This is a genomic window from Corynebacterium sp. HMSC074A01 (assembly GCF_001831515.1).
Taxonomy (GTDB): Bacteria; Actinomycetota; Actinomycetes; order Mycobacteriales; family Mycobacteriaceae; genus Corynebacterium.
Map to the genome: position 1 here is coordinate 237,906 of NZ_KV825598.1, position 46,562 is coordinate 284,467.

Genomic DNA, 46,562 nt, shown 5'->3' on the forward strand with positions numbered 1-46,562 from the left:
AACATGCCGAGCGCGGTGGCGAAGATCATGCCGAAGATGACCAGCGACATGATGAGGCCGAGCGTCGGGTTGATGTTGGTGATCAGGGTGAGCATGGGCATGTCGTCGCCAGCGATGTCGCCGACGGCGGCGAGCAGGCCGCAGGACAACAGGAGCAGCATGACCAGGTAGCCCATCCCGCCGAAGAAGCCGCCGAGGCCGGCCGAGCGGGTATCGAGCTGGTTGCCGCCGATCACCAGGGCCATGGAGGCCACGCAGATGGCGTTGAGGCCGGTGTAATTGAGCGAGGAGATCCACCAGTTCGGCAGCGTGGTGGAGACCTCCTGGGCCTGGATGTTGAACTGGGCCCAGTCGAGATCGGTGTTCACCAGGGTGTAGACGCAGCCGAAGATGACAAAGAAGAGTAGCAGCGGGGTAATCGCGCCCACAGCGGCGGTGACCTTGTCCACGTCCATCATGCCGACAACCAGCACGAGGACCAGCATGAGCGTTGCGCCGATCCACACAGGCAGACCGAATTGCTGGTTCAGGTTCGCCCCGGCACCGGCGTACATGACGAAGCCGATAGAGAACAGGGTGGTGATCGTGGCGATGTCCAGGATCCAGGACATGATCTTGCTGGAGACGTTGCCCAGCACCTCCATGTGCTCCCGGGCCTGGTAGTAGGAACCGAGCTGGAGGATCGACACCCCGGCGATGAGCATGAGCGCGGAGCTTAACGCTGCGCCCCAGATGCCCTGGGTGCCGAAGGCGGTGAAGTACTGCATGGTTTCTTGGCCCGAGGCGAAACCGGCACCGACCAGGACACCAATAAACGCAAGGGAGATGCTAATGGCATTTTTGAGCATGATGTGCCCACTGCTTTCCGTCTGTGTGGGGTGTTTCTGCACTTTCCGGGGGATAAGTTTAGTCGGTCACCTATTAATTAGTGTGATTGGCCATCGCTGTCGGGGGAGGCGTGAATGAGATCACGCCGGGCGCGGGCGACGCGGGAGCGGATGGTGCCCACGCGCACCCCGGCGATCGCGGCGGCTTCCTCGTAGGTGTAGCCCAGTACTTGGGTGAGGACTAAGGCTTCGCGGCGTTCGGGCCGGAGGGCGTCGAGAAGCATGCGGGCGTCGATGACGTCTGACCAGGCGTTCGGGTCGTCGGGACTGGGTTCCTGCGCGGCGACGTCGTCGTACTCGGCGGCCGACTTCCGCGGGCGCGCCATGTCGTGGCGCACCGAATCGATCCAGGCGCGGCGCGCGAGCGAGAGCAGCCAGGTGCGCGCCGAGGAGCGGGCCTTGAAACGCGGCAGCGCGCCGAGGACCCGCAGGTAGGTTTCCTGGGTGAGATCATCGGCGTGCTCGGCGCCGGCGAGGTGTGCGAGAAGACGCCACACGTCGTCTTGCGTGGCGGCAATAAATTGGGTCAGTGCAGCCTTGTTGCCGCGCCCGGCTTTGAGCGCGAGTTCGGTGACGTAGTCGTCGTCAGGGCTGCTCACGAATGTTTAGGCTACCAGCGCGCGCGAAAATCCCTAGGCTGGGCGGTGTACATGTCACCCATAGCGATGCAAGGAGTTAGCGATGGCTGAGAAGAGCAAGGCAGAAGAGATCGTCGCGCGCGGCGAGCGCCCCGCAGGCAAGGGCCGCACCACGCAGCTGAGTGGTCAGCCGGTCGCCTCGGAGAATATTTCGGTTACGCAGGGGCGCCAGGGTGCGAACGTCCTGAACGACGTCCATCTGATTGAGAAGCTTGCCCACTTCAACAGGGAAAACGTCCCGGAGCGTATCCCGCACGCGAAGGGCCACGGTGCCTTCGGCGAGCTGCACATTACGGAGGACGTATCCAAGTACACCAAGGCGAAGCTGTTCCAGCCGGGGACTGTGACCCCGATGGCGGCGCGCTTTTCCACCGTTGCCGGCGAGGCCGGCTCGCCGGACACCTGGCGCGATGTCCACGGCTTCGCGCTGCGCTTTTACACCGAGGACGGCAACTACGACATCGTGGGCAATAACACCCCGACGTTCTTTTTGCGCGACGGGATTAAGTTCGCCGACTTCATCCACTCCCAGAAGCGTCAGCCCAACTCGGGCCTGCGCGACGACGAGATGCAGTGGGACTTCTGGACCCGCACGCCGGAGTCCGCGCACCAGGTGACCTACCTGCTGGGCGACCGTGGCACCCCGAAGACCTCGCGCCACCAGGACGGCTTCGGCTCCCACACCTTCCAGTGGATCAACGAAGAAGGCACCCCGGTGTGGGTGAAGTACCACTTCAAGACCCGCCAGGGCTGGGAGTGCTTCACCGACGAGGAGGCCACCGAGAAGGCCGGCACCGACCCGGACTTCCAGCGCGCGGACCTCTTCAACGCGATCGCCGAGGGCGACTACCCGGTCTGGGACGTCAAGGTGCAGATCATGCCGTTCGAGGAGGCGAAGGACTACCGCTTTAACCCCTTCGACCTGACCAAGACCTGGTCGCAGAAGGACTACCCGCTGATCGACGTCGGCTACTTCGTGCTCAACCGCAACCCGAAGAACTTCCACGCCCAGATCGAGCAGCTCGCACTCGACCCGGCCAACCTGGTCCCGGGCGTCGGCCTGTCGCCGGACCGCATGCTGCAAGCCCGCGTGTTCGCCTACTCGGACCAGCAGCGCTACCGCATCGGCGCGAACTACAAGGACCTGCCGGTCAACCGCCCGATCAATGAGGTGAACACCTACTCCGAGCGTGGCAGCATGGCGTACTTCTTCAACGAGGAGAACGAGCCGAACTACACGCCGAACCGCACCGACAAGGGCGCGGGCTACCTGGACAATGGCGAGGACTCCTCGTCCAACTTCACCGACTACGGCCAGGCTGCAAACCTCTACGTCAACCCGGACCCGCACGGCACCGACCTGGTGCGCGAGGCCTACGTCAAGCACGCCGAGGACGATGACTTCGGCCAGGCCGGCACGCTCTACCGCGACGTCTTCGATGACGGGGAGAAGGAGCGTTTCGTCCACAACATCACCAACAAGATGCTGGCGATTAAGGACAAGGACGTCGAAGAGCGCGTCTACGCCTACTGGGGCAAGGTCGACGCGGACCTGGAGACCAAGGTTCGCGAGTCCCTGGCGAAGAAGCGCGCTGAGCAGGGGAAGTAGTTTCTCTCTCGCTGTGTAAGCGAGTGTGAGCCAGAGCCCGTCACAGTCTGCGGCCGCGGACTGTGGCGGGCATGACTTTTGTCATGCGCAATTGGTGACAAACGCTTCTACCAGCCGGGATGCGTCTTCGGCAGGGTAGAAATCATGGAAAACGTCATCGAAGTACAAAATTTGCAACGGCGGTACGGCGAGTTCACCGCGGTCGACGGCATCAGCTTGCACGTCGCCCGCGGCGAGGCCTACGGGCTGCTCGGCACCAACGGTGCGGGTAAAACGTCCACGCTGGAGATCCTGGAGGGGCTTGCGGCACCCACCGCGGGCGAAGTGCGCGTCCTGGGGATGGACCCCGTGGCGGACCGCGCAAGCGTACGCCCGCACACCGGCATCATGCTGCAGTCTGGCGGACTGCCGCGCGCCCTGTCCGTGGAAGAAACGCTGACCATGTGGGCAGGCACGTGCACCGCGCCGCTGCCTATCGACGATGTCCTGGCGGACGTGCAGCTCACGCATAGGCGCGACGTGAAGGTTGGCGCGCTGTCCGGCGGCGAGCAACGCCGCCTCGACCTTGCCTGCGCGCTGCTGGGAAGCCCGGATGTGATCTTCCTGGACGAGCCGACGACCGGGCTGGACCCGGAATCCCGACGCCGCGTGTGGGAGCTTTTGCGCGAGCTGAAAAGCCGCGGCGTGACCATCGTGTTGACCACGCACTACCTGGAGGAGGCCGAGTTCCTCTGCGACCGCATTGCGATCATGCACGGTGGCCGCATCGAGGTCGAGGGCACGACCACGGAGTTGGCGCGCACGGTGCCCTCATCCATCGAGTTCGTACTGCCCAGCGCCCAGGTACCTGAATTGCCAACCCTGCCCGGCTCGCTGGTGCACAGCAACGAAACCGCCGAGGGCATGCAGGTTGCGGTCCACACCTCCCGGCTGCAGGACGACGCCTTCGCGATCCTTGCGTGGGCGCGCGAGCACAACCTCGAACTGACCCAGTTCGCGGCGCAGCCTGCGAGCCTTGAGCGCGTCTTCCACGACATCGCAGAAGCGCAGAATACCCACACCACCCGAAAGGACGAAGCAGCATGAGCACCACCACCACGATGAAACCCACCAACCACGCCACGCGCAGGCTGCGGTCGCTCGGCCGCGCCGAATGGCTGCAGTTCACTCGCAACCGGCTGCTCGTGTTCACCGGCCTTGTCTTCCCGCTGCTCTTGCCCCTCTTCCTGTGGCTGGTCGGGGACCAGTCGGTCGGCTCGACCGCGGCGGCGTCTGAGGTGTTCGTGTTGTTCGCGCTCAGCTTTGGCGTGTTCTACCCTGCGCTGTCCATGGCGGTGACCAGGCGCGACGAGGGCGTGCTGAAGCGCTTGCGTACAGGGGAGTCCCGCGACTGGGAGCTTTTGACCGCCATCTGCCTCCCGCTTGCTGCGCTCACGCTCGCACTGATGGTCATCGTGGTGGTGGCATTTTCGACCATGTCCATGGTGCTTCCGGTTGATCCGCCGGTACCGCATGTGTGGCCGAAGAACCCGCTCACCATGGTGCTTGCGATGCTGCTCGGCATTGCGGTCTCCCACGGGTTGGCCATGTTGACCAGTCGCTTTACCGAGAACGCGGAGGGCGCACAGATCACCTCGATGCCGGTGTTGATGCTCGTGATCTTCTCACAGTCCGGGATCCGAGAGCACCTTCCCGAGGGGCTCACCAACATCATCGATCGCACACCCTTCGCGCTGACAAGCGACGTCTTCCGCGACGGGTGGGTCGGCGAGGGCTCCTTCGGCTCGCTGCTGGCAGATGCTGCAACGCCGCTGCTGCTGCTCGCGGTGTGGACCGCGGTACTGCTCGCAGTGGGGTATCAGCGTATGCGCTGGGAAACGCACCGCTAGTGCAGCGGCCGCTGCTAGTCTCGGAGCACATTATGACGCAAGCACCACCCCTTCCCGCGGCGAGGAATTCGGATTCGGATTGCTCGTCGCGGTTCCTCAAGCTCAACCGTTGGTCGCTCATCGGGATGCTGTGGCTGTTCGTCCTGGCATTTTCCTCCATTATTTTGAACCGCTCGGAGGACATCGGCGCGGAGACATTTATGGGCATCGGCGTCGCGGTCGTGGCGTGCCTCACCGGAGCGATGGTGCTGGAAACCAGGCCGGAGCTGCGCCTTGAGGAAAGCGCCCACGGCGGCCGCTGGCTGCGGTGGGGGTTGTACGCCCACCTGATTGCGTTGGCGGTGTGCGTGGCTGCGTTCCTGTTCGCCCCGGCGCAGTGGAGGGCAGCGTCGGCAATCGCGCTCGGGGCCGTGTTCTTCAGCGTGCTGATTGCCTTCCTCCCGTTCCTGGCCAAAAAATGGGTGTGGACGGCGCTTGCGCTCGCGGGCGCATTCGCGCTCGTGAGTGCCTTCGGTTCGGTAGATACCGCCGCGATTGTGCTGGCCTACAGTATTGCGTGCGTGGTGACGGTTCCTTTTACCAAGTGGTTTTCCCGCGCGATGATTGAAACGGAGCGCGCCCGCCGCCTCGAGTCGCAGCTCGCCGCCGCGCAGGAGCGTTTGCGCATGTCGCAGGACCTCCACGACACGATGGGGCAGCACCTCGCGGCGCTGACGATCAAGTCGCAGCTGGCACTCGCGCTCGCCGAGCGCGATGATCCGCGGGTGCCCAAGGAGCTGCGCGAGCTGCATGAGCTCACGCAGCGCGCTGCCTCCGACATGCGCAGCGTGGTAAATAACTACCGGACCCCCGACCTGGCCACCGAGCTTGAGAGCGCAAAGCAGGTGCTCGCAGGCGCTGGTGCCCAGGTCACGGTGACGGGCACCAGCGAGGATGTGCGTTCGGAGCTGCGCGAGACTGCGGCCTGGTTCGTGCGCGAGACCACGACGAATATCTTGCGCCATTCCCAGGCCACGGCCGTGTCGTACGCCTTGCAGCCGCACGCGATTACGGTGGCCAACGACAAGCCGAAGCCCGGAGAAGGCGGCGGCACGGGGCTGGAGGGGCTGCGGCGTCGGGCGGCGGAGCACGGGGCGTCGATAAGCGTGGAGCGCAGCGCAGAACGCTTCCGCGTGCAGCTTAAGGTGGACGCATGATTCGGGTCGTGTTGGTTGATGACGAAACGCTGGTTGCCGATTCCCTCGCCACGCTCATCGGCCTGGAGGAGGACATCGACGTGGTACACGTCGCCTACTCGGGCACGGACTTTCTTCAGTGGTGGGAGGCGTTGCCAGCGGCTTCGCGCCCGGATGTTGTGGTGACCGACCTGCAGCTTGGGGCGGGTCAGTTGGATGGCATTGCGCTCGCCTCGCTTATCGACGCCCGCGTGGTCGTCGTCACCAGCCACGCAAGGCCCAACGTGGTCCGGCGGGCCCTGGATTCCGAGGTGCTCGGGATGCTGCCTAAGACGGCTGCGGCCGGTGAGCTCGCGGCGGCGGTGCGGGCGGCGCATGCAGGCAAACGCTACGTCGACCCCGAGCTGGCGGCCGCCACGATCGCCGCCGGCCAGTCGCCGCTGACCGCGCGGGAGGCCGAGGTGCTGGAGCTTGTGGGCAAGGGCGGCTCGATCGAAGCGATCGCGAGTGCTGCGCACCTTGCTCCCGGCACGACGCGGAACTACATCTCTTCCGCGATCACGAAAACCGGGGCGGAAAATCGCTTCGAGGCCTACACCATTGCTCGCGAGCGTGGCTGGCTGTAGCGCCTACTGCGGCACGTTGCGCGAGGTCTTGTCCTTGGCGTCCACCACGGTCACGCCGTGGATGGAGCGGCCGATGACGAAGGAGCCGACGGAGCCGATGATCCACACGCCCGCGATCGCGAGGATGGCGCGGATGAAGTCGTTGATGACAAAGCCGTCGGTGGACCAGCTCATCAGCAGGTTCGCGACGATCAGCAGCGGGAACGCTAGGCAGACCAGCGGGCCGAGCAGGTTCGCCCGAGTCAGCGCGTCGGGGGCGCGCAGCTGCAGCGAGGCGGTCGCCACCACGAAGACGGTGGCGATGACCACTAGGACAGCGACGATGATTTCGATGATGCTCATTAGCGGCGTCCTCTCGAGATGATGCGGGCCATGGAAATGGTGGGGATCGCGCCACAGACGAGCGCGGCCAAAATGGCGATCTCGTAGGTGATCATGCTGGGGGTAAACAGCGTCCACACCAGGTAGATCGCGGCCATGGAGTAGAAGATGAGGTCTGCGAGCACCGAACGCGACAGCTCATCTTTGGTAAAGACGAGTTTGGCCAAACCCGCGAGCAGGCTCAGCGCCATGACGATGATGCAGACGGTCATGATGGTCTGGAACATGGGCTAGTCCATCCTTTCGGCGGCAGGCAGGTTCTCCGCGTGCGCGTGGTCCAGGTCAGGGCCTAAGTGCTTATAGGGCTTCCACAGGACCTGGGAGGCGTCGATAGGCGTGTCCTTGAGCTCCGGCTTCAGGCGCTCCTCCATGTCGGCGAGGTCCTCGATCACCGCGAGCGGGTCGTCGCCGAAGGCGGCCTGCACGATGAGGAGGTCGCTGCCGTTTTCCGACGCCGCGTGGCGGAAGCCCAGCGACAGAGTGCCGGGGGTGGCGGTAATGGAGGTGGAAAACCAGAATCGGTCCCAGTCGGTGTGCACCCGCAGCGGGTAGAAGATCACGCAGGGCCGCAGGCCGGAGTCCGGCTTGAACGCGGCGATGGTGGCGTCGATGCCCGCGGCGTAGATTTCCTTGATCAGCCAGGCGCTGTAGCCGATGGCGTGGCCGAAGCTTTTGAGTGCAGATTGCTTTGCCATGTTAGTTGCGGCCTCCCTGCAGCGAGTCGAGGTCGGGGATGCCGATTGGGTCGGTGCCCAAAACGGCGGTGGTGTAGGCGTCGACATCCAGCAGGCTGTCGACGGCCGAGGTGGAAACGCCCCACATCTGGCCCGCGAAGATGAACATCAGCAGCGAGCACACCATCAGCGAGAGTGAGGGCAGCAGGAACTTCCAGCGCACGTTCAGCGCCTCCGGGTACTGCTGCATCGGACGGCCCCAGAAGACTTCCCGCCACACGCGCATCATGGACAGCAGCGCACCGAAGGACGCGACGATGATGGTGGCGATGACCACCCAGGCGCGCCAGTCGTCGGCACTTGCGGCCGCCATGACGATGGTGACCTTGCCGAAGAGGCCGGAAAAGGGCGGGAAGCCGACGATGGAGAACGCGCCGGCGGCGAACACGGTCGCCGTGAGCGGGTCGCGCCGGGCCAACCCGGACAGCTTCCCGATGGTGCCCGTGCCGTAGGTTTCCTCGATCGCGCCGGAGTTGAGCACGAGCGCGCCGACGGTGATCATGTGGTGCAGCGTGTAGATCAGGCCAGCGGCCAGGGCGTAGCGTGCGTCCGCGCCCGCGTTGGTAAACGCGAGCATGATGAGGATGAACGGCATGCCGTTGACCATCTGGTAGGCCAGCACGCGGCGGATCGTGTACTCGCCCAGGCCGGCGAAGCCACCGATGAGCATGGAGAGCACCATGATCACGATGATGAGCGTGTTCCAGCGCGGGTCCATGTCGAAGATGACCACCCAGATGCGGAAGAGCATGTAGACGGCCACCTTGGTGTGCAGGCCGGAGAACAGGCCCATCACGGCGGCGCTGGAGGCCGGGTAGGTTCGCGGCAGCCAGGTGTGTACCGGGAAAACACCGGCCTTGGCGGCAATCGCGATAATCACCAGGCCCATGGCCACGGTGATCGGGCCGTTGCCGGCGGCGGCGCCGCGCAGGGCGGCGATGTTCACCGCGCCCGCGATACCGTAGAGGTAGCCCACGCCCATCACCAGCAGCGTGGACGCCGCAAGGTTGACCAGGACGAAGGAACGCGCAGAGCGCAGGCGGTTGCGGGTACCCGTCATGGCGATCAGGCCGTAGGAAGGCAGCAGCATGACCTCGATCATGACGAAGAAGTTGAACAGGTCGGCGGTCAAAAGTGCGCCCGAGACACCGGTGATGAGCACCAAGGTCAGTGGCGTGTAGAACCGGGCCTGCGTCTCACCCGCGGCGATGGCGAACCAGTTGGCGGTCAGTGCGACGATCATGGTGGTCACGATCATCACCGCCGAGAACTGGTCAGCGGCAAAGGAGATGCCCACCCCGCCCTGGTACAAGCCAATAACATGGGCGATCGTGCCGTGGGAGGCGGTGTAGGTGTAGAGCCACACGCCGAGGCCCAGGTTGATGGCTGGGATGAGCAGCGCCAGGGCGTCGTTAAGCTTCTTAACCGGGTTCAGCGCGGTCACTGCCGCGACGATGAGTGGGAGGGCGACAAAAACGGGAAGGATCGCATCAACTGTCATCGGTTCTTCGCCTCCAACTTCTTCGGGTTCAGGCGGGAATTACGGCCCGCGGTGGACAGGGCAGAAGGCGAGAGGTGGTTGGGGTCGAACTTCTCGCCCTTGTGGTCCTTGCCCACCTTGCTCGGCACGTCGAAGGTGTCGTCGTTCTTGCCCAGCGAAGCCAGCATGAGCAGGATCGTGGTGGTGGCCATCGCGATCACGATGGCGGTCAGCACGAACGCCTGCGGCAGCGGGTCCGACAGGTCCTCGAACGGGGTGCGCGAGGGGAAGGCCTCGCCGCGCCACGCGCCGACACCTGCTGCCAGCAGTGTGAGGTTCGAGGCGTGGCCGAACAGCGACATCCCGAAGACCACGCGGACCATGCCGCGCTGCATCACCAGGTAGACGGCGCCGGCCATCAGTACTGCGATAGTAAGTGCCATGACCATGGGTTACAGCTCCTTTTCCAGCATGTGCTGCGGGTTGTCCGCCGGGTTGAGCGGCGCCGGGTGCGCGTCCACCGCGTCCTCCGGCTCCTCTGGGGCGGGCACGTTTGGCAGCGGGTTCTCCGGCTCGCTGCGCGTGTAGTCCAGGTTGTCCAACTCCGTGCCCGGGCGGAGGTAGCCGCCGAGCGCGTTGATGGCCTGGGTGACCATGCCGAGCACGGCGAGGTAGATGCCGAAGTCGAAGATCAGCGAGGTGGTCATGTGCTCGCCGGCGATCTCACCGTGGATGGCGTACATGAAGCCGCCCTCGAGAAAGCCGAGGAAGCCCGAGCTGATCGCGATGATGATGCCCCAGCCCGTCAGGGCGATCGGGGTGAACGGCTTGACCACCTCGGTATCCGCGCCGCGGGAGAGGTAGTTCAGACCGAAGGCCGTGGCCATCACCAGGGCTGCGACGAAGCCGCCACCCGGTGCGGTGTGGCCGCGGAAGAAGATGAGCACGGAAAGCACGACCAAAATCGGCACGACCAGGGCCGCACCCTTGCGTAGCGGCAGCGAGTTGAACTGCGACTGGCCGAAGGGGCGGGGGCGGGTGCCAGCCTCGAACATGTGGCGCGGCATGGACTGGGTCACCGCGGCGATGACCACGGCGGCCATGCCCAAAACGGAGAGCTCGCCGAGGGTATCAAAGCCACGGAATTCCACGATGATCACGGCGACGATGTTGTCCGCGCTGGTCACCTCGCCGCCCTCGGTGAGGTACCACAGGGCCAGGTCGGAGCGGTCGTGGCGGCCTAGCAAGCCGTAGACGCCGAAGAAGGTGACGATACCTGCGATGACCGCGAAGATGCCGGCGAGCACCTTGCGGCGCGTCGAGGTCTTGGGGAACATGCGCGGCTGGTAGCGCAGCACTACCATGATCACGATCACGGTGAGTGCTTCCACCAGGAACTGGGTCAGCGCCACATCCGGCGCGCCGAGCATGAGCATCTGCAGCGTCATGCCCACGCCCACGGTGCCCAGCAGGATCGCAGAGGCCAGGCGGGAGCGGGTGAACACCAGGCCCACCACGGAGATGGCGATGATGGCGAACGGGATGAGGTCCCACCAGACGTCGAGACCCTCGGCGCGCGGTGCGAGCGGCACACCGTCGACGCCCTCGGTCCCCAAAAGCGTGGTCAGGCCAAGCAGCACCACCAGGACCAGCACCGGCAGGAGGTGGCGCGACGGGTTGAAGGAGTTGGCCATCTGGCCCATGCCCTTGCCTGCAGCACCCAGGCCGGTGACCATGCCCGCGAGCAGGTCGTTCCCGTTAGTAGGCAGCAGCTGCTTGTTCTCTACGGACGCAAAGAGGTTGCGGCGCGCCATCGTGACGATGATGACGCCGAGCACCAGCACGCTCAACGAGACGATGAGCGGCGCGTTGACGCCGTGCCACAGCGCGAGGTGCGAGTGGTAGGAATCGTCGCCGGTAATCGTGTGCACCGCGGCGTCGAGCGGGCCGTCGACCCAGCCGAGCAGGAAGGGCACGACCAGCGACATGAGCCCCGGAAGCGCGGCCGGCAGCCAGAGGCTGACGGGGGCTTCGTGGACGTCGCTCATGTCCTTCGGGCCGTCGACAAACGCGCCGAAGACGATCTTGGCGGAGTAGAGGAAGGTCAACAGCGCCGCGAAACCTGCGACGAGCAGCAGTACAGTGCTGTATTGCGTCTCCGCGAAGGCACCCAGGATGGACTCCTTAGAGACGAAGCCGAACAGCGGCGGGATCGCCGCCATGGACGCCGCCGCGATCACGGTGGAAGCAAAGGTGTAGGGCATCTTGTCCCACAGCTTGCCCAGGCGGCGAATATCGCGCGAACCAGCCTCGTGGTCGACCACGCCGATCAGCATGAACAGCGAAGACTTAAACAGCGCGTGCGCAAGCGTGTGCGTCAGCGCCGCGGCCAGCGCGAGCGGGGTACCGATACCGATCGCGGCCACGATCCAGCCCAGGTGCGAGACCGTGGAGTAGGCGGTCAGGTGCTTCAGATCCGTCTTGGTGATGGCGAACAGCGCACTCATAATCGCCGTGCCCAGGCCCACGACGACGAGCAGCCAGTTCCACGCCGCGACGTCGGCAAAGATCGTGGAGAAGCGCAGCAGAAGGTACACACCGGCCTTCACCACGGCGGCGGCGTGCAGGAAGGCGGAGACCGGGGTCGCCGCGGCCATCGCCTCGGGCAGCCAGAAGTGGAAGGGGAACTGCGCGGCCTTGGTAAAGCCGGAGATCGCCACCAGGATGGCAACGGTGGTGGTCAGGCTGGGGTTTGCCTGCCAGATGTCGGCCGCCAGCACGTCGGTCAAGCGCGTGGAGCCTGTGCTTATCGACGCCACCGCCAACGCCGCCAACAGCGTCAACCCACCAAAGAACGTAAGGATGAGCGTGCGGTAGGACCCCGCCTCGCCGCCCGAGCCGGAACGCGCGATGAGCAGGAAGGAGGCGATGGAGACCAGCTCCCAGCCGATGAACAACAGGACCGTATCGTTTGCCAGCACGAGCAGCAGCACCGACAGCGTAAACGCCGTCATGATGGTGTAGAAACTCGTGTTGCCCTGCTTCTCAGGCAGGTAGGCCGCCGAGTACGTCATCACCACCGCGCCGATGACCAGGGCAAGCAGCGCGAAGAAGATGCTCAGCCCGTCGGCGCGCAGCGCGAATGCGACGGCGCTGCCCTCTCCAAGAATGTCGCGTGCCCAGGTCACCTCCCATTCCAAGGGAGTGCCGCCGGCAATGCCTGGGAATTCCTTGCCCAGGATGACGGCGGCAGCGGCGAGGATGAGCGCGATCGGCAGACCTGCTTTGCGGTCCATGACTCGCACGAGAATGGGCGACAAGATCACTGTCGCCGCAACGAGTGCGAGCACGACAGGGAGTGTCATGGTAAACCCTCTCCAAATATGTAGGTAGCCAAGTAATCAGTAACGCACCTGCCGTGAAAGGCCGCCACAATCCGGCGCGTGTCGGCGCGCCGCTGCCCGCACTTGGTGCGCGCATGCGGTATAGCCCCACAAGACAGCAACAGGTAAAACGGTACCAGGGCTTTTTGATCAACCTGCAACGTGGCGTAAAGCCCCTGGGCTTGCGGTGCGCCTACAACAGTCACACCAGTTACTTCAGTTACATTGTGTTGCATGAATTGGCGATTGACCCGACTGTGCTGTGCCGCCCTCGTACTCATTTGTGGCGTTTTCTTGCCCCTTGCCCCCGCGAGTACCTGGACCCGCACCGGCGAGGACGCCACGGGCGCGCCTGCCGTCGCGCCCAGCCCCGACGGGTTAGTCCAGGCGCGCAAGGCCGCGGGCGAGGCCGGCGCGCAGGCAGGCTTTCTGACCCAGGGCACCGGGCAGCTTGTCGACGGCGTCGCCGACCTCGACTCCGCCTCACAGGAACTCATCAACGCCATCGCCGCCGCCCAGGCCGGCTCGCAGGAGTTGTCCAACGGGATGGTCGAGCTGCAGGCGGGCACCGGCCAGCTGGCCAACGGCGCGACGCAGGTCGCCGACGCGATCGGCAGCGTGGCCGACCAGGTCACCGGCTTCGACGCGGTCCGCGGCCAGGTGGTCTCCACCATCGACCGCACCCTGGAATCCACCAAGGACTCGAAAGACCCGGACGTGAAAGAGGCCCGCGAGGCGCTGCAAGGGCTCCGCGGCCAGGCGGAGGCCGCGCAGCTGCCGCCGGAGATGCTCGGCCAGCTCGAGGAGCTGCGCAAGGGCTCGCGCGACGTGGCCAACCAGCTCGCGGTGCCCGGCTACGCCTACCACGACGGCATCTACTCGGCCACCAACGGCGCAGCCGAACTGGCCAACGGCCTGACCACCTTGAACGAGCAGGCCTCCGGCGCGACCGACGGGGTCACGCAGCTCCAGGAGGGCGCGGCCAAGATCGACGGCATGGCCAACAAGACCTCCGACCAGATCGCCGCCATCCGCAAGGCGCTCCCGGCCGCGACCAATACCGGGACGGCGCAGCAGGCAGGAGAGCAGGTGCAGGAGCGCTCCACGCTCGCCCCGGTCGCGGCCATGCTGATCGCGGCGCTGCTGATGCTCGGCGGCACCGCAACGGGCGCGGCTGCGCGCCTGAGCCCCAGCCGCCGCTGGTGGATCCTGGGCGTCGGCGGGCTCTTCGTCGTCGCCGTCGGTGGCGCGCTTATCGCGGTGCTGGGCACCGGGCTGACCGCGTCCACTTACGGGCTGCTCGCCCTCGCGCTGGTGGCGGGCGTGGCCGCCAGCGCCGGGCTTGCCGACATCCTCGGCAGCGCCCTCGGCCCGAAGATCGGCCTGCCGATCGCAGGCGTGCTCGCGGTAGCGCAGGTCGGCCTGGTGGGGTGGCTGTGGCGCACCGCCTCCACCGCGCCGGTGGGCAAGGCGTGGGAGTACGCCGCAGGCGCTACGCCGATGCACTGGGCAACCGCGAGCCTGTCCGCAGCCGGTAACGGCGGGGCCACCGCCGCGCTCTGGGCTGGTATCGGTGCAGGTATCGCGCTTGCGCTGGTCTGCCTCGCGGGCTCGAAGGGGCGCAGCTAAACACTTTCGTACAACGTGTGTTAGGCTTTCACTCGCTCATTCCAAGTAATAGGGGCTTGGAAATGAGTGGTCTCCTTTCGCCCCACTGGGGTGAAATGGGTTAGGGATGGGATGGGCCCCGCCAGCGCCGCTTCACGCGGACGGCGGGGTCCTCTTTTTCTTGGGGCTGGGCTAAATAGCGCAAGTTGGAGCTCGATTATCGCCGAAAATCCGGGATAAACGACGTCCAACTTGCGCTATTTAGCCGGTGCTCTGCCCAATTGACGAACTCTGGTTGTCGAACAACCTCGAATCTTTGAGCTTGTTCGACAAGGCGGTTTCGCCAAACAGCCCGTCCCCGGGACCCGTAGGCAAAAGTAAAACCCCGCCCTGCTGGGCGGGGTTTTACGTAGAGTGGTCGGGATAACAGGATTTGAACCTGCGACCTCCTCGTCCCGAACGAGGCGCGCTACCAAGCTGCGCCATATCCCGGTTGTATCTGCTCTGCTGAGCGGTACCTGGGATACTTTAGCCTAGCGCCCCGGTTTGGCCAAAACGCCTGGTCACGCCTAGCGGGAGCGCCCAGAGCGCTCGGTCACGCGCAGCAGCGCAGCCGAGGGCGGGCAGAACAGGCGCACCGGCGCGTACTTGGAGGTGCCCAGCCCGTTGGACACTTCCATCCACATCTTGCCGTAGCGGTGCAGGCCGGAGGCGCGCTTCCTGTCGATGTCCGCGTTGGTCACGATGGCGCGCTCGCCGGGCAGGCAGATCTGCCCGCCGTGGGTGTGGCCGGCGAGCGCCAGGTCGTATCCGTCTGCTTCGAAGCGGTCGAGGACGCGTCGATAAGGCGCGTGCAGCAGGCCGATAGAAAGGTCCGCGTCCGGGTTGGGGGCGCCCGCGATGTCCTCGTAGCGGTCGAGGTCGTGGTGGGGGTCGTCCACCCCGGCCAGGGCGAGGCGCACGTCGCCGACCTTGAACTCGAGGCGCTGGTGGGTGGCGTCGTGCCAGCCGCGCTCGACAAACGCGGCCCGCATGCCCTGCCACGGCAGATCCACGTAGGAGGGCTCGCGCTTTTGGTCCAGCAGGTACTTGAAGGGGTTGACTGGCTTCGGTGCCCAGTAGTCGTTGGTGCCAAAGACGAAGGCACCGGGGCGGTTGAGCAGCGGGCCGAGCGCGTCGAGGACCCAGGGCACACCGCGCAGGTCGGAGAGGTTGTCGCCGGTGTTGATCACTAGGTCCGGCTCGAGCGCGTCGAGGGAGGAGACGAACTCCACCTTGCGCTTCGCGCCCGGAATCATGTGCAGGTCCGCGATGTGCAGGATGTCAAAGGAATCCTTCCCGCGCAGCGTGCCGGGCGCGAGCAGGGGTAGCTCGTACTCCTTGAGCTGGAAGTTGGTGGTCTGGGTCGCGCCGTAGGCCAGGGTGCCCAGGCCTGCGGTGCCGAGGCCACCGATGGTCGAGGCGAGTTTCTTCAACGTAGTCACCCGCCTCACCTTAGTGCGCGACCGCAGGGAGATGGGTGTTTCGCGTATCGTTTGAAGGCATGAGTGCATTGAAAGAACAGATTCGCGCAGACCTGAAAGAAGCCATGAAGGCGAAGGAGAAGGAGCGCACCGGCACGATCCGGATGCTGCTCGCCGCGATCCAGACCGCGGAGACCGAGGGCACCAAGCACGAGGTCACCGACGAGGACATCCAGAAGATCATCGCTCGCGAGGTGAAGAAGCGCCGCGAGTCGGCGGAGATCTACTCGCAGAACGGCCGCGAGGACCTCGCGGAAAGTGAGCTCGCGGAGGCGGAGATCCTGGCCGGGTACCAGCCGAAGCAGCTTGACGACGCGGAGCTGGACGCCCTCGTCGAGGCCGCGGTTGAAGCCACCGGGGCGACCTCCATGGCGCAGATGGGGCAGGTGATGAAGGAGGCCACGGCGAAGGCCGCGGGCCGCGTCGACGGCAAGCGCCTCTCCGGCGCGGTCAAGGCTCGCTTGAGCCAGTAGCCAGTAGCTAGTTGCCGCCGAGCATGTTGGTGAGGCTGTCGGCGGCATCACTGAGCTGGCGCTCGATGTCGCCTAAGTCAACCGGAGCCTGGTCGGCCTGCGGCGCGGGGGCAGAGGAGGGCGCGCTGGGGGCAGGGGAAGCCGACGCGGTAGAGGCAGACGCGCTGGGGGCACCGGCTCCGTCGGAGACGTTGAGCGTGATCAGGCTGCCCGGGGGCAGGTTCGGATCCGCGGGGACGGCGGAGACCACGCTGTTGAAGGGGGCGCCGCCGCCGGAGACCATCGTCACCGTCACGGTGTAGCCCTGCCCCTGGAGGCGGGAGCGGGCGGCGGTGGCGTCCATGCCCACGACGTCGTCAATCGCGCCGCGCTTGGTGCCGCGGTCGAAGTTGCGCGAGGGGCTCGGGATGCCTGCTGCGGCCGCGCCGGGGACGCCGTGGGCGGTCTGGAACCAGGTGTTCGCGGCCTCGTTGCCGCCGAAGAGGTCGCCGTAGCTGCACTGGCGCACGGGCGCGCTGCACAGCGGCGTGGTCTGCGTGCCGTCGTTGAAGATGTAGCTGGCCGCGGCCATCCCGTTGGTAAAGCCGAGGAAGGCCGAGGACTGGTGCGACTCGGTCGTACCCGTCTTGGCTGCCACCGGCGCGGTCCAGCCGTTGGCGGCAGCGGCGTCCTTGGCCGTGCCGCTCTTCGTATCGTGCGACATGCCCTGGGCGAGCGCGCCGGCGACCTCGGGGTCGATAGCCTGCTCGCAGTCGGGGCGCTCGATGTAGACCTCCTGGCCGTGCTTGTCGCGCACGGACTTAATCGGGTTCGGCTCGCACCAGCGCCCGTTGGACGCCAGGGAGGCACCCACGTTGGACAGCTCGAGGGCGTTGACGGCAGTAGGCCCGAGGACGAAGGCACCCATGTTGTCGTCCTTGGCAGCCTGCGCCACCGAGCGGCCGTCTCCGAAGGAGTTCTCGTCGAGGTAGGAGCGCAGGCCTAGGCGGACTGCGATGTCGACGGTGCGGGGCACCCCCACCTGCTGCACGAGTTCGATGAAGGTGGTGTTGGGGGACTGCGCCAAAGCGTCGCGAAGCGAGAGGCGCGGCTTGTACGTACCGGCGGTTTCCACGCAGTAGGCGTCCGGTGGGCAGTTCGCGGCGCCGCCCTTGCCCATGCCGTAGACCACGGAGCGGGTCGGGGTCTCGAGCATCGTGTCGAGTCCGTAGCCCTGCTCGAGCGCGGCCGCGGCGGTGAAGATCTTGAACACGGAACCGGCACCGTTGCCCACCATGGAGGTCGGCTGCGGCATGATCGTCTGGCTCTGCTCCAGCTTCAGGCCGTAGTAGCGCGAGGACGCCATGGCGAGGATGTCGCGCGAGTCGGTGCCGGGCTTGATCACGTTGATCACCTCGGCAACCCCGTGGGTGTACGGGCTGACGTTGTTGCGGGCGGCGCGCACCGTCGCCGCCTGGATCTCCGGGTCGAGGGTGGTGGTGATGGTGTAGGAGCCGCGCTCGAGCTCCTCCTGGGGTAGGCCCTTGTCCGCCAGGTAGCGCAGAACGTAGTCGCACATGAAGCCGCTGTCCTCGGCGGTGAGGCAGCCGTCGGGAAGCATGCGCGGCTTGTCCACGATGCCCAGGGGCTTGCCGGCGAGCCGGTCGGCCTCGGCCTGCTCGAGGTAGCCCTCGACCGCCATGTTGTTCAGCACGGTGTTGCGGCGTGCGGTGGCCCCCTCCGGGTTGGTGTAGGGGTTCAAGTACTCCACCGACTGCAGCAGGCCGATGAGCAGCGCCGCCTGGTCGGGCGTGAGCTTTGCCGCCGAAGTGTCGAAGTAGGTGCGGGCCGCCGCCTCGATGCCGTAGGCGTGGTTACCAAAGGAGACCAGGTTGAGGTAGCGGGTGAGGATCTCGTCCTTCTCCAGCGTCTTGTCTAAATCCGAGGCCATGCGCATCTCGCGCAGCTTGCGGGGGATCGACTGCTCGGTGGCGGCGCGCGCGGCGTCCTCGTCTTGGGCCTCGACGAGCCACAGATAGTTCTTCACGTACTGCTGGTCGATGGTGGAGGCACCCTGCTCCACGCCGCCGGCGAGCACGTTCGTCACCATGGCGCGGGCAAAGCCCTGCATGTCGACGCCTTCGTGCTGGTAGAAGCGGCGGTCCTCGGTAGAAACTAGGGCGTCCTTGGCGTACTGCGAGATCTTTTCGCTGGGCACCTCGTAGCGGCGCTGGTTGTAGATCCAGGCGATGGGGGTGCCGTGCGTGTCCGTAATAGTGGTGACGCCGGGGACGTCGCCGCCGGACATGTCGGACAGGTTTGACTGCATTGTCTCATCGGTGCGGGCGATGGCCATGCCGCCGAGGCCGGCGAGCGGGGCCAGGCACAGCGCGATTGCCACCCCGGCCGCGACGAGCGCGGCAAGCAGTTTTCCGAAGGAACTCAATGCAGACACGCCTTTACCTTAAATGATCGTTTTGGTTCAGGGGAATGGGTCACTCCCCCCGTATATGTGATGCATTCGACAGGGTTGGGGGTGTGTGAATACACTTACAGATGCAAAATGCATACAGGGTTTGCAAAGCTTGCTCGGCTGTATGTGCGTTTCCTTTCTGGAAATTGCTGCATATAAAGGGTGACGCGATGTGGCTCTGCGTGGCGCGCGCGGTATTATAACTTGCGCGTCGATGAGAATTATGCACGAACGCTCTCCCGAAAGGAGCCCGATAATGACGACGACACTTGGACGCACCGGCCTGCGCAGCGGACTCAATGGAATCCGTACGGCCTCTACGACCTCGCGAAAGAGTGACGCTGCGGGCAACCTTGAGTTTGACCGCGGGGAGTGGGTCACCCAGGCGCACTGCCGCAACGGGGACCCGGACGCGCTGTTCGTGCGCGGTGCGGAGCAGCGCAAGGCCGCGGCGATCTGCCGCCGCTGCCCGGTGCAGATGGAGTGCTGCGCGGACGCGCTGGACAATAAGGTCGAGTTCGGCGTGTGGGGCGGGCTCACCGAGCGCCAGCGCCGCGCGGTGCTGCGCAAGAACCCGCACGTGACTGACTGGGCGGAGTACCTGTCCTCCGGAAAGGAAATTGAGGGGCTCTAACGCCCGTACGCGGTGCGGCCTGGCACGGTAGGGTGGTCGCCATGAAGAAATGGGAATACGCCACTGTGCCGCTACTTACTCACGCCACGAAGCAGATCTTGGATACTTGGGGCGAGGACGGGTGGGAGCTCGTTTCCGTCACCCCGGGTCCGAATCCGGAGAATGTTGTCGCATACCTGAAGCGAGAGGTGGAGTAACACAATGACTGCTACGTGGACCGCAAAACTTTCCGAGCTCGGCATCGAGCTGCCAAATGTCGCCGCCCCGGTGGCCGCCTACGTGCCCGCCACCAAGGTGGGCAACCAGGTGTGGACGTCGGGCCAGCTCCCGCTTATCGACGGGGCGTTGCCCGCCACCGGCAAAGTCGGTGCCGAAGTCAGCGCGGAAGATGCCTACGGCTACGCGCGCCAGGCGGCCCTGAACGCGATTGCCGCGGTGGACGCGCTCGTGGGCGTGGACAACATCGCGCGCGTGCTGAAGATCGTCGGCTTCGTTGCCTCTGAGCCGTCGTTTACCGGCCAGCCCGCCGTGATCAACGGTGCCTCTGACCTGATGAAGGAGGTCTTCGGGGACGCCGGGGAGCACGCCCGCTCCGCCGTGGGCGTTGCCGTGCTGCCGATGGACACCCCGGTTGAGGTGGAACTCGTCGTGGAGCTGAAGGAAGACGCCTAAACGGGGTAGGGTTGGAACCATGAAGCACCCTGCTTACAGTCAGTTGCGCCCTGTCACGACTTCCGCCGCTGTCGTTTTGGCGCCGAACCCCAGTTATGCGGCGCTTGAAGGTACGAACTCCTGGGTCATCCGCGACCCGGAGGATGAGTACAGCATTGTGGTGGATCCGGGCCCGGCGGATGAGGGGCACCTGAACGTGCTGCAGGCGAAGGCCGACAAGGTTGCGCTGATCCTGCTGACCCACCGCCACCACGACCACGCCGATGGCGCGGAGCGTTTCCGTCAGCTCACCGGCGCGCCGGTCCGCGCATTTGACCCGCAGTACTGCAACGGGGCGGAGCCGCTGGAGGACGGCGAGGTCATCTCGGTCGACGGCGTGACCCCGAAGGTGCAGGTTGTGCACACCCCGGGCCACACGAAGGACTCCGTGTGCTTCTTCGTCTACACCCACGAGGTGGAGGACGGGGAGCTCGAGGGCATCATCACCGGCGACACGATTGCGGGCCGCCACACCACCATGATTTCTGAGACTGACGGTGACGTGGGCGAGTACCTGGACACCCTCGAGATGCTGGAGTCGCGCGGCAAGGACGTCATGCTGCTGCCGGGTCACGGCCCGGAGAACGAGGACCTGTCGCAGTTCGCGCGCAAGTACATTGACCGCCGCAACCAGCGCCTCGAGCAGATCGAGCAGGCGTTGAAGGAGCACGGTGCGGACGCGGACATCAACACCCTGGTTGACGCGATCTACGACGATGTTGACCCGGTGCTGCGCGGCGCTGCCGAGCAGTCCACCCGCGTGGGGCTGCGTTACCTGCAGAACCAGAAGTAAACGCCCCTTTTCCAAGGCAAAGAAAACTGCCCCGGTTCCGTTTGGAGCCGGGGCAGTTTTTGTGCGTCTCGACAGCCGCTAGCGTGCGCGGCGTGCGAGGTGCTCGGTGTTGACGATGAGCACCGACTTGCCCTCCAGCTTGATCCAGTCGCGGTGGGCGAAGGTGGCGAGTGCCTTGTTCACCGTCTCGCGGGAAGCGCCGACCAGCTGCGCGATCTCTTCCTGGGTGAGGTCGTGGTTGACGCGCAGCGCGCCGCCCTCCTGCACGCCGAAACGGTTGGCCAGCTGCAGCAGGGTCTTGGCCACGCGGCCCGGCACGTCCGTAAAGATGAGGTCTGCCAGCGAGGCATTCGTGCGGCGCAGGCGGCGGGCGAGCACGCGGAGCAGCTGCTGGGAGATCTCCGGGTGCTGGGCGATCCAGTCCTTGAGCATCTCGGAGTCCATCGTTGCCGCGGTGACATCGGTGACGCAGACCGCGGAGGAGGTGCGCGGGCCCGGGTCGAAGATGGACAGCTCACCGAACATGTCGGAAGGACCCATCACGGACAGGAGGTTCTCGCGGCCGTCCGGCGCGTGGCGGGCGAGTTTCACTTTGCCGTCGACGATGATGTAGAGCCTGTCGCCTGGCTCTCCCTCATCAAAAATGGTGGTGCCGCGCGCGAACGTGACGGTTTCCATCTCGTTGATCAGGGTGTCGACCGCCTCAGCGTCGACGCCCTGAAAGATGCCGGCCTTGGCTAGCGTGTCCTGAATGCCTTCCATAGATCCTCCTCAAAAACGGCGGTGAGGCCCTCGCCCTCGTGGTTTGAGTCACCAAAGTCAGTTTTTTAGGGCGTGGTCACAACTTCACAAGGCAGACTCTACCAGTCGCGGCCGCTCGCGGGGGCATAAGGGAAGACTTTTTCGGGGCGCTTGCGGCGAGGACGCCGATTTTCTGCTACACGCTGGGGGCTTCCGGGTTCACCGCGACGGCTTCGAGGCGTTCCATGCCCATGGTGAACATGCCGAGGGCGAGCGGCAAGGCTGCGACGAGGATTACGGTCATAAGCCCATCGTACGTGTGCGATAGCATGGCGTGCATGTCACACACCCCTGCACCTGAGCCTCGCACGCCCCTGCCCACCCCGCAGCGGCGGCGTCGGCCGGGCACGCACCTGGCGGCGAAGGGGACAGAAACGCCGCTGGGGCGCACGCGCCGCGCGCGCCGGATCAACCGCACCCTCGCGCTGACGTTCCCGGAGGCCCGCGCGGAACTGGACTTTTCCAACCCGCTGGAGCTGCTCGTGGCGACGGTGCTCTCCGCGCAGACTACCGACGTGCGCGTCAACCAGGTCACCCCGGCGCTGTTCGCGGCCTACCCCACCGCCGCGGCCTACGCCACGGCAAACGTCGCCGAGGTCGAGGAGCTGATCCGCCCGACTGGCTTCTACCGCGCGAAGGCCGCCAACCTGGTCAACCTGGGAAAGAAGCTGGTCACCGACTTCGGCGGCGAGGTTCCGGAGGCGCTCGAGGATCTGGTCAGCTTGCCCGGGGTGGGGCGCAAGACTGCGCACGTGGTGCGCGGCAACGCCTTTGGCAAGCCGGGGCTGACCGTGGATACGCACTTCCAGCGCCTGGTGGGGCGGCTGAAGCTGAGCGAGCAGCAGGACCCGGTCAAGATTGAGCGGGAGATCGCCGAGCTGATCCCGGCTAAGGAGTGGACCATGTTTTCGCACCGGCTGATCTTCCACGGTCGGCGCATCTGCCACGCGCGCACGCCCGCGTGCGGGGCGTGCCCCATCGCCTTCGACTGCCCCTCCTTCGGCGCGGGTCCAACTGAGCCGGAGGAGGCCGAGGCGCGCGTGACCGGCCCGGAGCGCGAGCACATCCTCGCGCTTGTGCACGGGGAGGAGGACTAAGCGTTGAAGAAGACAGTGTGGGCCAGCGTCATCGGCGCGATTGTGGTGGCGTGCGCGCTTGTCGCCGGTGCCCTGTTCCTGTTGCGCCCGGCGGAGACGGGGGGCGGGGATAGCGTGGCGTCGAGAAGCGAAGAAGCCCCTGTCGCCGAGCGGCCTGACTGTGTTGCGGGCGGCGTGGGCGGCGTCGACCTGCCCTGCCTCGGCGGCGCGGAGGTGCCCGGCGAGCACGCCCCTGTGACGGTGGTCAACGTGTGGGCCTGGTGGTGCGAGCCGTGCCGGGCGGAGCTGCCCGTGCTGGAGCGCTACGCCGCCAGCCACCCGGATTACGACGTCGTCGGTGTGCACGCGGATGCGAACGCGGCCAACGGCGCGGCCTTCCTCAACGATGTCGGCGTGGAGCTTTCCAGCTACCAGGACGATTCGAACGCGTTCGCCGGCACGCTCGGCCTGCCGGGCGTTGTGCCGATCACGGTGGTCTTCCGCGACGGGCAAAAGGTCGGCGCGCTGGCGCAGGCTTTCGAGACAGAAGAGGAGCTGGCGCGCGCCGTCGAGGAGGTGCTCGCGGGCAGTGCTTAACGACGTCACGCTCCAACCCGAGCACGCACCACAGTGGCTCAAACCGCTCGTGGAAAAACTCCAGCACGACACGCACCGCTCGCGAGCCCGCCGCCTGCTGGGCGAGCGCGTGCCACAGGGCGCGCCGGAAGGGGGCGACGAGGCGGCCGTGCTCATCCTCTTTACCGGCGATGCGGACGCAGTCACCGTGCCGGACGACGCGCACGTGCTGATCACGCACCGCACCCCGCGCATGCGCAGCCACTCCGGCCAGATGGCGTTTCCCGGCGGGCACATCGACGTCGGCGATCGCGGGCCGGTGGACGCCGCGCTGCGCGAGGCCCGGGAGGAAACCGGCCTGGACCGCAGCCGCGTCGTGCCCCTGGCCACGCTGTCCACGGTGACCACCGGCGGGAGTGGACGGCGCGTGCGACCCGTCGTTGCGTACGCCGCGCGCCCCGGCGAGACGTATGTGGCCAGCCCCTTTGAAACCGACGACGTGTTCTTCATGGCCGTGCGCGATCTCGTCGACCCCGCCAACCGCCTGCAGGTGGGCCGCGGCCGCTACGCCGGACCCGCGTTCCGCACCGGCTGCTACGTGGTGTGGGGCTTTACCGCAGCGCTTTTGTCCGTGCTGCTGGAGCAGGCGGGCTGGGCGCGCGCCTGGGACCGCACGCTCCACGATTTGGATGCCGTGCTTGCGCGTTCCTGTAATGGTGAGCCGCGCTACGCGCGCTAGACTGCAACGAGCTACGCGGCCCTTGCGCGGGCGCATTCGTAATGGAGAAGGAGTACGCAGCAGGTGACAGGACACGTAATCGTAGACCTGGTGGCTGTGGTACTCATCCTCGCTGCGGTGATCAGCGGCTGGCGGCAGGGCCTGATCGCGGCGATCTTTACCGCGCTCGGCAGCGTGGCCGGGCTCGTCGCGGGCTACTTCGCCGCGCTGCTGGCGGTCAACTACGTCGACGGCCAGGGCATGCGGACCATCGTGTTTCTGTCGGTGGTCGTGGTGTTCGTGGGCCTGGGCAATCTCGCCGGCTCCTACGTCGGCGACACGCTGCGCCCGTCGGCGCGCTGGGCACCCGCCCGCGCTCTGGATTCGATCGCGGGGGCCGCGCTGCAGGCGATCGCGACGGCGCTCGCACTGTGGATCGTCACGGTCCCCCTGATCAGCGGCTTGCCCGAGCAGCCGAGTGAGGCACTGCGTCAATCGCGCGTGCTTTCGCTTATCGACGCCACCATCCCCGAATCTTTCGTCCAACTCCCCGCAAAAATGTCCTCCCTGCTGCACGAGACGGGCATGCCACCGCTGGTCTCCCCGTTCCGGACAGACGCGGCAAATGAGGTCGACGCCCCGAACCCGGCGGCGGTCACCCCGGAGCTGGTCGAAGCCAGCCGCCCGAGCGTGGTGCACGTGGTGGGCGACTCGCAGACCTGCCACCACCGGCTCATGGGCAGCGGCTTCGTCATCGCCGAAGACTACGTACTGACCAACGCGCACGTGGTGGCGGGCACGCAGTCGGTGTCGCTGGATACCGTGGTGGGGGCCAAGCCCGCCGACGTGGTGTTCTACGACCCGGAGGTAGACATCGCCGTCCTCCGCGCCACCCAGCTCGGACTCCCCGAACTGCACTGGGCCGAGCGCGAGCTGCGCCACGGCAGCGACGCGGTGGTGATGGGCTTCCCGGACTCCGGCCCCTTCGCCGCCACCGCCGCACGCGTGCGCAGCAAACTGGAGATCAGCGGCCCCGACATCTACACCGCCGGCCGCATCGAGCGGAGCGCCTACACCATCCGCGGCGACGTCCGCCAGGGCAACTCCGGAGGACCGCTTCTGAACACGGAAGGCCAGGTCGCCGGCATGATCTTCGGCACCGCAACCGACGTCGATGAGACCGGCTACGCCCTCACCAGCGCGCAGGTCCGCGAGCGGGTCGGCGAGGTGGAGAAACTCACGACGCCCGTGGACACCCGCTCCTGTGTGGTGGGGTAGTTCCGTTTCTTGGGGGTTTGGTTGGGGGGTCTGGTTGGGGGGTCTGGTTGGGGGTCTGGTTGGGGGTTCTAAATGGAGCTAGCTCCATTTGGGCCTGGGGCGTCCGGAAAACGCCTGGTCGCGGGAATCCGTTTGTCCTAAATGGAGCTAGCTCCATTTGAATTTGGTCCGCCCAGATTTGGTCCGCCGAGCGCAAGCGCTTAGGCGTCCAGGCGCTGGCCGACGGCGGCCACGAAGTTCTGCGGGGCAACTACGTGCGCCAGCGGTCCGAGGTCAAGTGCCTGGCCGCGGGCGTCCCCGCCGTGTCCGCGGAGGCGGTGGGTGGCCAGGATATGGGGCAGTGCGTTGTCGATGCGGCGTGCGCGCAGCCGTAACGCGAGCGCTTCTTCGGTATCAGCGCTGATGTCATCTGTCGCGGCCAAACCACGTGCAAAACCGTTCCGCCACGCGCGGTCGAGCACGTCGCGGCCTCGCGGCAGCCGCTGCAGTACACGGGCGGGCGCGTGGCGCAGGAGCAACGGTAGCGGGGGCTCGGCGGGCAGCGTGAGAGTGCGGCGGACGAGATGCGGGGCGGCTTCCGCGAGCGCGGAGGCGATGACCGCGCCGGTGTCTGCGGCAATGATCGTGGCCTCGGTGTGGCCGAGGGTTGCGATCGCGCCTTTGAGATCGCCGCGCAGGAGGTGGAGTGTGTCGCCGCTGCGCGGGGCGGGCTTGTCGGACAGGCCAAAGCCCCGCTGGTCCAGGGCGGCTACGTGGTAGCCCAGGCTGGCGAGCGGGGCGATCGTGTGGCGGAAGTCGAACCAACCGCCGTAGGCACCGTGCAGGAGCACGATCAGCGGGTCGGTAGGCGCACCCGCGACCGCGGCGTGCAGGCGCACGCCGCGGGTGTGCAGCATCCGGTGCCGGAAATCCCCCGGCAGGTCAACGACCGAGGGCGGCGTGGGGCGGGGGCGCTGCAGGGGAAGGCTACTTTTCTACGGAGGTGTACAGGCCGCTGGAGTCCTTGGTCAGGTTCTTCTGCGCCTGACCCGGGCGGAGGTGCTTCAGCTCGTTGACGGACTCGATGGTCTTCTCCGGCGCCTTGATCTTCTTCACCTTCTTGAAGCCGATGAAGGCGAGCAGGCCAGCCAGGGCGATCATGATGAGGAAGACGATCAGGAAGGCCCAGCCGCGGTGCATCCAGGAGGCCAGCATCTCGGCCAGCGCGAAGAAAGCGAAGAAGGAGGAGTACAGGGCGATCACGCCCGCGACGGCGAACAGGCCACCGCCGACGGCACCCTTCTTTACCTCGCCGACGATCTCGGTCTTCGCCAGCTCGATCTCGCCGCGCACGAGCGTGGAAACCTGCTCGGTGGCGTTGGAGACCAGGGTGCCAATGGAATCGCGGCCCGGCTGGGTCGTATCGGTATCGCGCAGCGGAATGGAATTCACCTTGCCGGAAACCGCTGTGGATCCGCTGGTGTACAGACCGTCGTTGCTCACTGTTGTGTCACCTTCCTGCATGTCGCGCCGGGAGCGGGGCAGTTACGTGCCCGCGCTCGGCGCGCGTGAAGCATTCTGTTTCAAGTATTGTCCACAACGACTTTAGCTATAGTCACTCGTTTGTGCCCGTATTGGGGCCGGACGAATGCGTAGCCGATTGCGGTGAGCCGGGTGCCACAAGGCCGGTTTTGGTAGGGTGGCGCGCAATGAAAGCGCTGAAAGTCCTTGGCAAAATCTTCCTCGCGCTGGTGGCAGCGCTGCTTATCCTTGCGCTCGTGGTGGTGGGGCTGCGCGCGTACAACCACCACACCTATCCGGTGCTGTCGCAGGGTTTTGGTGGGGAAGGAAAGGCGCGCGAGGAGGCGTCGATAAGCACTGCCCCAATCGAGGGCGAGCAGGTCAGCGGTGTGCACCTGAGGCCTGCGGAGAAGACGCATCCTGGTGTGGTGGTCGTGTACGGCGGCTCCGAGGGCGGGCGCGATGCACCGCGCGCGCAGTGGCTGGCCAGCGAGGGTTTTGAGGTGCTGAGCATGCACTTTTTCGGCCAAGCGCAGCAGGAGCCGTTGCTGGCGAACGTGCCGCTGGAGCAGTTCGACGAGGTGAGCGACTACATTGCGGAGCACACGGGCGGCGGGCCGGTGACGGTGATTGGTACGTCGAAGGGCGCGGAGTTTGCGGAACTTCTGGCGGCGAAGGGCTTTGCAGTGGACAATCTGGTGGCGTTCGTGCCCTCGCATTACAGTTACTCGGGGCTCGGTGAGCAGGGGAGATACGAGGACCCCAGCTTTACCTACCAGGGCGAGCCGGTGCCCTTTGCGTCCTTCCGCACTGGGTCGATCGCGGTCGGCCTGAAGCTGGCGTGGGACATGGCCACTGGCTACCCGCCGTCGTACCGTGCGACATACGAGAACGCCGCCGAACACGCGGAGGAGGCGGCAAAGATCGACCTTGCCGGGTTCGGCGGCAACGTGTTGCTGTTCGCGGGCGAGGACGATCAGATGTGGCAGTCCGACGTGGCCGCCCGCGAGCTGGAGCAGCAGAGCGAGCGCATTGAGGCGCACGTGTACCCGGACGCGGGGCACATCTTCTTTGAGGATTCGGACAAGGTGCCGCACGGCTGGCAAATCATGTTCGGCGGCACCCCGGCGGGCAATACGGCGGCGTACGAGGACTCGCGCGCGGTGCTGCTCGAGCGCCTCGCGCAGTGGCACGGGGCGCAGTAGGGGGCAGTATTTACGCGGAGCGGTTTTCGCGGATGACGGCGCGGGTGACCAGCGTGCCGACGACGGCGAGGGCTGTCAGGCCCGCGATCACGCCTGCGCCGATGCCCACCTCGCGGGCGTTCGGCATCTGGATCAGCGGCTCCGGGTTCTTGAAGGTGCGCAGCTCCCAGCCCTTAGACATCGCGTGTTTGCGCAGCGCGCGGTCCGGGTTCACGGCCACCGGGTTGCCCACCGCAGCGAGCATCGGGATGTCGGTGGCGGAGTCGGAGTACGCGTAGCTGCGCGCCAGGTCGTAGTCGTGCTTGCGGGCGAACTGCTCGATAGCCTCGGCCTTCGCGTCGCCTTTGAGGTAGCGCAGGATGGTGCCGGTGAGCTTGCCGTCGACAACCTCGAGCGTGGTGGCCACCACGGTGTCCACACCCAGCTCGGCGGCGATCGGTTCGACCAGGATGTCGGCGGAGGCGGAGATGATGATTACCTCGTGGCCGGCGGCGCGGTGCTCGTCGATAAGCTCGCGCGCCTCGCTGTAGATCGCGGGCGCGACGACGTGATGCATCGTGTCGGTGGTGATGCGGGTGACCTCGTCGACGTTCCAGCCCTTGATCAGCTGGCTGAGGTGGTCGCGCGAGGCGTCCATCTGGTCGCTGGAGTGCCCGACGAGCATGTAGCTTGCCTTGGAAAGGTAGAGGTCAAGCGCATCCTGGCGGGTGATCAGCCCGTTGTTGAAGAACTCTTTGCCGAAGGCATAGGCAGACGACGTCGCGATGATCGTCTTGTCTAGGTCGAAAAATGCCGCCACCGGCCTACGAGTTGCCATGGGGGTAAGTCTAACCCCGAATCCTCTGTAGAGCCTCAGCATGCCTCGTGCAAATGCTGAGACGCATGTGCATGGTGTGCCGAAGTTATCCACAACACGCGCATTTTGGATGGGCGAAATGGGCAAGTTATCCACAGATTTCCTGGGGGCCTTGCGGGTGCGGGTTTCGCGTGTCATCCTTTTGGCATGAATCAAACACAAGAAACGAATCGCAATTGGGGGCGGACGATCGTCGTGGCGGTCGACGACCCGCTCCTCCATCCCGAAGCTACCCACCTCGCCGCCGCTGCCGGCCATTCTGTCGTGGACGTGACCGACCCCGGCATGCTTGCCGCGTATGCGGAGAAAGCGTTCGCCCTGCTTATCGACGCCACGTGGGCGCCCCACCTCGCGCAGCGGCGCCACCGCAACGTCTTCGTCGTTGCCGGCAGTTTGGATGCGGCCGAAGCGTACCCAGGAGCTTTCGTCCTGCCCGCCCAGGCCGGCGACCTGCTTGTCGCACTCGGCGAGCTCTACCGCGCCCCGGAACGTGCAACCGAAACCGGCACCATCGTCGCCGTACTCGGCGCAGGCGGCGGGGTCGGCGCATCCGTGCTTGCCTGCGCGCTTGCCCGTAGCCGCGCGGATACGGCCACGCTTATCGACGGCCACCGCCTCTCCGGCGGACTCGACCTCCTTTTAGGCATCGAGGAACACCCGGGCGCGCGCTGGGGCGAGATTGCCCTCGGCGAGGGGGCGGTGGAGCGTGCGGATGTGCGCCGCGCCCTGCCCGCCACCAAGGACGGGTGCGCGGTGCTGACCTTTGCGCGCAGCACGGTCGCTGATCCGTTTCGGCTCACGCCCGGCGAGCTCGACCGGGTTTGTGCCGCGGTGGGGACCTCTGGGCTGACCGTGTTGGACATCCCCGTCGACCTGCTGCCTGCGCGCTGCGACCTCGCCGTCATCGTGGTCACCCCGACGGTGCGCTCTGTGTGCGCGGCCTCCCAGCTGGTACTCGAGTGCAACGCGGCGGGCGTGCCGCACACGCTGGTGCTGCGGGAGGGCACGTGGCAGGGCGTCGATGAGCATGGCGTGGCGCGCGCGACGGGTTCGCGCATCTGCCAGCGCGTCCCCACTCTGCGCCGCCTGCCGCGCGCGGTGGATACCGCGGGCCTGCCCGCGCGCCTGCCCGCCCCGCTGCGTCGCGCTGCCGACGCCGTGCTCGCGGAGGTGGCCTGATGGAAACGAGTGAGATCCTCGCGCGCGTCCAGCGCCGGCTTGCCGACGAGCACACGCACCCCAGCCCCGACCGCCTCGCCGCCCTGATCCGCGAAGAAGCCGTGGTGATCAGCGACCTCGACGTGCTCGCCCTGATGCGCAAGCTACGCGACGACACCACCGGCGCGGGCCCACTCGAGCCGCTGCTGGCTGCGGGCGACGTCACCGACATCTGCGTCAACGGCCCCGACCAGGTCTTCGCCGACCGCGGGCACGGCCTGGAGCGCTGCGAGATCACTTTCGAAACCGAGGAAGCGGTGCGCGCGCTGGCCACCCGCCTCGCGCTGAGCTGTGGGCGCAGGCTTGACGACGCCCAACCGTTCTGCGACGGCCACCTCACCCGCGACGACGGCACCCTGCTGCGCTTCCACGCCATCTTAAGCCCCACCGCGAAGGTGGGCACCTGCCTCTCCCTGCGCGTACTGCGCACCGCCACCGCCTCCCTCGACGAGCTGGAGGCGCGCGGCTCCATCGACGGGGCGGTGGCCGGGGTACTGCGCGAAATGGTTGCGCGCCGCCGCGCCTTCCTCGTCGTCGGCGGTACCGGCTCCGGCAAAACCACCCTGCTGTCCGCACTGCTCGCCGAGGCCGACCCATCCGAGCGCATCATCGCCATCGAGGACACTCTCGAACTGACCCCGCATCACCCACACGTGCTCAACCTCACTACGCGTGCGGCCAACGCCGAGGGGGCCGGCGCCATCTCGATTGCAGACCTGGTGCGCCAGGCACTGCGCATGCGGCCGGACCGGATCGTCGTCGGCGAGATCCGCGGTGCCGAGGTCGTGGACCTGCTCGCCGCGCTCAACACCGGCCACGACGGGGGAGCGGGCACCCTGCACGCCAACTCCATCCACGAGGTCCCCGCCCGGCTGGAGGCGCTCGCCGCCTTGGGTGGTCTCGACCGCGCCGGGCTGCACTCCCAGCTCGCCGCCGCTGTCGACGCCGTCGTGGTGGTCAAGCGCGGCCCCGACGGCAGGCGCTTCGTCCACCAGCTCGGCGTACTCGAGGGTCAACCCGTCACCGCGCGCGTGGTGTGGGACAGCGAGACTGGCGCGGCCGCAGGATTCGAGGAGCTGATCCGATGAACCCCCTCGTCTTCCTTGCCGCCGCCGCGGTGCTGCACGCCCCCGCGCCTGCGGGCCGCCTCGGCGCTGATGCTGACCAGCCGCGCCAGCGCGGGTGGCGCTCGGCGCGAGTGCAAGCCTGGGCCTGGAGCGGGGTCAGCGTGGTCGCGTTCGGGCTCATCGTCGCCGAGCGCATTACGGTGGTGATCGCCGTGGCGCTCGCCGGGGCCACCGCCATAGACACGGTGCTGCGCCGCCGACAGCAGCGCATGAAAGCACGCGGGGCCCGCGTGACCGCGGACTTTCTGGGGCACGTGGTCTCCAACTTGGACGCCGGCGCACCCCTAGAGCGTGCTTGCGTCACCGCTGCAGAGAGGCTTCCCGACGATGCGCCGCCGCAGCTTCAACGCGACATCCACCGAATCAACCGGCGCTTGCGCGCAGGCCAGTCCGTCGGCACCGCGGTGGAGAGTGAGCAGCCGGAACTGCAGCGCCTGGTCGCCCTGTGGCAGCTGGCGCAGCGCCGCGGCGTGCCGGTGGCTAACCTGCTGCGCACCGCGCGCGACGAGCTCGACCGGGCCCAGCGTCACCGCGCCGCCACCACCGCCGCACTCGCCGGACCGCGCACGACCGCGACTGTGCTCGCCGCGCTGCCCCTGGCAGGCATCGGCATGGGCGCGGCGATGGGGGCCAACCCGATCGGCTTGCTCACCTCCGGCGGGCTTGGTGGGATTCTGCTCGTTGTCGGCACCGCGCTGGTGTGCGCCGGGGTCTGGCTTTCCCGACTCATCATCGAAAGGGCGGCGCAATGATCTCCCTGACCACAGCACTTTTCCTCGCGGCCGCGCTTGCGATGCCGCCGGTGTGTCCCGACGTACGCGTGAAGTACCTGCGCGGCGACGGCCCGAAGACCCCGCGAGACGGCCCTCGCGGGGCCGCACCGCCCGTAAACGCGCACCGCGCGGTGGCAGACATCACCCTGTTTGCCGCCTGCTGCGAAGCGGGGCTCCCGCTGGCCACCGCCGCCGCAGCCGTCGCCGACACGTACGAAGAGGCAGACGGCGAATCCGGCAGCGCCTGGCACACGGTCGCCGCGCTGACGGCGCTCGGAGTCAACCCCGAGCGCGCCTGGAACGAGCTCCACCCACTCCCGGGCGGTGCGGAGCTCGCCGGGCTTGTGGCCTTATCCAACGCTTCCGGTTCCGCCATCGTCGCAGGCTGTTCGCGCATCGTCGAACGCCTGCAGGCAGAGGCGGCGGACGAAGCAAAGGAGAAGGCAGAACGCGCCGGGGTGCTCATTGCCATCCCGCTGACCGCCTGCTTTCTCCCGGCGTTCTTCGTCCTCGGGCTCGCGCCCGCCGTGATCAGCTTGGGCAGCGCCTTGTTGCACTAGACCACCTATCCACCACGATTTCGACACCAACACTCGACCTCAGAATCGACACAGAAAAGGAACAGACGTACCATGAACACCATCACCATTGAAGCCCTGAAGATGTCCTACTCGTTGCGCGGCTACGCTGCGAAAAAGGCAGAAAAGCTACGAGACGATAGCGGGATGTCGACCATTGAATATGCATTCGGCTCCCTGGCGGCTGCGGCGCTGGCTGGCGTGCTGTACCTGGTGGTCAACGGCAGTGGCGTCTCCTCCGCCATCGAGGACGTGATCACCGACGCACTGACGAACACCCCGACGTAGATGACCAGCATTGAGACCGCGCTCTCGCTCTCCGCCCTGGTGACCGTCGCTGCGGCAATCGTCGCCGGGATCGCCACCGTGGCCACCTACATCGCCGCCGTCGACACCGCCGGGGCCGCCGCTCGTGCCCACGCCATCGGCGTGGACTACGAGCCGGTACGCGGGCATGTCGACATTAGCGAATCCGGTGGGATCGTCACCGTCACCGCGAACGTGCCCGCAGCGCTCGGGCACATGCGGGCGACGGCGCGCTACCCGGTCGAATACGCCACCGGGGGTGCCAAGTGAAGTTCTCGCGCAGCTTGGGCGATGAGTCCGGCTCGGCGACGGTGGTTGCTGTCGGCATCATCACCGCAGTGGTGGCGCTGGCGCTTTCCGTCATCGCCATCGGAGCCCGGGCCGCCGACCAGCACCGGGTGCGCATGGCGGCTGATCTGGCTGCGGTGGCCGGAGCGACGGCGCTGTACACCGGCGGCGCGGCCTGTGCGGTTGCGGAAGAAACCGCACGGCTTAACGACGCCGCCGCGCAGGCCTGCGACATCGACGGCGGCGACGTCACCGTGGAGGTCAGCATCGCCGGTGCGCGCGCGACCGCCAAAGCCGGACCGGTAGAGGAAGGGAGGTGAAAGGAGGGCGTTACGCGTTTGGCGTCGTGAAGCTGGCCTCGGCAGTCATCGACGCCAGCGCGCCCAGCAGCTTCAGCGCAGCGTGCTTGTTCAGCGGCTGGTTGCCGTTGCCGCACTTCGGCGACTGCACGCACGACGGGCAGCCGTCCTCGCACTGGCAGGAGCGCACCGCCTCGAAGGTGGCTGTGATCCACTCGCCAAAGCGCGCGTAGCCCTCATCGGCAAACCCCGCTCCGCCGGGGTGGCCGTCGTAGACAAACACCGTCGGCAGCATCGTGTCCGGGTGCAGCGCCGTCGACACCCCGCCAATATCCCAGCGGTCGCACGTGGCGAGCAGCGGCAGCAAGCCAATGGCCGCGTGCTCGGCCGCGTGCAGCGCGCCTGGGATCTCCCCGGCAGCAATGCCCATCGCCTCCAAGGCGAGCGGGTCGATGGTGTAGGCCACCGCGCGGGTGATCAGAGTCTGCTCGGGCAGGTCGAGCGGGATGTGCTCGGAGACGGTGCCGTCGGCAAGCCGCACAACGTAGCCGGTGACCCGGTCAGTGACCTCCACGTCCACGCTGGCAACCCACAGCCCCGGAGACGGGTTACAGCGGGCGGTGGCTTCGCCCAGGATCGCGATGTCGGTTGTCGAGCGCGCCTGCGTCGAGTAGTCGGGCGAATCCGGCACCACCAGCGCCACGTAGTTCTCAAGGTCCAGCTGCTGGACCACGAAGGACTCGCCCTGATGCAGGTAGACCGCGCCGTCGTGGACTTGGGTCGCGGCGCGCGCCGCATCCACAGTGCCTAGCAGCCGCCCGTCGGTGGCATCGACGATCATCACCTCTTCGCCCGTGCCGCCGCGCAGCGACACAGAGGCGTGGGCGGTCTCCGGGGTGAGCTCGCCCTCGATGAGCGGGGTGGCGAACCAGCCGCGGGGGCGGCGTCGCAAAAAGCCCTCCTGGGTGAGTTTTTCCACCACCTCGCGGGCACCGAAGGCCTCAACGTCGGCCTCGGTGAGCGGGCGCTCCACTGCGGCGCAATAGACGTGCCCGCGCAGAATGTAGGGGTTGTGCGGGTTAAACACCGAGGTCTCCACCGGTTTGCCCAGCAAAGCCTCCGGGTGGTGGACCAGGTAGGTGTCCATCGGCTCGTCGCGCGCCACCATGACCACTACCGACGCCTGCCCGCGCCTCCCCGCGCGTCCCGCCTGCTGCCGGAAAGACGCGACCGTGCCCGGGAACCCGGCCATTACCACCGCGTCGAGCCCGCCGACGTCGATGCCCAGCTCCAGGGCGTTCGTCGTGGCCAGCCCCAGCAGGTCGCCATCATCGAGCGCGCGCTCTAGCTTCCGACGGTCCTCCGCCAGGTAGCCCGCTCGGTAGGACGCCACCCGGTTTGCCATATCGGCGCGGCCCGCCACCACCAGGTCCTCCTGGGCGCGCAACGCCACCGTCTCCGCGGCGCGCCGGGAGCGCACAAACGTCAGAGTGCGGGCGCCCTCCTTGACCAGCGTGGCCATGATCGCCGCAGCCTCCGTCGAAGCGGCATAGCGCACCGGTGCACCGTGCTCGCCCTCGGCACCCTCGATGAACCCGGGCTCCCACAGAGCGATGGTTCGCGTGCCGGTCGGGGCGGTGTCGTGGGTGATTGCCGTGACCTCGCGGCCGCACAGGCGGGAAGCGTGCGCGGCTGGATCGGCCGCCGTCGCGGAAGCGAAGACCACTACCGGGTGCGCGCCGTACGCGGCGGCGATCCGCAGCAGGCGACGCAACACGAGAGAGACGTTCGCGCCGAAAACGCCGCGGTAGGTGTGGCACTCGTCAACAACGATAAAGCGCAGGTGGCGCAGGAAACGCGCCCACCGCGGGTGCGCGGCAAGGATGCCGGCGTGCAGCATGTCCGGGTTGGAAAAGACGAAGCGGGAAGCCTCGCGGATACCGGCGCGTGCCTCGGTCGGCGTGTCCCCGTCGTAGGGGGCGGGGTGAACCCCGGAAAGCTCGTCGATCTGTGAGGTCATCCGCGCCGTGGCCTGCAGCTGATCCGAGCCGAGCGCCTTCGTAGGGGTGAGGTAGAGCGCACACGCCGTCGGGTCCTGCGCCAGCGCAGTGAGGATGGGCAGCTGGTAGCCCAGCGACTTGCCCGAAGAAGTACCGGTGGCAAGCACCGTGTCGTGGCCCTCCCACACCGACTGCGCACATTGTGCTTGGTGGGCGTAGGGGGAGGTGATGGTGGCGCCGATAAGCAACTGCTTGAGCGACGGAAGAACCCACTCGGGCCAGTCGGCGAACTGCGCGGGGGTAGCCTCGCACTCCTCGACGTGCGTGATGGTCGAGGTGCCAAAACGCCCGCGGAGCTGGGCAATGAGCTCCTGGCCGAGCGAACTGGGCGGGGGAGTGGGGCGGTGATCAGTCATGACACCGAAAAGTATGCCATCTTGCTATGCCAAACCCTCGAAGTCATGGCAGACTGGTGCGTGGTCAGAAGATTTTGTGTGCGCCCTTGAAAAGGTGCTCGCGAGGTTAGTTGACGCGGGCACCAGGCACTTAGAGATGGTCCTGGTGGACGACCAAACACATCTCACCCAAGTTTTTTAGTGAAAGGTTTCACCATGGCTACCGGAACTGTGAAGTGGTTCAACGCAGAAAAGGGCTTCGGCTTCATCGCACCGGACGACGGGTCCTCCGACGTCTTCGTGCACTACTCCGAGATCCAGGGTTCGGGCTTCCGCACCCTGGAGGAGAACCAGCAGGTCGAGTTCGAGGTGGGCGAGGGTGCCAAGGGCCCGCAGGCCCAGCAGGTGCGCGCGCTGTAAGCTTCGCGCTTTTTGAGTAGGGCCTCGTTGCCGGTTTTGTCCGGTGGCGGGGTCTTTTTGTGGTTCTGGCGGAAAAGCGTGAAAGATTCGACCGTTTTTTGGGGCGGTTTTGCGTTTCCCCAGGTCAGCGAATGGTAGTATGTGGAATCTCTCACGGGCTCACTCGCCAAGCCCCCAGACCCCCTACAACGACGACTGCCCCCGGCGCTCGTCGCGCCAGTCGAAGAATTTGGCCTGCAGCTTCTGTATGCCGAAGCCGACGAGCGAGCCGAGTAGGACGCCGACCACCATGCCGAGCAGTGGGATGTCGGAAAACAGTGCGCCGCCGGCGTAGCCGATGCCCACGGAGAGGATCGCCCAGATGATCACGCCGATGGTGTCGTAAAAGAAGAAGGCGAACCAGTTGTAGCGCACCGAGCCCAGCACGATCGTGGCCACCCAGCGCGCCCAAGGCAAAAAGCGGCCGACGATGATGGTGGGCCCGGCACCGCGGTGCATGTTGCGCCGCACCCACAGGATGGCTTGGCCTGCCTTGGACTCGGGGTCGAGGCGTTCGACGAATCCGATGAGGCGGGCGCCGAGGGCGAAGCAGAGGTTGTCGCCGATAATCGCGCCGATGATCGCGGCGGCGATGACGGCTTTCACACTCGGCACGCCTTGGGAGGCGGCGAAGGCACCGGCGAGGTTGAGCACGGTCTCCGAGGGCACGATGGGGGCGAGCGCGTCTGCGATGATGAGCAGGGTGACCAGGGGGTAGAACAATGGGGTGCCCATGAGCATGTGGAGGAAGTCGATGAACGGGTCGAACATTTCCATGGGAACCTCCTCTCAAATGCCTGCTCACGGCGTTGCACCGTGCGGTGCGTCGAGTCTACGATACGCCCTCGGTGGGGGAGTGTGCAGCGTCGCGTCTGCTACAAATATTGGTGTTTGAGATCCGGCTTTCATTCGCGCCAGCCGGAGGTGTGCATATACTGCGTGGAAGCGAATGTATCGCAGCGGTACATATATATAGGTGCGAATCGAGTTTAGAGCGAGGTGTCACGCAGGGTGACGGGAAACGGCAAGACGCTGGTCATCGTGGAGTCGGCGACGAAGGCGAAGAAGATCCAGAAGTACCTGGGCGAGGATTACATCGTCGAGGCTTCTGTCGGCCACATTCGCGACCTGCCTGGCCGCGCTGCGGATATTCCCGCGAAGTACAAGAAGGAGCCGTGGGCGAAGCTGGGTGTGAACCCGGACGCCGGTTTCGCGCCGATCTACGTGGTCAGCCCCGACAAGAAGAAAAAGGTGTCTGACCTGCGCGCCAAGCTCAAGGAGTGCGACAAGCTCCTGCTCGCCACAGACCCGGACCGCGAGGGCGAGGCGATCGCGTGGCACCTGTTGGAGACGCTGAAGCCGAAGGTGCCGGTGGAGCGCATGGTGTTCAACGAGATCACCGAGTCCGCGATCCGCGAGGCCGCCGAAAACACCCGCGAGCTGGACATGGACCTCGTCGAGGCGCAGGAGACCCGCCGCATCCTGGACCGCCTGTACGGCTACGAGGTCTCGCCTGTGCTGTGGAAGAAGGTCATGCCGCGCCTGTCCGCGGGCCGCGTGCAGTCCGTTGCTACCCGCGTGATCGTGGAGCGGGAGCGCGAGCGCATGGCGTTCATCGCCGCCGAGTACTGGGACATCACCGCCTCGCTTATCCCGCAGCAGGGAGAGAAGACGGAGTTCGACGCGAAGCTGGCCACGCTCGATGGGCAGCGCGTGGCGCAGGGGCGCGACTTTGATGACCGGGGAAGGCTGAAGGGGGAGGCGGTGGTCGTCGATAAGCAAAGGGCCCAATCGCTTGCCGACGGCCTGCAGGGCCGCCCCATGCACGTCACCGCCGTCGAGGAGAAGCCGTACACGCGGCGTCCGCACGCGCCGTTTATGACGTCGACCCTGCAGCAGGAGGCGGGACGCAAGCTGCACTTCACCTCCGCGCGCACGATGCGCATTGCGCAGCGACTGTACGAGAACGGCCACATCACGTACATGCGTACGGACTCGACCTCGCTGTCCAAGCAGGGTTTGCAGGCCGCGCGCTCGGCGGCGACCGAGCTCTACGGTGACAGCTTCGTGTCGAAGTCGCCGCGCACCTACGACCGGAAGGTGAAGAACTCGCAGGAGGCGCACGAGGCGATCCGTCCTGCGGGTGAGCGCTTCGCCACCCCGGGTCAGCTCGGCAACGCGCTGGATGCGGAGGAGTTCAAGCTCTACGAGCTGATCTGGCAGCGCACCGTGGCCTCGCAGATGGCGGACGCGCGCGGCAACTCCACCAAGGTCACCGTGGCAGGCGAGGCGGAAAGCGGCGAGCGTGCCGAGTTCACCGCCACCGGCCGCACCATTACTTTCCCGGGCTGGCTGCGCGCGTACTCCGATACGAACGACAAGGAGACGCACCTGCCGCAGCTCGCGGAGGGCGACGCGCTGGACGCGACGAAGCTCAGCGCCGATGAGCACACCACCAATCCGCCTGCGCGCTACAACGAGGCCAGCCTGGTCAAGAAGATGGAAGACCTGGGTATTGGCCGCCCGTCGACGTACGCCAGCATCATCAAGACGATCCAGGACCGCGGCTACGTGGTCACCCGCGGCAACGCGCTGGTGCCCAGCTGGGTCGCCTTCTCCGTGATCGGCCTGTTGGAGAACAACTTCGACGCGCTGGTGGACTACGACTTCACCTCGTCCATGGAGGACGAGCTGGATGAGATCGCGCACGGCAACGAGGACCGCACCGAGTGGCTCACCGGCTTTTACTTCGGCGACGCAGGCGCGGACGAGAACATGGCCGAGGCCGTGGCGCGCCGCGGCGGGCTCAAGCACATCATCGAGGCCAACCTGGAGAGCATCGACGCCCGCCAGGTCAACTCGCTCAAGCTCTTCGAGGACGCCGAGGGCCGCGACATCAACGTGCGCGTCGGCCGCTACGGCCCCTACATCGAGCGCCAGGTGGGCGTGACCGAAGACGGCGAGCCGGAGTACCAGCGCGCCAACCTGCCGGAGTCCTCCACCCCGGACGGCATCACCCTGGAGCTGGCGGAGAAGCTCTTCGCCACCCCGCAGTCCGGCCGCGAGCTGGGCGAGAACCCGGCCAATGGCCGCATGGTGGTGGCTAAGGAGGGCCGCTACGGCCCGTACGTCACCGAGCTCGTGCGCGACGACGAGCGCGAGACCGCCGAGGCGCACGCCGAGGAGGTCATCGCCGCCGAGCGCGCCGAGGAGGACAAGCAGCGCGCCGAGGAAGGCAAGCGCAAGAAGAACTGGGAGACGAAGACCGCGGCGAAGCAGAAGGAGAAGCGCCTCGGCGAGCTGGTCAACGAGCAGCTCAAGCCCGCGACTGCCTCCCTGTTCAAGACGATGGAGCCGTCCTCGGTCACCCTCGAGGAAGCACTGCAGCTGTTGAGCCTGCCGCGCGAGGTGGGCACCGACCCGGCCGACGGCGAAGTCATCACCGCGCAGAACGGCCGCTACGGCCCGTACCTGAAGAAGGGCACGGACTCGCGCTCCCTGGCCAGCGAGGACCAGATCTTCAGCATCACGCTGGAGGAGGCCCGCCGCATCTACGCCGAACCGAAGCGCCGCGGCCGCGCCGCCGCCAAGCCGCCGCTGAAGATGCTGGGCGACAACGACGTCTCCGGCAAGCCGATGAGCATCAAGGACGGCCGCTTCGGTCCGTACGTCACCGACGGCGAAACCAATGCCTCCCTGCAGCGCGGTGACACCCCGGAGACCGTCACCGACGCGCGTGCGAACGAGCTGCTCTCCGCCCGCCGCGCCCGCGAGGCCGAGGAAGGCCCGAAGAAGGCGACCAAGAAGAAGGCCACCAAGAAGAAGGCGACCAAGCGCGCGAAGAAGACGGTGAAGAAACCCACGCAGACCACCAAGCGCGTGATCAAGGCCGGCTCGAGGAGGAAGTAAATGCTCGCCCGCACGCGCCGGGGCATCGCCGCGCTTATCGACGCCCTGTTGCCCCACTCCTCCCTCACCCCAGAACGCGCAGCGTGGGCGGTCGGCGCAGACGCGGCCGGCATCGCCCAGTGCGCCGGGTGGAACAAAGCCGCGCTGGTGGCCGAGCCGCTTTCGCGCGTCGCCCTCGCCGCCGTCCCGCTGCGCGTGAGCCGGGACCCGGTCCTGACCTGCGCAGTGCTCGCCTCCGCGGTGACCGTCTTCGAGCAGGAGCGTGTGCCGCACGCGCCGTCTGCACTCGGCGTCAGCACGCTAGCGAGCGCGCAGGCCGGCTACCTCACGCGCCTTGTGCAGCGGGGCGCCGCGGTGGGCCGAGTTGGACTTGCTACTGCGGTAGGCGCAGTTGCCGCCGGTGGCGCGATCGCCGCGTGGGCGGATCGCCGCCTGCTGCCCGCCACCCTCATCGGTGGCGTGGCGGTGGCCGCGACGGCGGCAGCGGCAAACGATCCGGCCTTCCGCGCCAACACGAACGATCCGGCGCGCGAGGGCCTAAGCCACGGTGCGAACCTCATACTCAGTGCCGAGGGGCTGCGCCTGCTCACGAATGCGGGCCTGGTCGGCAAGGCCTGCGATGCGGTCGGCCTGCCCGCCGGTTTGGGGGAGCGCGGCGCGCGTGCGGCGGTGTCCTGGGCCGGCTCGATTGGCCAGCTCCTGCTCGTTCACGGGCTCAGCGCCCGCGACTAAGACGCGGAACTAGTAACGGTCCGCCAAGGTGGAGCGCACCGGGCGGGCCAGCTGCGTCATCTTGTTGCGCCCGCGCAGTTCCACGGACTTCATCAGCGTCCAGCGCTGCTGCTCGACCTCGTTCGCGGCGCGTAGCGTGGCGGCGTTGGTCAGCACGCGGCCGGGCACGCCCTTAGCCAGTTCGGTCAGGCGTGCCGCGGCGTTGACGGCGTCGCCGATGACGGTGTACTCGAAGCGGTCGTGCCCGCCGATATGGCCCGCAACGACGTGGCCGGAGGCCACGCCCACCCCGGCTTCGAGCTGAAGGCCGTTGAGTTCTTGGCGGAGTTCGCGGGCGGCTTGGAGGGCGTGCGAGGCCGCGTCGTGAAGCGAGACTGGGGCCCCAAAGACGGCGAGCGCGGCGTCGCCCTGGAACTTATTGATCACGCCCTTGTTGCGGTGCACAACCTCGACGACAACCTCGAAGAAGTCGTTGAGTGCGGCCACGACCTCCTCGGGCGTGTGGTTGACGGCAAAGGTGGTGGAGCCGACGACGTCGACAAACACGACGGCGACTTTGCGGTCCTCGCCGCCCAGTTCCGGCTTTTCTTCGAGCGCTTTCTGCGCGACCTCGCTGCCCACGTAGCGGCCAAAAATGTCGCGGACGCGCTGACGTTCGCGCAGGCCCCGCATCATCTCGTTGAAACCGGCCTGGAGCACGCCGATCTCGGAGCCGTCGTAGATGTCCACCTGCGTGTTGGTCTCGCCGCGGCGTACGCGGTTGATGGCGTCCTGCAGCTCCTTGATCGGGTCGACGACGCTCATAATCACAAAGGCGGTGCCAAACGCGCCGGTGGCCATGGCGGACAAGGCCAGCACGAACACGGCCGGTTGCAGCTCGCCCGGGGTGTTGGTGAAGTAGCCGCGGGACTGGGCGAGGAACAGCAGGAGGATCCCCAGCATCGGCACGGCCGAGGTGGTGAACCACGTCATGTAGAGACGCTGCTTAATCGGCGGTTCCAGCGTCGCGTCCTCGAAGCGGCGCGCCAGGGCCTCGGCCGCGATGGGGCGCACCAGCCGCTCGGCCTGCAGGTAGGTCAGCACGGCGGTGACGAAGCAGGCCATGGAGGTGGCCACGAAGATGACCACCGCAAAGCGCCCGCTCGTGCGCGCGGTGAGCACGGTGAGGATCGTGATACCGATCAGCCATACCCCCACCACGATCAGGGTTTGCAGCACCGGCAAGCGCAGCACCAGCCGTCGCACCATGTTCGGGTCGTGGTCTTGCGGCCGATGCTGCCACTCCAGCACCGGCCGGAAGAGGAAGAAGGTGACAACCATCCCCAGCACCACGGCACACGCGACGTAGACCAGCCCGATCAGCCCGAGCGTGGAGTTGTGCAGCGCCAGCTGCTCGGTCTCCGGCATGGGGATGAAGAAGCGGATGAACGCCATGATGGCGGCGGCACCAAGCAGGTTGGTTCCCAGCACGGTTGCGGCGTAGAGGGGCCAGGAGGTCCCCCACACCCAACGCAAGCCGTGCCAGAATCTGTTCATGGTGTATTACCTTAGCGAACGAGTACGCTAGGGCGCTGTGAACCTGCCCCAGTTTCGAAGTGTTGCCGAGCGCCTCGCGGATGCGCCGAATGTCCGCGAGGTCATCCTTGCCGCGGCCAGCGCTGCGCGGGAGCAATCGCTTATCGACGCCCCCCGCCAGGACTACGCCATGACCCACTCCTGGCTCTTTACCGGCCCACCCGGATCGGGCCGGTCGCAGGCCGCGCTGGCCTTCGCCGCAGCCCTGGTCTGCACGGATCCGAACGAGGTCGGGTGCGGGCGGTGCAAGGGCTGCCTTGACGCGCTGGCGGGCCAGCACACCGACATCGTGCACGTGGTGCCGAAGGAACTGATCATCAAGACGGAATACATCCGTGAGATCGTCGCCCAGGCTGCACGGATGCCGACGGTCGCGCCCTACCGGGTACTCATCATCGAAAACGCGGATCGCCTCCACCCCGCTGCCGCGGACGCGCTGCTGAAAACGGTGGAGGAGCCGCCGGAGCGCACCGTGATTATCCTGCTCGCGCCGTCGACAGACCCGGAGGACTTCTCACAGACGCTGCGCTCGCGCTGCCGCCACCTTTATATCCCCTCGCCGTCCGAGGCGGAGCTGGTGAACATCCTCATGCAGGAAGAAGGTGCCACCGAGCACGACGCCCGCCTCGCTGCGGCGACCTCGCTGCGCCACGTCGGGCGTGCCCGCCTCTTGGTCCGCAGCCCCGAGATCCAAAAGCGCCGAGCGCAGGCCATCAACATGGCGGAGCTGATCTTCCAGGGTGCGTACGCCTTCCAGGCTGTTGGCTCGCTGATCAAGGCGACGGAGAAGGAAGCAGTCGACTCCTACGCGGACGAAGACGCCGCGGAGCGCGCCAAACTCGAGCAGGCCCTCGGCATGGGCGCAAAGGGCAAGGGCGCGGCCAAGGCGCTGCGCGGGGCCGCGAGCTCGCTGAAGGAACTCGAAGCCCGGCAGAAGGCGCGCAGCACTCGCCGCAAGCGTGACGTCTTCGACCTGGTCCTGGTGGATCTCGCCGGCGTGTACCGCGATGCGCTGGTGGTGCAGGCCGGTGCCGACGTCCCGCTGACCCACCCCGATTTCGAACCGCTCGCCCGCGAACTCGCCGAACGCGTCCCTGCCTCCGGCCTGGTCGCCTGCCTGGACGCGATCGCCCAGTGCCGCGCGCGTCTGCACCAGTCGGTGACCCCAGCCGTGGCGTTCAACGGCATGATCGGGCATCTGCGCGTCGCTTGCGGCGTACGCTGACCTGCTGGTTTATCGTTTAGTGGTTTCTGCACTACAATCGTTTTCCGGTACAGCGTCGCTATGCGTGTTGTCCGGCCGCCTTAGCTCAGTCGGCAGAGCGTTTCACTCGTAATGAAAAGGTCGCGAGTTCGATTCTCGCAGGCGGCTCCACCAAAACCCCAGCTAGAACACCGTTTTAGCTGGGGTTTTGTCGTCGTTTCGCGCGTCCAGTTGCCGATTAGCCCGATCAGCGACATCACGCAAAGTGGGGAGCAGCGGGCCTGGTCCTAGATGCACAAAAGCCCCGCACGTAGCGGGGCCTCTGGCAATGTGGAGTTGCACACGACATGCAATCTCTACGCCTCAAATGGTAATGCAAAGCCACCAGTAGACATAAGGAGCAGATCGAACGGCACGGAGCATCAGATAAATATCGATTCCATAACTAAACGCAACTCTGGTTGATGATTACTTGTGCTTCTTCTTTACTGGGGAGGTACCTGAATTGAGTACGAGAGGAGTTGATCCGCAATGCATTACACCAGGAAGTTTGCCCCATCGTTTTGATTTCTGCGTTAGTGGTTGGGGGGGCCGGCTAAGGCGCAAATTGATGGCCCTTCGCTAGTTCCGTGCTCGCCGTCGACTGGGTGCGTAACTGACGGAACTTACCAGTGGCAGGCCCCTATGCCTCCCAAGCTTACGGACGAAGAGCTGCGGCTATGTGATCAATGCAAAGTGCAAACGGTTGCTGCAGGACTAACCGCTGTGGCTGGAGGGTGGTGCTGTTGGGCAACTCGGTGCCGCAGTTATTGGTCCGTGTAAAGAAGTTCACGACAAATACCAAGAACGCGTCGGGCGAGGAGAATAGGAGACAGGTCATATGAGTGGACGATTCATTCTTTTGATTTTGGCGACAGCGTTGGCCTCCCTTTTGTTCATCTGGATGGTGCAAAGTTCGGAAACCCAGTTTTCCGGTTTCATCAGCGGAGCGGTAGCGCTATTCCTTGCTGCTCTTGCGGTGCGTGAGTGGAAGTCCAGGAACTCTCATCCGCATTAAAGCGTTCATCTAGATGCCCCAGGCATCGTTCTGGGCGTAGAAGTGGAGCTACCCTGCTTCAGTGTGACCTACACCGTGTACGAGGACAACTACATCATTCTCGAGGCCTCTGCCCCAGCCGCCGTGGAAGTAGACGTAGACCTACTTTTTGATCGTTTTAGGTGGGCAGAGTTATCGCTTGGCTTCGCCAGCACCGGGGGTTCCTTGAACGAGGAAGTCTCTTCGGGTCTCTGGGAACTCAATGACGTCACACGCAACATGATCAAAGAGCTACAAGCTATCCAAGTACATGTGAATGTCCGCTCTGCGGAGGGCCGATTGCCCCTTCGGCAGCTCTTCGCTGTGTGGGACTTGGCGCTCCCTGTAGCTATCTTTTCGGACCTTCGGTCGGTCGCCATGAAGAGAATTTCGCGTCCTGGAATCTCTCCAGTGCAGCGGAATCCCTTTCCTGACTTCTATTCGCGGGATTGCCTTGAAGATGTGGGCAAGGAATCATGGGCAAGTGCTGTAGCGCTCGTCGATCATGTTGTAGTTCGGCACCACCCACCTGAGCAAGGGAAAATCGCGTTGAGTGTTGGAGGAAAGAAGACCAAAGAAGCAACGTTCTATGCAGAAGGATTCCGCCCCGTGATCATCTCCCGTGATTTTGAATCGATCTTGGGTGATCTTCCCCTAGAAGAAGAATGGTCTGTCGCAGCTATCCGGATATGAGCAGGGCATTGATTGCAGGCCTCAGCGACGAGATCAACGCACTCGAACCCGCGAGGCTGCATTGTCCAAACGGGGCTAGCTCCATTTGGATCAAGGCCGGGCAGAAAACCCCAGTTCGAACCGTTTTAGCTGGGGTTTCTTCGTTAGCTGAGGTTCATCATGAGACCACGATATCCCGTTCTGGTTCACACCCCGAGAACTTAACCTAATGTTCACAGCTTTTTCATCCCCCATTCCCATCCCCCACGATCAGCATCAGGAGAGGGGGGAGCGTAGCAATGGGAAATCTTTGAAGCGTGAAAGTAGTCCGTGAACGGCTTTTGCTCAAGATGCACACATTCCTCAGAGTCCCATTCGAACGATGCCAATTCATGCCAGACCTCAAATTGTAGCCGCAAACAATGCAGATCCTTAAGGCCAAAAAAGCTGCATAGCTCTGAAATCGTAAACTCCGCAACGACTTCATCTTTGTACAGCTTAATCCGAACAACATGATGGTCAACGTCTACCGGTTCGCCACCCTCTAGGTTCCAGAGTGGGGTTTTTAACACTTTCATTAGAGCCTCCTTAATTAGACTCCCCTGTAAAGTCTCCCTGGCACCGTTCCAAGTTAAAGGAATGGGGGTGGTGGTGCCACGTTATATCCAGCGCAACCTCTTGTGGCCAACACACTTCACTCACGTTCCCTTTCAATTAGGGTACGCCCCAGAGTTACATGTGATGTGCTGGCATTAATGAAACACGGCGAGTAGGAAGTCTAATTCAACCCCAACTTCTGCGGCCCGAGAATTTGGCTATCTCTCTGTTCGCACTATTTATTCCTCATTTTCCACGACCTTTCTCCGGCCCAACACGGCCGGGCCCGACCCCGCACGACTGAAGTTCATTCAGCACCTCCACGACGTCGACGTCCTGGTCCTCGATG

45 protein-coding genes, 2 tRNA genes and 1 pseudogene are annotated in these 46,562 nt (G+C 65.8%); 29 read left to right on the forward strand and 19 right to left on the reverse strand.

Translation table 11 applies throughout. The features are described from left to right. A pseudogene (locus tag HMPREF2550_RS12170) lies at positions 1 to 848 on the reverse strand (hypothetical protein); the annotation flags it as partial. Positions 849 to 925: 77 nt separating this feature from the next. Beyond that, positions 926 to 1,486 (reverse strand): RNA polymerase sigma factor, encoded by a 561-nt coding sequence (locus HMPREF2550_RS01315; protein ID WP_070789211.1) that lies wholly within the window; start codon positions 1,484 to 1,486, stop codon positions 926 to 928. Positions 1,487 to 1,568: 82 nt separating this feature from the next. Between HMPREF2550_RS01315 and HMPREF2550_RS01320 the strand changes: the two genes are divergently transcribed. The 5 genes from HMPREF2550_RS01320 to HMPREF2550_RS01340 all read left to right on the forward strand — a co-directional run bounded on the left by HMPREF2550_RS01320 (position 1,569) and on the right by HMPREF2550_RS01340 (position 6,824). After that, entirely contained in the window at positions 1,569 to 3,134 is a 1,566-nt protein-coding gene (locus tag HMPREF2550_RS01320) for a catalase (protein ID WP_070789213.1), read from the forward strand. A 144-nt stretch (positions 3,135 to 3,278) separates the two neighbouring features. Then, a complete protein-coding gene (locus HMPREF2550_RS01325; RefSeq protein WP_070789215.1) occupies positions 3,279 to 4,220 on the forward strand; it encodes an ABC transporter ATP-binding protein in 942 nt (313 codons plus the stop codon). Beyond that, positions 4,217 to 5,023: an ABC transporter permease gene (locus tag HMPREF2550_RS01330; RefSeq protein WP_070789217.1), complete on the forward strand. Its 807-nt coding sequence runs from the start codon at positions 4,217 to 4,219 to the stop codon at positions 5,021 to 5,023. Before HMPREF2550_RS01325 ends, HMPREF2550_RS01330 begins: the two co-directional genes overlap by 4 nt. A 32-nt stretch (positions 5,024 to 5,055) precedes the next feature. Continuing rightward, a complete protein-coding gene (locus HMPREF2550_RS01335) occupies positions 5,056 to 6,219 on the forward strand; it encodes a sensor histidine kinase (protein ID WP_083319711.1) in 1,164 nt (387 codons plus the stop codon). Further along, on the forward strand, positions 6,216 to 6,824 hold the full coding sequence (locus tag HMPREF2550_RS01340; protein ID WP_070789220.1) for a response regulator transcription factor: 609 nt from the start codon (positions 6,216 to 6,218) through the stop codon (positions 6,822 to 6,824). Before HMPREF2550_RS01335 ends, HMPREF2550_RS01340 begins: the two co-directional genes overlap by 4 nt. Positions 6,825 to 6,827: 3 nt before the next feature. Here HMPREF2550_RS01340 and HMPREF2550_RS01345 read toward each other — a convergent pair whose 3' ends face one another. Genes HMPREF2550_RS01345 through HMPREF2550_RS01370 form a run of 6 tightly spaced genes read right to left on the reverse strand, consistent with a single transcriptional unit; the run spans position 6,828 to position 12,784 of the window. Next, a complete protein-coding gene (locus HMPREF2550_RS01345; RefSeq protein WP_070762765.1) occupies positions 6,828 to 7,166 on the reverse strand; it encodes a Na+/H+ antiporter subunit G in 339 nt (112 codons plus the stop codon). After that, positions 7,166 to 7,432 carry a cation:proton antiporter gene (locus tag HMPREF2550_RS01350; protein ID WP_070789221.1) on the reverse strand — a complete coding sequence of 89 codons (267 nt, stop codon included), beginning with the start codon at positions 7,430 to 7,432 and terminating at the stop codon, positions 7,166 to 7,168. The genes HMPREF2550_RS01345 and HMPREF2550_RS01350 overlap by 1 nt, the downstream gene beginning before the upstream one ends. 3 nt (positions 7,433 to 7,435) lie before the next feature. Further along, the gene (locus tag HMPREF2550_RS01355) at positions 7,436 to 7,900 is read right to left on the reverse strand and encodes a monovalent cation/H+ antiporter subunit E (protein ID WP_070789222.1); all 465 of its coding nucleotides are present in this window, start codon (positions 7,898 to 7,900) and stop codon (positions 7,436 to 7,438) included. A gap of 1 nt (position 7,901) precedes the next feature. After that, positions 7,902 to 9,440: a monovalent cation/H+ antiporter subunit D family protein gene (locus tag HMPREF2550_RS01360; RefSeq protein ID WP_070789223.1), complete on the reverse strand. Its 1,539-nt coding sequence runs from the start codon at positions 9,438 to 9,440 to the stop codon at positions 7,902 to 7,904. After that, positions 9,437 to 9,868 (reverse strand): cation:proton antiporter subunit C, encoded by a 432-nt coding sequence (locus HMPREF2550_RS01365; protein WP_070789225.1) that lies wholly within the window; start codon positions 9,866 to 9,868, stop codon positions 9,437 to 9,439. Before HMPREF2550_RS01365 ends, HMPREF2550_RS01360 begins: the two co-directional genes overlap by 4 nt. 3 nt (positions 9,869 to 9,871) lie before the next feature. Continuing rightward, a complete protein-coding gene (locus HMPREF2550_RS01370; protein WP_070789227.1) occupies positions 9,872 to 12,784 on the reverse strand; it encodes a DUF4040 family protein in 2,913 nt (970 codons plus the stop codon). A 252-nt stretch (positions 12,785 to 13,036) separates the two neighbouring features. Between HMPREF2550_RS01370 and HMPREF2550_RS01375 the strand changes: the two genes are divergently transcribed. Next, positions 13,037 to 14,431 carry an AAA family ATPase gene (locus HMPREF2550_RS01375; protein ID WP_070789228.1) on the forward strand — a complete coding sequence of 465 codons (1,395 nt, stop codon included), beginning with the start codon at positions 13,037 to 13,039 and terminating at the stop codon, positions 14,429 to 14,431. Positions 14,432 to 14,825: 394 nt separating this feature from the next. On the opposite strand, the gene HMPREF2550_RS01380 is transcribed toward HMPREF2550_RS01375, so the two are convergent. Together HMPREF2550_RS01380 and HMPREF2550_RS01385 are read right to left on the reverse strand one after the other, a co-directional pair. Beyond that, positions 14,826 to 14,902 (reverse strand) — tRNA-Pro (locus tag HMPREF2550_RS01380). Between the two features lie 77 nt (positions 14,903 to 14,979). Further along, positions 14,980 to 15,894, reverse strand: coding sequence for a metallophosphoesterase (locus HMPREF2550_RS01385; RefSeq protein WP_371441159.1), 915 nt, complete (start codon positions 15,892 to 15,894; stop codon positions 14,980 to 14,982). 59 nt (positions 15,895 to 15,953) lie between these two features. On the opposite strand from HMPREF2550_RS01385, the gene HMPREF2550_RS01390 reads away from it, so the two are divergent. Then, entirely contained in the window at positions 15,954 to 16,406 is a 453-nt protein-coding gene (locus HMPREF2550_RS01390; protein ID WP_070764476.1) for a GatB/YqeY domain-containing protein, read from the forward strand. A 7-nt stretch (positions 16,407 to 16,413) separates the two neighbouring features. Here the strand turns inward: HMPREF2550_RS01390 and HMPREF2550_RS01395 are convergent, their stop codons facing one another. Further along, positions 16,414 to 18,840, reverse strand: coding sequence for a transglycosylase domain-containing protein (locus HMPREF2550_RS01395; protein WP_070789230.1), 2,427 nt, complete (start codon positions 18,838 to 18,840; stop codon positions 16,414 to 16,416). Positions 18,841 to 19,114: 274 nt separating this feature from the next. On the opposite strand from HMPREF2550_RS01395, the gene HMPREF2550_RS01400 reads away from it, so the two are divergent. Genes HMPREF2550_RS01400 through HMPREF2550_RS01410 form a run of 4 tightly spaced genes read left to right on the forward strand, consistent with a single transcriptional unit; the run spans position 19,115 to position 20,996 of the window. Next, on the forward strand, positions 19,115 to 19,492 hold the full coding sequence (locus HMPREF2550_RS01400) for a WhiB family transcriptional regulator (protein ID WP_083317134.1): 378 nt from the start codon (positions 19,115 to 19,117) through the stop codon (positions 19,490 to 19,492). A 41-nt stretch (positions 19,493 to 19,533) separates the two neighbouring features. Next, entirely contained in the window at positions 19,534 to 19,689 is a 156-nt protein-coding gene (locus HMPREF2550_RS11990) for a Sp36 family protein (protein WP_168167142.1), read from the forward strand. A 4-nt stretch (positions 19,690 to 19,693) separates the two neighbouring features. After that, the gene (locus tag HMPREF2550_RS01405; protein WP_070789232.1) at positions 19,694 to 20,164 is read left to right on the forward strand and encodes a RidA family protein; all 471 of its coding nucleotides are present in this window, start codon (positions 19,694 to 19,696) and stop codon (positions 20,162 to 20,164) included. A gap of 19 nt (positions 20,165 to 20,183) precedes the next feature. After that, positions 20,184 to 20,996, forward strand: coding sequence for an MBL fold metallo-hydrolase (locus tag HMPREF2550_RS01410; protein ID WP_070764479.1), 813 nt, complete (start codon positions 20,184 to 20,186; stop codon positions 20,994 to 20,996). A 78-nt stretch (positions 20,997 to 21,074) separates the two neighbouring features. Here HMPREF2550_RS01410 and glxR read toward each other — a convergent pair whose 3' ends face one another. Further along, positions 21,075 to 21,758, reverse strand: a complete 684-nt coding sequence (gene glxR / locus HMPREF2550_RS01415) for a CRP-like cAMP-activated global transcriptional regulator GlxR (protein ID WP_038587860.1) — start codon at positions 21,756 to 21,758, stop codon at positions 21,075 to 21,077. Positions 21,759 to 22,075: 317 nt separating this feature from the next. Here glxR and nth point away from each other — a divergent pair, with 317 nt between their 5' ends. The 4 genes from nth (at position 22,076) to HMPREF2550_RS01435 (ending at position 25,445) form a co-directional block, all read left to right on the forward strand. Beyond that, positions 22,076 to 22,894, forward strand: coding sequence for an endonuclease III (gene nth / locus HMPREF2550_RS01420; RefSeq protein WP_070789282.1), 819 nt, complete (start codon positions 22,076 to 22,078; stop codon positions 22,892 to 22,894). Positions 22,895 to 22,897: 3 nt separating this feature from the next. Continuing rightward, complete coding sequence (locus HMPREF2550_RS01425; RefSeq protein WP_070789234.1) at positions 22,898 to 23,470, forward strand: TlpA family protein disulfide reductase; 573 nt, start codon at positions 22,898 to 22,900, stop codon at positions 23,468 to 23,470. Continuing rightward, positions 23,463 to 24,188, forward strand: a complete 726-nt coding sequence (locus HMPREF2550_RS01430; protein ID WP_070789236.1) for an NUDIX hydrolase — start codon at positions 23,463 to 23,465, stop codon at positions 24,186 to 24,188. Before HMPREF2550_RS01425 ends, HMPREF2550_RS01430 begins: the two co-directional genes overlap by 8 nt. 63 nt (positions 24,189 to 24,251) lie before the next feature. Further along, positions 24,252 to 25,445, forward strand: a complete 1,194-nt coding sequence (locus HMPREF2550_RS01435; RefSeq protein WP_070789237.1) for a MarP family serine protease — start codon at positions 24,252 to 24,254, stop codon at positions 25,443 to 25,445. Positions 25,446 to 25,645: 200 nt separating this feature from the next. Here HMPREF2550_RS01435 and HMPREF2550_RS01440 read toward each other — a convergent pair whose 3' ends face one another. Continuing rightward, complete coding sequence (locus HMPREF2550_RS01440; RefSeq protein WP_070789238.1) at positions 25,646 to 26,341, reverse strand: alpha/beta fold hydrolase; 696 nt, start codon at positions 26,339 to 26,341, stop codon at positions 25,646 to 25,648. 70 nt (positions 26,342 to 26,411) lie between these two features. Next, positions 26,412 to 26,927, reverse strand: coding sequence for a phage holin family protein (locus HMPREF2550_RS01445; RefSeq protein WP_070764486.1), 516 nt, complete (start codon positions 26,925 to 26,927; stop codon positions 26,412 to 26,414). 206 nt (positions 26,928 to 27,133) lie between these two features. Between HMPREF2550_RS01445 and HMPREF2550_RS01450 the strand changes: the two genes are divergently transcribed. After that, the gene (locus HMPREF2550_RS01450; protein WP_070789239.1) at positions 27,134 to 28,150 is read left to right on the forward strand and encodes an acyl-CoA thioester hydrolase/BAAT C-terminal domain-containing protein; all 1,017 of its coding nucleotides are present in this window, start codon (positions 27,134 to 27,136) and stop codon (positions 28,148 to 28,150) included. A gap of 10 nt (positions 28,151 to 28,160) precedes the next feature. Here HMPREF2550_RS01450 and HMPREF2550_RS01455 read toward each other — a convergent pair whose 3' ends face one another. Further along, positions 28,161 to 28,967 carry an HAD family hydrolase gene (locus HMPREF2550_RS01455; protein WP_070789241.1) on the reverse strand — a complete coding sequence of 269 codons (807 nt, stop codon included), beginning with the start codon at positions 28,965 to 28,967 and terminating at the stop codon, positions 28,161 to 28,163. Positions 28,968 to 29,153: 186 nt separating this feature from the next. Between HMPREF2550_RS01455 and ssd the strand changes: the two genes are divergently transcribed. The 7 genes from ssd (at position 29,154) to HMPREF2550_RS01490 (ending at position 33,616) form a co-directional block, all read left to right on the forward strand. Beyond that, complete coding sequence (gene ssd, locus HMPREF2550_RS01460; protein ID WP_070789243.1) at positions 29,154 to 30,185, forward strand: septum site-determining protein Ssd; 1,032 nt, start codon at positions 29,154 to 29,156, stop codon at positions 30,183 to 30,185. Continuing rightward, positions 30,182 to 31,312, forward strand: coding sequence for a TadA family conjugal transfer-associated ATPase (locus tag HMPREF2550_RS01465; RefSeq protein ID WP_371441160.1), 1,131 nt, complete (start codon positions 30,182 to 30,184; stop codon positions 31,310 to 31,312). The genes ssd and HMPREF2550_RS01465 overlap by 4 nt, the downstream gene beginning before the upstream one ends. After that, entirely contained in the window at positions 31,309 to 32,103 is a 795-nt protein-coding gene (locus HMPREF2550_RS01470) for a type II secretion system F family protein (RefSeq protein WP_070789247.1), read from the forward strand. The genes HMPREF2550_RS01465 and HMPREF2550_RS01470 overlap by 4 nt, the downstream gene beginning before the upstream one ends. Continuing rightward, positions 32,100 to 32,684, forward strand: coding sequence for a type II secretion system F family protein (locus HMPREF2550_RS01475; RefSeq protein ID WP_070789249.1), 585 nt, complete (start codon positions 32,100 to 32,102; stop codon positions 32,682 to 32,684). The genes HMPREF2550_RS01470 and HMPREF2550_RS01475 overlap by 4 nt, the downstream gene beginning before the upstream one ends. Before the next feature lie 102 nt (positions 32,685 to 32,786). Next, positions 32,787 to 32,990, forward strand: coding sequence for a DUF4244 domain-containing protein (locus HMPREF2550_RS01480; protein ID WP_070789284.1), 204 nt, complete (start codon positions 32,787 to 32,789; stop codon positions 32,988 to 32,990). Then, a complete protein-coding gene (locus tag HMPREF2550_RS01485) occupies positions 32,991 to 33,278 on the forward strand; it encodes a hypothetical protein (RefSeq protein WP_070764493.1) in 288 nt (95 codons plus the stop codon). After that, positions 33,275 to 33,616, forward strand: a complete 342-nt coding sequence (locus HMPREF2550_RS01490; protein ID WP_070764494.1) for an Rv3654c family TadE-like protein — start codon at positions 33,275 to 33,277, stop codon at positions 33,614 to 33,616. The genes HMPREF2550_RS01485 and HMPREF2550_RS01490 overlap by 4 nt, the downstream gene beginning before the upstream one ends. 10 nt (positions 33,617 to 33,626) lie before the next feature. Here the strand turns inward: HMPREF2550_RS01490 and HMPREF2550_RS01495 are convergent, their stop codons facing one another. Then, a complete protein-coding gene (locus HMPREF2550_RS01495) occupies positions 33,627 to 36,011 on the reverse strand; it encodes a DEAD/DEAH box helicase (protein WP_070789250.1) in 2,385 nt (794 codons plus the stop codon). Between the two features lie 195 nt (positions 36,012 to 36,206). Between HMPREF2550_RS01495 and HMPREF2550_RS01500 the strand changes: the two genes are divergently transcribed. Continuing rightward, the gene (locus HMPREF2550_RS01500) at positions 36,207 to 36,410 is read left to right on the forward strand and encodes a cold-shock protein (RefSeq protein ID WP_034996968.1); all 204 of its coding nucleotides are present in this window, start codon (positions 36,207 to 36,209) and stop codon (positions 36,408 to 36,410) included. A gap of 183 nt (positions 36,411 to 36,593) precedes the next feature. Here the strand turns inward: HMPREF2550_RS01500 and HMPREF2550_RS01505 are convergent, their stop codons facing one another. Continuing rightward, a complete protein-coding gene (locus HMPREF2550_RS01505; RefSeq protein ID WP_366105570.1) occupies positions 36,594 to 37,226 on the reverse strand; it encodes a DedA family protein in 633 nt (210 codons plus the stop codon). Positions 37,227 to 37,460: 234 nt separating this feature from the next. Between HMPREF2550_RS01505 and topA the strand changes: the two genes are divergently transcribed. Beyond that, positions 37,461 to 40,358: a type I DNA topoisomerase gene (gene topA, locus HMPREF2550_RS01510; protein WP_168167666.1), complete on the forward strand. Its 2,898-nt coding sequence runs from the start codon at positions 37,461 to 37,463 to the stop codon at positions 40,356 to 40,358. Continuing rightward, the gene (locus HMPREF2550_RS01515) at positions 40,359 to 41,090 is read left to right on the forward strand and encodes a hypothetical protein (protein ID WP_070764497.1); all 732 of its coding nucleotides are present in this window, start codon (positions 40,359 to 40,361) and stop codon (positions 41,088 to 41,090) included. A gap of 9 nt (positions 41,091 to 41,099) precedes the next feature. On the opposite strand, the gene HMPREF2550_RS01520 is transcribed toward HMPREF2550_RS01515, so the two are convergent. Continuing rightward, complete coding sequence (locus HMPREF2550_RS01520; protein WP_070789254.1) at positions 41,100 to 42,626, reverse strand: adenylate/guanylate cyclase domain-containing protein; 1,527 nt, start codon at positions 42,624 to 42,626, stop codon at positions 41,100 to 41,102. Positions 42,627 to 42,663: 37 nt separating this feature from the next. Here HMPREF2550_RS01520 and HMPREF2550_RS01525 point away from each other — a divergent pair, with 37 nt between their 5' ends. The 3 genes from HMPREF2550_RS01525 (at position 42,664) to HMPREF2550_RS01540 (ending at position 45,637) form a co-directional block, all read left to right on the forward strand. Beyond that, the gene (locus HMPREF2550_RS01525; protein ID WP_070789255.1) at positions 42,664 to 43,890 is read left to right on the forward strand and encodes a DNA polymerase III subunit delta'; all 1,227 of its coding nucleotides are present in this window, start codon (positions 42,664 to 42,666) and stop codon (positions 43,888 to 43,890) included. A 74-nt stretch (positions 43,891 to 43,964) separates the two neighbouring features. After that, positions 43,965 to 44,040: transfer RNA gene (locus HMPREF2550_RS01530), tRNA-Thr, on the forward strand. 949 nt (positions 44,041 to 44,989) lie between these two features. Continuing rightward, entirely contained in the window at positions 44,990 to 45,637 is a 648-nt protein-coding gene (locus HMPREF2550_RS01540; protein WP_070764501.1) for a hypothetical protein, read from the forward strand. A 212-nt stretch (positions 45,638 to 45,849) separates the two neighbouring features. Here HMPREF2550_RS01540 and HMPREF2550_RS01545 read toward each other — a convergent pair whose 3' ends face one another. Next, entirely contained in the window at positions 45,850 to 46,194 is a 345-nt protein-coding gene (locus HMPREF2550_RS01545) for a hypothetical protein (protein ID WP_070764503.1), read from the reverse strand. Positions 46,195 to 46,562: the final 368 nt, after the last annotated feature.

Bases quoted from the DNA above. Each gene is read 5' to 3' on its own strand.
- HMPREF2550_RS01320 (WP_070789213.1), top strand. From the start codon at position 1,569: ATGGCTGAGAAGAGCAAGGCAGAAGAGATCGTCGCGCGCGGCGAGCGC.
- HMPREF2550_RS01325 (WP_070789215.1), top strand. From the start codon at position 3,279: ATGGAAAACGTCATCGAAGTACAAAATTTGCAACGGCGGTACGGCGAG.
- HMPREF2550_RS01330 (WP_070789217.1), top strand. From the start codon at position 4,217: ATGAGCACCACCACCACGATGAAACCCACCAACCACGCCACGCGCAGG.
- HMPREF2550_RS01335 (WP_083319711.1), top strand. From the start codon at position 5,056: ATGACGCAAGCACCACCCCTTCCCGCGGCGAGGAATTCGGATTCGGAT.
- HMPREF2550_RS01340 (WP_070789220.1), top strand. From the start codon at position 6,216: ATGATTCGGGTCGTGTTGGTTGATGACGAAACGCTGGTTGCCGATTCC.
- HMPREF2550_RS01345 (WP_070762765.1), bottom strand. From the start codon at position 7,166: ATGAGCATCATCGAAATCATCGTCGCTGTCCTAGTGGTCATCGCCACC.
- HMPREF2550_RS01350 (WP_070789221.1), bottom strand. From the start codon at position 7,432: ATGTTCCAGACCATCATGACCGTCTGCATCATCGTCATGGCGCTGAGC.
- HMPREF2550_RS01355 (WP_070789222.1), bottom strand. From the start codon at position 7,900: ATGGCAAAGCAATCTGCACTCAAAAGCTTCGGCCACGCCATCGGCTAC.
- HMPREF2550_RS01360 (WP_070789223.1), bottom strand. From the start codon at position 9,440: ATGACAGTTGATGCGATCCTTCCCGTTTTTGTCGCCCTCCCACTCATC.
- HMPREF2550_RS01365 (WP_070789225.1), bottom strand. From the start codon at position 9,868: ATGGTCATGGCACTTACTATCGCAGTACTGATGGCCGGCGCCGTCTAC.
- HMPREF2550_RS01370 (WP_070789227.1), bottom strand. From the start codon at position 12,784: ATGACACTCCCTGTCGTGCTCGCACTCGTTGCGGCGACAGTGATCTTG.
- HMPREF2550_RS01375 (WP_070789228.1), top strand. From the start codon at position 13,037: ATGAATTGGCGATTGACCCGACTGTGCTGTGCCGCCCTCGTACTCATT.
- HMPREF2550_RS01390 (WP_070764476.1), top strand. From the start codon at position 15,954: ATGAGTGCATTGAAAGAACAGATTCGCGCAGACCTGAAAGAAGCCATG.
- HMPREF2550_RS01400 (WP_083317134.1), top strand. From the start codon at position 19,115: ATGACGACGACACTTGGACGCACCGGCCTGCGCAGCGGACTCAATGGA.
- HMPREF2550_RS11990 (WP_168167142.1), top strand. From the start codon at position 19,534: ATGAAGAAATGGGAATACGCCACTGTGCCGCTACTTACTCACGCCACG.
- HMPREF2550_RS01405 (WP_070789232.1), top strand. From the start codon at position 19,694: ATGACTGCTACGTGGACCGCAAAACTTTCCGAGCTCGGCATCGAGCTG.
- HMPREF2550_RS01410 (WP_070764479.1), top strand. From the start codon at position 20,184: ATGAAGCACCCTGCTTACAGTCAGTTGCGCCCTGTCACGACTTCCGCC.
- glxR (WP_038587860.1), bottom strand. From the start codon at position 21,758: ATGGAAGGCATTCAGGACACGCTAGCCAAGGCCGGCATCTTTCAGGGC.
- nth (WP_070789282.1), top strand. From the start codon at position 22,076: ATGTCACACACCCCTGCACCTGAGCCTCGCACGCCCCTGCCCACCCCG.
- HMPREF2550_RS01440 (WP_070789238.1), bottom strand. From the start codon at position 26,341: ATGCTGCACACCCGCGGCGTGCGCCTGCACGCCGCGGTCGCGGGTGCG.
- HMPREF2550_RS01450 (WP_070789239.1), top strand. From the start codon at position 27,134: ATGAAAGCGCTGAAAGTCCTTGGCAAAATCTTCCTCGCGCTGGTGGCA.
- HMPREF2550_RS01455 (WP_070789241.1), bottom strand. From the start codon at position 28,967: ATGGCAACTCGTAGGCCGGTGGCGGCATTTTTCGACCTAGACAAGACG.
- ssd (WP_070789243.1), top strand. From the start codon at position 29,154: ATGAATCAAACACAAGAAACGAATCGCAATTGGGGGCGGACGATCGTC.
- HMPREF2550_RS01470 (WP_070789247.1), top strand. From the start codon at position 31,309: ATGAACCCCCTCGTCTTCCTTGCCGCCGCCGCGGTGCTGCACGCCCCC.
- HMPREF2550_RS01475 (WP_070789249.1), top strand. From the start codon at position 32,100: ATGATCTCCCTGACCACAGCACTTTTCCTCGCGGCCGCGCTTGCGATG.
- HMPREF2550_RS01480 (WP_070789284.1), top strand. From the start codon at position 32,787: ATGTCCTACTCGTTGCGCGGCTACGCTGCGAAAAAGGCAGAAAAGCTA.
- HMPREF2550_RS01485 (WP_070764493.1), top strand. From the start codon at position 32,991: ATGACCAGCATTGAGACCGCGCTCTCGCTCTCCGCCCTGGTGACCGTC.
- HMPREF2550_RS01495 (WP_070789250.1), bottom strand. From the start codon at position 36,011: ATGACTGATCACCGCCCCACTCCCCCGCCCAGTTCGCTCGGCCAGGAG.
- HMPREF2550_RS01500 (WP_034996968.1), top strand. From the start codon at position 36,207: ATGGCTACCGGAACTGTGAAGTGGTTCAACGCAGAAAAGGGCTTCGGC.
- HMPREF2550_RS01505 (WP_366105570.1), bottom strand. From the start codon at position 37,226: ATGGAAATGTTCGACCCGTTCATCGACTTCCTCCACATGCTCATGGGC.
- HMPREF2550_RS01515 (WP_070764497.1), top strand. From the start codon at position 40,359: ATGCTCGCCCGCACGCGCCGGGGCATCGCCGCGCTTATCGACGCCCTG.
- HMPREF2550_RS01520 (WP_070789254.1), bottom strand. From the start codon at position 42,626: ATGAACAGATTCTGGCACGGCTTGCGTTGGGTGTGGGGGACCTCCTGG.
- HMPREF2550_RS01545 (WP_070764503.1), bottom strand. From the start codon at position 46,194: ATGAAAGTGTTAAAAACCCCACTCTGGAACCTAGAGGGTGGCGAACCG.